General features: G+C 41.0%; 53 protein-coding genes (2 of these 53 running past the window's edge). 23 read left to right on the plus strand and 30 right to left on the minus strand.

What is annotated here, in order from left to right:
- From BUE31_RS06755 to BUE31_RS06790, 8 genes are all read right to left on the minus strand, one after another.
- Positions 1 to 157 carry the 5' portion of a DinB family protein gene (locus tag BUE31_RS06755; protein ID WP_073401419.1) on the minus strand. 371 nt of this gene lie to the left of the window's left edge, so only the first 157 of its 528 coding nucleotides appear in the window; its start codon is at positions 155 to 157; its stop codon lies beyond the left edge, outside the window.
- A 115-nt stretch (positions 158 to 272) separates the two neighbouring features.
- Complete coding sequence (locus BUE31_RS06760) at positions 273 to 761, minus strand: cupin domain-containing protein (protein WP_073401421.1); 489 nt, start codon at positions 759 to 761, stop codon at positions 273 to 275.
- A 1-nt stretch (position 762) separates the two neighbouring features.
- Positions 763 to 2,088: an MFS transporter gene (locus BUE31_RS06765; protein WP_073401423.1), complete on the minus strand. Its 1,326-nt coding sequence runs from the start codon at positions 2,086 to 2,088 to the stop codon at positions 763 to 765.
- A 163-nt stretch (positions 2,089 to 2,251) separates the two neighbouring features.
- Positions 2,252 to 2,998 (minus strand): SDR family oxidoreductase, encoded by a 747-nt coding sequence (locus BUE31_RS06770; protein ID WP_073401751.1) that lies wholly within the window; start codon positions 2,996 to 2,998, stop codon positions 2,252 to 2,254.
- Positions 2,999 to 3,104: 106 nt separating this feature from the next.
- Positions 3,105 to 4,655 carry a DHA2 family efflux MFS transporter permease subunit gene (locus BUE31_RS06775; protein WP_073401425.1) on the minus strand — a complete coding sequence of 517 codons (1,551 nt, stop codon included), beginning with the start codon at positions 4,653 to 4,655 and terminating at the stop codon, positions 3,105 to 3,107.
- 63 nt (positions 4,656 to 4,718) lie between these two features.
- Positions 4,719 to 5,306 carry a TetR/AcrR family transcriptional regulator gene (locus BUE31_RS06780; RefSeq protein ID WP_073401427.1) on the minus strand — a complete coding sequence of 196 codons (588 nt, stop codon included), beginning with the start codon at positions 5,304 to 5,306 and terminating at the stop codon, positions 4,719 to 4,721.
- 268 nt (positions 5,307 to 5,574) lie between these two features.
- Complete coding sequence (locus tag BUE31_RS06785) at positions 5,575 to 5,895, minus strand: hypothetical protein (protein WP_073401429.1); 321 nt, start codon at positions 5,893 to 5,895, stop codon at positions 5,575 to 5,577.
- Between the two features lie 79 nt (positions 5,896 to 5,974).
- Positions 5,975 to 6,985 (minus strand): AraC family transcriptional regulator, encoded by a 1,011-nt coding sequence (locus BUE31_RS06790; protein WP_073401753.1) that lies wholly within the window; start codon positions 6,983 to 6,985, stop codon positions 5,975 to 5,977.
- A gap of 153 nt (positions 6,986 to 7,138) precedes the next feature.
- Between BUE31_RS06790 and BUE31_RS06795 the strand changes: the two genes are divergently transcribed.
- The 4 genes from BUE31_RS06795 (at position 7,139) to BUE31_RS06810 (ending at position 11,028) form a co-directional block, all read left to right on the plus strand.
- On the plus strand, positions 7,139 to 7,960 hold the full coding sequence (locus BUE31_RS06795; RefSeq protein ID WP_073401430.1) for an alpha/beta fold hydrolase: 822 nt from the start codon (positions 7,139 to 7,141) through the stop codon (positions 7,958 to 7,960).
- A 109-nt stretch (positions 7,961 to 8,069) separates the two neighbouring features.
- Positions 8,070 to 8,468 (plus strand): nuclear transport factor 2 family protein, encoded by a 399-nt coding sequence (locus tag BUE31_RS06800; protein ID WP_073401755.1) that lies wholly within the window; start codon positions 8,070 to 8,072, stop codon positions 8,466 to 8,468.
- A 316-nt stretch (positions 8,469 to 8,784) separates the two neighbouring features.
- Entirely contained in the window at positions 8,785 to 9,486 is a 702-nt protein-coding gene (locus BUE31_RS06805; protein ID WP_073401432.1) for a hypothetical protein, read from the plus strand.
- A gap of 6 nt (positions 9,487 to 9,492) precedes the next feature.
- Positions 9,493 to 11,028: a Dyp-type peroxidase gene (locus tag BUE31_RS06810; RefSeq protein WP_073401433.1), complete on the plus strand. Its 1,536-nt coding sequence runs from the start codon at positions 9,493 to 9,495 to the stop codon at positions 11,026 to 11,028.
- A gap of 145 nt (positions 11,029 to 11,173) precedes the next feature.
- Here the strand turns inward: BUE31_RS06810 and BUE31_RS06815 are convergent, their stop codons facing one another.
- From BUE31_RS06815 to BUE31_RS06855, 9 genes are all read right to left on the minus strand, one after another.
- Positions 11,174 to 11,935: an SH3 domain-containing protein gene (locus BUE31_RS06815; RefSeq protein ID WP_073401435.1), complete on the minus strand. Its 762-nt coding sequence runs from the start codon at positions 11,933 to 11,935 to the stop codon at positions 11,174 to 11,176.
- A gap of 1 nt (position 11,936) precedes the next feature.
- Complete coding sequence (locus BUE31_RS06820) at positions 11,937 to 13,751, minus strand: BatD family protein (RefSeq protein ID WP_073401757.1); 1,815 nt, start codon at positions 13,749 to 13,751, stop codon at positions 11,937 to 11,939.
- An 81-nt stretch (positions 13,752 to 13,832) separates the two neighbouring features.
- Positions 13,833 to 14,588 (minus strand): tetratricopeptide repeat protein, encoded by a 756-nt coding sequence (locus BUE31_RS06825; RefSeq protein WP_073401437.1) that lies wholly within the window; start codon positions 14,586 to 14,588, stop codon positions 13,833 to 13,835.
- Complete coding sequence (locus BUE31_RS06830) at positions 14,585 to 15,625, minus strand: vWA domain-containing protein (protein ID WP_073401439.1); 1,041 nt, start codon at positions 15,623 to 15,625, stop codon at positions 14,585 to 14,587. The genes BUE31_RS06825 and BUE31_RS06830 overlap by 4 nt, the downstream gene beginning before the upstream one ends.
- Positions 15,626 to 15,628: 3 nt before the next feature.
- A complete protein-coding gene (locus BUE31_RS06835; RefSeq protein WP_234997760.1) occupies positions 15,629 to 16,633 on the minus strand; it encodes a vWA domain-containing protein in 1,005 nt (334 codons plus the stop codon).
- Positions 16,620 to 17,594, minus strand: coding sequence for a BatD family protein (locus BUE31_RS06840; protein ID WP_234997761.1), 975 nt, complete (start codon positions 17,592 to 17,594; stop codon positions 16,620 to 16,622). The genes BUE31_RS06835 and BUE31_RS06840 overlap by 14 nt, the downstream gene beginning before the upstream one ends.
- Positions 17,594 to 18,475 carry a DUF58 domain-containing protein gene (locus BUE31_RS06845; protein WP_073401443.1) on the minus strand — a complete coding sequence of 294 codons (882 nt, stop codon included), beginning with the start codon at positions 18,473 to 18,475 and terminating at the stop codon, positions 17,594 to 17,596. Before BUE31_RS06845 ends, BUE31_RS06840 begins: the two co-directional genes overlap by 1 nt.
- A 168-nt stretch (positions 18,476 to 18,643) precedes the next feature.
- On the minus strand, positions 18,644 to 19,603 hold the full coding sequence (locus BUE31_RS06850; protein WP_410503968.1) for an AAA family ATPase: 960 nt from the start codon (positions 19,601 to 19,603) through the stop codon (positions 18,644 to 18,646).
- A 374-nt stretch (positions 19,604 to 19,977) separates the two neighbouring features.
- Entirely contained in the window at positions 19,978 to 20,289 is a 312-nt protein-coding gene (locus tag BUE31_RS06855) for a hypothetical protein (protein ID WP_073401445.1), read from the minus strand.
- Between the two features lie 454 nt (positions 20,290 to 20,743).
- Between BUE31_RS06855 and BUE31_RS06860 the strand changes: the two genes are divergently transcribed.
- Together BUE31_RS06860 and BUE31_RS06865 are read left to right on the plus strand one after the other, a co-directional pair.
- A complete protein-coding gene (locus BUE31_RS06860; RefSeq protein WP_073401447.1) occupies positions 20,744 to 22,018 on the plus strand; it encodes a sugar isomerase in 1,275 nt (424 codons plus the stop codon).
- Between the two features lie 13 nt (positions 22,019 to 22,031).
- Positions 22,032 to 23,417 carry an FGGY-family carbohydrate kinase gene (locus tag BUE31_RS06865; protein WP_073401449.1) on the plus strand — a complete coding sequence of 462 codons (1,386 nt, stop codon included), beginning with the start codon at positions 22,032 to 22,034 and terminating at the stop codon, positions 23,415 to 23,417.
- A 101-nt stretch (positions 23,418 to 23,518) separates the two neighbouring features.
- Here the strand turns inward: BUE31_RS06865 and ppk1 are convergent, their stop codons facing one another.
- Both ppk1 and BUE31_RS06875 read right to left on the minus strand, forming a co-directional pair.
- Positions 23,519 to 25,561 (minus strand): polyphosphate kinase 1, encoded by a 2,043-nt coding sequence (ppk1, locus tag BUE31_RS06870; protein WP_073401451.1) that lies wholly within the window; start codon positions 25,559 to 25,561, stop codon positions 23,519 to 23,521.
- Complete coding sequence (locus BUE31_RS06875; protein WP_073401453.1) at positions 25,562 to 26,875, minus strand: Pycsar system effector family protein; 1,314 nt, start codon at positions 26,873 to 26,875, stop codon at positions 25,562 to 25,564.
- Between the two features lie 122 nt (positions 26,876 to 26,997).
- Here BUE31_RS06875 and BUE31_RS06880 point away from each other — a divergent pair, with 122 nt between their 5' ends.
- Complete coding sequence (locus BUE31_RS06880) at positions 26,998 to 27,609, plus strand: phosphatase PAP2 family protein (RefSeq protein ID WP_073401763.1); 612 nt, start codon at positions 26,998 to 27,000, stop codon at positions 27,607 to 27,609.
- Between the two features lie 143 nt (positions 27,610 to 27,752).
- Positions 27,753 to 30,134, plus strand: a complete 2,382-nt coding sequence (locus BUE31_RS06885) for a GAF domain-containing protein (protein ID WP_073401455.1) — start codon at positions 27,753 to 27,755, stop codon at positions 30,132 to 30,134.
- Positions 30,135 to 30,318: 184 nt separating this feature from the next.
- On the opposite strand, the gene BUE31_RS06890 is transcribed toward BUE31_RS06885, so the two are convergent.
- Both BUE31_RS06890 and BUE31_RS06895 read right to left on the minus strand, forming a co-directional pair.
- Entirely contained in the window at positions 30,319 to 32,916 is a 2,598-nt protein-coding gene (locus BUE31_RS06890) for a BamA/TamA family outer membrane protein (RefSeq protein ID WP_073401457.1), read from the minus strand.
- Between the two features lie 456 nt (positions 32,917 to 33,372).
- A complete protein-coding gene (locus BUE31_RS06895; RefSeq protein WP_073401459.1) occupies positions 33,373 to 35,208 on the minus strand; it encodes a M61 family metallopeptidase in 1,836 nt (611 codons plus the stop codon).
- 363 nt (positions 35,209 to 35,571) lie between these two features.
- On the opposite strand from BUE31_RS06895, the gene BUE31_RS06900 reads away from it, so the two are divergent.
- From BUE31_RS06900 to BUE31_RS30645, 6 genes are all read left to right on the plus strand, one after another.
- On the plus strand, positions 35,572 to 37,164 hold the full coding sequence (locus tag BUE31_RS06900) for a flavin monoamine oxidase family protein (protein WP_200801867.1): 1,593 nt from the start codon (positions 35,572 to 35,574) through the stop codon (positions 37,162 to 37,164).
- A 33-nt stretch (positions 37,165 to 37,197) separates the two neighbouring features.
- The gene (locus tag BUE31_RS06905; protein ID WP_073401461.1) at positions 37,198 to 38,370 is read left to right on the plus strand and encodes a pyridoxal phosphate-dependent aminotransferase; all 1,173 of its coding nucleotides are present in this window, start codon (positions 37,198 to 37,200) and stop codon (positions 38,368 to 38,370) included.
- Between the two features lie 157 nt (positions 38,371 to 38,527).
- Positions 38,528 to 39,526, plus strand: coding sequence for a Hint domain-containing protein (locus tag BUE31_RS06910; RefSeq protein ID WP_073401463.1), 999 nt, complete (start codon positions 38,528 to 38,530; stop codon positions 39,524 to 39,526).
- A gap of 196 nt (positions 39,527 to 39,722) precedes the next feature.
- Positions 39,723 to 40,583: an SdiA-regulated domain-containing protein gene (locus BUE31_RS06915; RefSeq protein ID WP_073401465.1), complete on the plus strand. Its 861-nt coding sequence runs from the start codon at positions 39,723 to 39,725 to the stop codon at positions 40,581 to 40,583.
- Positions 40,584 to 40,659: 76 nt separating this feature from the next.
- Entirely contained in the window at positions 40,660 to 41,178 is a 519-nt protein-coding gene (locus BUE31_RS06920) for a hypothetical protein (protein WP_073401467.1), read from the plus strand.
- 154 nt (positions 41,179 to 41,332) lie between these two features.
- Positions 41,333 to 41,560, plus strand: coding sequence for a hypothetical protein (locus BUE31_RS30645; protein ID WP_143167031.1), 228 nt, complete (start codon positions 41,333 to 41,335; stop codon positions 41,558 to 41,560).
- Between the two features lie 176 nt (positions 41,561 to 41,736).
- Here BUE31_RS30645 and BUE31_RS06925 read toward each other — a convergent pair whose 3' ends face one another.
- On the minus strand, positions 41,737 to 42,606 hold the full coding sequence (locus BUE31_RS06925; RefSeq protein WP_073401469.1) for an alpha/beta hydrolase: 870 nt from the start codon (positions 42,604 to 42,606) through the stop codon (positions 41,737 to 41,739).
- A gap of 149 nt (positions 42,607 to 42,755) precedes the next feature.
- On the opposite strand from BUE31_RS06925, the gene BUE31_RS06930 reads away from it, so the two are divergent.
- From BUE31_RS06930 to BUE31_RS06970, 9 genes are all read left to right on the plus strand, one after another.
- Positions 42,756 to 44,048, plus strand: coding sequence for a flexirubin biosynthesis putative acyl-CoA ligase FlxY (locus BUE31_RS06930; protein WP_073401471.1), 1,293 nt, complete (start codon positions 42,756 to 42,758; stop codon positions 44,046 to 44,048).
- A 355-nt stretch (positions 44,049 to 44,403) separates the two neighbouring features.
- A complete protein-coding gene (hutH, locus tag BUE31_RS06935) occupies positions 44,404 to 45,954 on the plus strand; it encodes a flexirubin biosynthesis tyrosine ammonia-lyase FlxA (RefSeq protein ID WP_073401473.1) in 1,551 nt (516 codons plus the stop codon).
- Positions 45,951 to 46,676 carry a flexirubin biosynthesis SDR family reductase FlxB gene (gene fabG / locus BUE31_RS06940; RefSeq protein WP_073401475.1) on the plus strand — a complete coding sequence of 242 codons (726 nt, stop codon included), beginning with the start codon at positions 45,951 to 45,953 and terminating at the stop codon, positions 46,674 to 46,676. Before hutH ends, fabG begins: the two co-directional genes overlap by 4 nt.
- A 1-nt stretch (position 46,677) precedes the next feature.
- Complete coding sequence (locus BUE31_RS06945) at positions 46,678 to 47,124, plus strand: hotdog family protein (RefSeq protein ID WP_073401477.1); 447 nt, start codon at positions 46,678 to 46,680, stop codon at positions 47,122 to 47,124.
- Positions 47,125 to 47,134: 10 nt separating this feature from the next.
- Positions 47,135 to 48,385, plus strand: a complete 1,251-nt coding sequence (locus tag BUE31_RS06950; RefSeq protein WP_234997763.1) for a beta-ketoacyl-[acyl-carrier-protein] synthase family protein — start codon at positions 47,135 to 47,137, stop codon at positions 48,383 to 48,385.
- 155 nt (positions 48,386 to 48,540) lie between these two features.
- The gene (locus tag BUE31_RS06955; RefSeq protein WP_073401481.1) at positions 48,541 to 49,161 is read left to right on the plus strand and encodes a hypothetical protein; all 621 of its coding nucleotides are present in this window, start codon (positions 48,541 to 48,543) and stop codon (positions 49,159 to 49,161) included.
- Positions 49,161 to 50,369, plus strand: a complete 1,209-nt coding sequence (locus BUE31_RS06960) for a beta-ketoacyl-[acyl-carrier-protein] synthase family protein (protein ID WP_234997764.1) — start codon at positions 49,161 to 49,163, stop codon at positions 50,367 to 50,369. Before BUE31_RS06955 ends, BUE31_RS06960 begins: the two co-directional genes overlap by 1 nt.
- Before the next feature lies 1 nt (position 50,370).
- Positions 50,371 to 51,435: a beta-ketoacyl synthase chain length factor gene (locus BUE31_RS06965; RefSeq protein WP_073401483.1), complete on the plus strand. Its 1,065-nt coding sequence runs from the start codon at positions 50,371 to 50,373 to the stop codon at positions 51,433 to 51,435.
- A 9-nt stretch (positions 51,436 to 51,444) separates the two neighbouring features.
- Positions 51,445 to 51,828: an ApeI family dehydratase gene (locus tag BUE31_RS06970; protein WP_073401485.1), complete on the plus strand. Its 384-nt coding sequence runs from the start codon at positions 51,445 to 51,447 to the stop codon at positions 51,826 to 51,828.
- Positions 51,829 to 51,913: 85 nt separating this feature from the next.
- Here the strand turns inward: BUE31_RS06970 and BUE31_RS06975 are convergent, their stop codons facing one another.
- The 8 genes in view from BUE31_RS06975 to BUE31_RS07010 are tightly spaced (at most 14 nt apart) and all read right to left on the minus strand, a layout consistent with a single transcriptional unit that may run on beyond the window.
- Entirely contained in the window at positions 51,914 to 52,267 is a 354-nt protein-coding gene (locus BUE31_RS06975) for a VOC family protein (RefSeq protein WP_200801869.1), read from the minus strand.
- Between the two features lie 14 nt (positions 52,268 to 52,281).
- Positions 52,282 to 52,545: a phosphopantetheine-binding protein gene (locus tag BUE31_RS06980; RefSeq protein WP_073401487.1), complete on the minus strand. Its 264-nt coding sequence runs from the start codon at positions 52,543 to 52,545 to the stop codon at positions 52,282 to 52,284.
- A gap of 8 nt (positions 52,546 to 52,553) precedes the next feature.
- Positions 52,554 to 53,834 carry an ABC transporter permease gene (locus BUE31_RS06985; RefSeq protein WP_073401489.1) on the minus strand — a complete coding sequence of 427 codons (1,281 nt, stop codon included), beginning with the start codon at positions 53,832 to 53,834 and terminating at the stop codon, positions 52,554 to 52,556.
- Complete coding sequence (locus BUE31_RS06990) at positions 53,827 to 54,588, minus strand: ABC transporter ATP-binding protein (RefSeq protein WP_073401491.1); 762 nt, start codon at positions 54,586 to 54,588, stop codon at positions 53,827 to 53,829. Before BUE31_RS06990 ends, BUE31_RS06985 begins: the two co-directional genes overlap by 8 nt.
- Complete coding sequence (locus tag BUE31_RS06995; protein ID WP_073401493.1) at positions 54,579 to 55,592, minus strand: BtrH-related acyltransferase DarH; 1,014 nt, start codon at positions 55,590 to 55,592, stop codon at positions 54,579 to 54,581. The genes BUE31_RS06990 and BUE31_RS06995 overlap by 10 nt, the downstream gene beginning before the upstream one ends.
- The gene (locus BUE31_RS07000; RefSeq protein WP_073401495.1) at positions 55,582 to 55,989 is read right to left on the minus strand and encodes a flexirubin biosynthesis protein DarG; all 408 of its coding nucleotides are present in this window, start codon (positions 55,987 to 55,989) and stop codon (positions 55,582 to 55,584) included. Before BUE31_RS07000 ends, BUE31_RS06995 begins: the two co-directional genes overlap by 11 nt.
- Before the next feature lie 9 nt (positions 55,990 to 55,998).
- Positions 55,999 to 57,147 carry a dialkylresorcinol biosynthesis protein DarB gene (locus tag BUE31_RS07005; RefSeq protein WP_073401497.1) on the minus strand — a complete coding sequence of 383 codons (1,149 nt, stop codon included), beginning with the start codon at positions 57,145 to 57,147 and terminating at the stop codon, positions 55,999 to 56,001.
- Between the two features lie 7 nt (positions 57,148 to 57,154).
- Positions 57,155 to 57,671: the 3' portion of a hypothetical protein gene (locus BUE31_RS07010; protein ID WP_073401499.1), read on the minus strand. 389 nt of this gene lie beyond the right edge of the window; 517 of the gene's 906 nt are visible here — the last part of the coding sequence; the start codon falls outside the window, past its right edge; it ends in the stop codon at positions 57,155 to 57,157.

Raw genomic sequence — 57,671 nt, forward strand, 5'->3', positions numbered from 1 at the left:
ATGCGTAACCATCAGCGGGCATTGCATCAAGATAAGCTTTAGTGTAAGCTTTTGCACGGGTAAATTCACCCACAAGCTTTGCCTGGGTAAATTGCGCGTAAACTGAACTGCAGGCAAATGTTACCAGCATGGTTAATAATAGCGATAATCGTTTCATGTTTTTAAGTTTTTATTGATTGATAATTGGTTTTATGCTCAAATGGTCAGGTACATCGGGGCAATAGTACCCTGAAATATAAATTAAAACTAAGAAAATTAATTAACACCCCAAGCTACCTGCACAATTTATTGATCAGGATTTCATGCTGCGGATACAATGCGGTTAGTTTGTGCTTTTCGGCCATCTCAAATTCGCTAAAATCAAAACCGGGAGCAACGGCGCAACTTACTAAGGTAAACTCTTCTTTGGATGGGATTTCTGCCGCAAACCATAATCCGGCTTTTATGGCTATGGATAAGTTTCCTGATGCAGTATCTGAAAGCTCAAATGTTAAATGTGCCCCAGCATCATCAATTACATGAATGTGTAATGGAACTCCCTTATGAAAATACCAGATCTCGTCTGATGCAAGGCGGTGAAAGCCTGAATAGTCCGCTCCTTCAAGTAAATAATAAATGGAGGTACAGGCCCGCTTAAATTTGAAAGAGTCGTTATCCGTTACCTCTATTTCAGAACGAAAAACTTCTTTGTAATAGCCGCCTTCAGGGTGCGGTTGCAGCTGTAAGTGATCTATCCAGTAAGTGGCGTTTTGTTGATGCATATTAAACAGGAATAGCTATTTCAGCCTTTTTTACTTTCTTTTCAGCCAGCAGTAATATGATCAGCAAAAATAAACCGATAGCAAAAAAGCAATCTAATGCCAGCGCTGAATTACGCATTTCATGGGTCCATGATTCAACAAAACCGAAGCAAAACAAGCCCACTACTATTGATAGTTTTTCTGTAACATCATAAAAGCTAAAGTATGAAGCGGTATCAGGAATATTTAAAGGCAAGTATTTGGAATAAGTTGAGCGCGATAATGACATTACTCCTCCCATTACTAAACCAACCACAAATGCTGCAACATAAAATTGCATATCATTGGCGATAAAGTATAAGAAGCAGCACAATACTGTCCAAATGATTATCAAAACTATAAGCGTGCGCACGTTACCATATTTTTCTGATGATTTAGAAGTAATATAGGCGCCAATAATAGCTACCACCTGAATGATGAGGATAATGCTGATCAGGTCGTCATCCTTCATATGCAGTTCTTTGGCGGCAAAGCTGGCGGCTACAAGCAAAATTGTTTGCACCCCTACCGAGTAAAAGAAAAATGCGGAAAGAAAACGTTTTAACAACGGCATCTGTCTTATTTTACCAAATACTTTTGCAAGCTCCTTAAACCCTCCTGTTAATACATTATAGTTATGTGAGCCAGCATTAGGTTGTCCCTTTGGCAGCATAAAAAACGGAATAATGGCAAAGCCAATCCACCAAAAAAACACAATTAAAAATGAGATCCGGGCTGGTAACGCATCATCGGTAATACCAAACCATAGCGGCTTTAATACCGGTATAAAGCAAATTACCTGCACCACAATACTTCCTAAAAAGCCGTATATAAAACCTTTTGCGCTAACGGCGTCTTGCTGATCTACAGATGCTATTTGCGGGAGGTATGAATTGTAAAACACAAAGCCTCCGCAGTATCCTATGGATGCAAGGCCAAAACAGATCATCGGAATTTCAAGGGGACTATCCGGTTTAAAAAAGAATAAACCGGCACAGGCCAAACTGCCAAGCCACGTAAACATTTGCAGGTACAGTTTTTTGTTGCCGCGATAATCAGCAATGGACGTTAATATAGGCAATATGGCAACTACTATTAAATAGGAAAGCCCAAGTATGTAAGTAAATAGTACAGTATTTACGTATGGATGCCCAAAAAAGGTAACCATATTATCCTTTTTAGCGTTTGCCGTTACAGCAACATAATAGGCCGGGAATATGGTTGAGGTGATCACCATATTGTATGATTGATTGGCCCAATCGAACATGCACCATGCCCAGATGGTTTTCTTATTATTTTTAGCTTCCATTCAGGCGCTAAAAATAAGTAAAAAGGTGAAAGGTAAAAGCTAAAAGGCGAAAGGTTTTAACGAAAAAATATACTTTACCTTTTATCTTTCGCCTTTTAGTTTATTAAAGGGAACATATCGATTTTTTATCTTGATTCCTGGCTCTTAATTCCTGGTTCTAAAATTATTCCCTTCCCTGGTTCAGTGTTTTTAAAGCTTCTTCGGGCGATGAAAGATATAATTTGTACAGATCAGCAGTTTGGCCAATGTGTAATTCATATTCGTCTTTTTCAAAACCATCTACCAAACCCTGGGCAACTACCTCTGGCGGAATGCCGTTTTCGCCACCTATTTCACTGGAGAATTCGGTATTTACCAACGGCGGCATCAACTCAAATACTTTAATCCCGGTATTTAAAGCAAGGGCATATCTTAGTGCCCTTGTGTACGAATGCAGGGCGGCTTTGCTTGCTGCATAAGTAGCCAGGTTTATACCCGGTACAAAAGCCACTATTGAGCTTACATTTACTATTGCAGCTTCTTTTGAAACACGCAACAGCGGCAATAATTTCTCTGTAAGTCTTATTATTGATAAGTAATTGGTTTGGATCTCATCAGCGGCCTTTGAATAAATACCGCTATCAGTGCTCAAACGATGATAGTATGCCTGACCTGCATTATTAATCAAAATATCCAATCCGCCAAATTCATTGTTTATACGTTCAACCACCTTATCAACGTCATTTTCGCTGTTCACATCTGTTGAGATATAACTAACGTTGTTTAACTGCGCTGCCGCTTTTTGCAAACGAGCTTCGCTCCTGCCGGTAATAATTACCTTGTTACCTTTATTGCTCAATAATTTGGCTATCTCAAAGCCTATACCCGAACCGCCACCGGTTATCAGTACTGTTTTTCCTGTAATATTCATTGTTTTAATTGTTTGATTATTATATTGTTTTATTGTTGTTTTCATCCTCCTAACCCCAACTAATCTCTGGTCTCTAACCTCTAATCTCTAATCTCTAACCCCACCCTCAATGATCCGTCAATATCATTTTAGGCGCTGTGCTTTTTGGCGCTTTAACCACAAACAGCAGCAAAGGCAGCGCAATAGCAAATAATAGCCCTATCAAATAGTAAGAATCCAGGTAACTCAATAATGTTGATTGTTTAACAACTGCAAGGTCTATCACCTGCATTCCTTTCAGCTTTGCATCGGCCAGGCCGATCCCTTTGTGCTGAAAATATGCAGTATACGAATTAAGCCGTTCAACAGCCTGTGGGTTTGTGGTTGTAATATTGGCAAGCAAATCAGTACGGTGCGAAGCTATTCTGCGGGCAGAGTAGGTGTTTATAGCCGAAATCCCAAACGCCCCACCAAGTTGCCGCATCATGTTATTTAACGACGCTCCCTGCGGAATATCCTTCGGCGCCAATGATGATATAGCCAGCATTGTTAATGGCACAGTTAAAAACGCCATCCCCAATGCCCTGAATATTAAGTTTATGGTAATTGTATTTGCGGAGGTATCCAGGCTCATACCCGACATGTTCCAGTTGAAATAGATAAAGCAAAAGAAACCCACAACTATTATTATCAGCGGCGATACCCCTGCCTGTAAAAGCTTACCCGAAACCATTAATCCTAATATTGCTATTATGGCTCCCGGCAATAGCAGCAAACCGGTTTGTGTAGGTGTAAAGCCAAGCAAGCGCTGTGCAATTACCGGTGTAAGGAAGATAGAAGTAAACATGCCTATCCCCGTAATAAAAGTTAGTATAGCCGCTATGGTTAATGTTTTGCTTTTAAAAACCCGCAGATTTACCACCGGGTGCTCCACATGCAGTTCCCATATAATAAATGCTGTTAATGCTACAACTGCGGTAATGGTTAAAAACAGGATATAACCTGTAGCAAACCAGTCCTCAGTTTGGCCCCTTTCAAGCACGGTTTGTAGTGACCCTATGCCAATGGTTAGCAGGACGATGCCAGTCCAGTCTACCCTTTGTATTTTTGATTTTATGGTAGGTTCTGTAAGCAAAAAATAGCAGGAGGTCGCAGCTAATATTCCTATCGGGATGTTGATGTAAAATATCAGCGGCCATGAATAATTTTCGGTGATGATCCCACCCATTGTGGGACCAATTGTTGGGCCGATAAATACGCCTACGCCAAATATAGCACTGGCAACACCTTGTTTTTCTTTAGGGAACAGCTCAAAAATAACAGCCTGCGATACTGACAGCAATGCCCCCCCGCCAAGCCCCTGCAAAAATCTGAAAAACACCAGTGTCCAAATATTAGTTGCACTCCCGCACATAAACGAACAGACAACAAATAAAATAATAGAGCCGATATAATAATTTCTTCGCCCCAGCTTAATAGTTAAAAAGCTGGTTAAGGGGATAATAATAACATTAGCAATAGCGTAAGCGGTAATTACCCAGGTGGTGTCTTCCAGCGTAGCACCCAGGTTACCACTCATGTGCGATAGCGCTACATTTACTATCGTGGTATCTATCAGCTCCATTACTGCTGCAAGCAGAACAGTAATGATTAGCAGGTTTCGTTTTAAATTATTCATTTTTTGTTCTTTTTATTCTCATTTATTTAAAAGACCGATCGGTCTTTTAAATAGCAAAAAAATTTATTTGCTATTTTGTTCAATTTCGGCCTTAAGCATATTAGTTACCACATGCATGTGCTTACTGCTGTTCTGTACCTTACTTATTAATATGGCTCCTTCAATCATGGTAAACATTTTTATGGCAAATGTTTCCGCATCAAATATTTTTGGGAACTCACCGCTTTCCTGCCCTTTGTTAATGATCTTCGAAATTCTGGATTGAAACCTGTTTATAACTTCGTTTACCTTTTGTTTCATCACCGGGTTAGTATCATCAGCCTCGGTACCAAAATTCAGGATCGGGCATCCTCCGTTATTCGATTTGAACAACTTGTTCTCGTAAAAATCAAGCAACGCAAAAAGCTTTTCCTTTGCAGTAACTTTACCATCAATACTTTTGTTGATCTCTGCAGAAAGCAGGTCGGTTAAGTATTTAAATGATTCCAGGCAGATCTCTTCCTTGCTCTCAAAGTTGCCATACAGGCCGCCCTTAGCCAGCTTGGTGGCTTCCATAATATCACTCATCGACGTACCGGCAATCCCTTTCCTGTTAAAAATGGGCGCTGCCATTTCAATAATAAACTGCCGTGTTCTTTCTGCCTTTGTCATTACGAGTACAAATATAAACCGATTGGTCTTATTTGTCAAAGAAGCATTTGTTTAGTTTACGTTTTGATTACAAATTGCATAGTTTAATCTATATGATCGAAGTAATAATTAAAAACATGTCATTGCGAGCGCAGCGTGGCAACCGCACGCTGTACACAACCGTCAGTGCAAGTTCTGCACCTTTCTGTTCGCTCTGTAAAGTATGCGATTGCTTCGTTCCTCGCAATGACACGGTGATAATTATTGACTACCCCTAGCAAAAGCCTTCCTACCCCTCCACACTAATCACATACCCTGAATCACTATCCCCGCTAATTGAAGCTGTCTGGCCGGCTTTCATTAAAACAGCAGGGGTTGAAATTTCCTCTATTTTCATAACTCCGCCATTAACGGTTATAGCCGGGGTTATAACTGCTACATGAAATTCAACATCAGCAGCAACAGGGACGCTGGCGGTTGAGCCTTTGCTTAAAGAGATCAGGTGCACGGCGACCTCCAGTCCATCCGGAAGTGAGTTATTTTGCTGAAAAATCACTACCTGTGAATTATTGGCATCGTTTGAATTATTGATAAAGTTTAGCTCGTCCATCCTATTGGTGTTTAAATTGAATTATGGTAATAAAGATAAATTATAATTGAAGATTTGCTGTAAAAAAACCATTACCAACTTAATTTCTTAATGTTTTCGCATAACTCCCCGGTGTTACTCCTGTCCACCGTTTAAAGGTACGGGTAAAAGCACTCAGCTCGTTATAACCCAGCATATACGAGATCTGTTTAACCGGCACATCCCCTGCTTTCAGGTAATTAATTGCAAGAGCTTTGCGTACCTCATCTGTTATCAGCTGAAAATTCACGCCTTCCTCTTTTAGCTTTCGCTGGATAGTGCGTGCGCTTAGGTTAAAGTTTGATGAAATATCTTCTAATGATACCATACCCAGGTAAGAGTTATCAAGCAAATAATTATAAATGCGTTTGTGCAGCGTATGTTTATCAATCACCGGCTCCTTTAAGGGTTGAATTTTCTGCAGCAGCATGTTTTGCCATTCGTAATTGGCGGTTATTATCGGCTCGTCCCAATAGCGCTTGTCAAATGCTATGGAACATCCATCATTAATAGCAATGGCTTTACAACGCATTACCCGTTCAAAATCGTCCATATTATCAATTGGCTTGGCATAATTTACCTTTACTGGTTTTATTTTTTTGAGCATCAGTCCGTCCATCTCATGGATCGTAAATACCATCAGCAGGTCAAGTGTTTGACTTATCGGCTGCAAATTTTGCCAATTTGGTACCTGGGGGATAAAATGAACCGTAAACCAATCCGCATCTTGCACTATTTCCAGCTTAAATGAATCGGTTAATAAATGTACCAGCGAAGAAGCTACCGTAATAGCCTCGCCAACCGTACTGCTGCTTTTTATGATCTCGCCAACAACGCCTAATGCCGATAGCTGCAACGACTCCCCGAAGTGCAGCCCGAAATGATCATCCCTGCTTAAATGGATGGCATTTACCCAGGCATCCGTTACCTGCTTTTGGGTAAGCTGTTTCTCTTTGTTTTGAAGTTCTTTCTGGGTGATGTTTGCTAGTTTACATAATACCTCTGGCGAGATATCCCTTTGCGCCGCATAAGCCAGCAAGCTTATTATCAGTTTCTTTTGTTGATCTTCCATAGTGTTGTAATCTGGTACGAATATAATCTGCAGCAGGTTCAAAAAATAATATTGGCGCAAAATGGTAAGCTAATGGCGTGTAATGGTAATTAACAGGCGACCTTTCCTCATCACCTTTGCTTTATAAAATTTATAAAAAAAGGAGATCACATCATGGCATCAATTAAAGTAACAAACGGAACAAATTTATTTTATAAGGATTGGGGCAGCGGTATCCCTGTAGTTTTTGTACACGGCTGGTGCGTAAACTGCGACTCATGGGAGTATATGATGCATGAATTTACCGATAAAGGTTTCAGGTGTATTACTTACGACCAGCGCGGCTGCGGCCGATCCGATCAGCCATGGCGCGGTTATGATTATCTTACCTTGGCCGATGACCTTGCAGCGCTGATAGAAAGGCTTGACCTGGATAAAGTAATATTGATTGGTCACTCCATGGGTTGCGGAGTTATAACCCAATACCTGGCTAATTATGGCGATCTGCGTGTTTCAAAAGCTGTGCTGATCGGTACCACTACCCCAAACATCGCAAAAAGCGTAAGTAACCCTGGAGGTATTGACCGGGCGTTACATAATGAAGCTTTAAACTTTATTAAAAGAGACAGACCCGCTTATGTCTACGGCCTTATAGATGGCTTTTATGACCTGCCATTAAAAAGTACTGAAATATCACAACACCTGGTCAACTGGACAATGGACATTACTTTGCAGGCATCTGCAAGGGCTGCGGTCGAAATGCTGAACACTTGCTACAGCAGTATCCAGTGTGACGAATTAAAGCAGATCAGCATCCCTGTATTGCTATTGCATGGGGATAAGGACGTAAGCTGCCCAATCAATCTCACTGTCCTGCCAACCAGCGACCTGCTAATCAACAGTATCCTAAAAATTTACGAGGGACTTCCGCACGGGATGTACATCAGCGAAGCGCCACTCATCAGCGGTGACATCATAGATTTCATTAATCATTAAGATGATAAAACACAGGCTTATATTATGCATGCTGGCTTTAGTAAGCTACGGGCATGCGCAACAAAAATCAGTAAACAACACAATTAATAATCAATTAAATACAAACAAAATGGAAAACGAAGCAAAAAAAGTAGTTACAGAATTTTTAACAGCAGTACAACAAGGCGACAATGCAAAACTGGCTGCCATATTACACCCTGATATTGTTTGGAATCAGCCAGGCAACAATCGGGTATCAGGCATCAAACATTCAAATGCCGAAGTATTTCAAATGGTTGGTAAAATGTTTGAGCTATCGGCCAATACGCTAAGGTTAACGGATATTAAAACGATAAGCGTTAACGGCAACAAGGTAGCCTGTTTATTACATTGGAATGCCACCCAACCTGCCGGAGGCATTTTAGATGTAGATAATATTGATGTTTACACCGTTGAAAACGGCCAAATTACAAAAGCCGATATTTTTACTACAAACCTGGAAAGTGAAAACAACTTTTGGGGTGAATGATCCCATCTTACCTGCCCGTTCAAGCGCCTGCGCACTTGAACGGGGCAGGTGAATAATTAGCTATTATTTAATTTTTAGCGCTATTGTTAATATCAATGCTATAAATTACATTTGGAGAAACTTAAACACTTATTATTCGCCACAATAAGGTATAACAGCCTTTTATTTTAACATTGAAATCAGTACTAAACCGTTAATAACGTTAATAAATTGCAGACCATGTATTGATATGGATATTGCTTTATAACAGAAATTTATAAAAAAGGCGGATACCGAAAAGCCTGAATAGAGTAGGTAAACTTAACCCTATCACACAATGTCAGAATCAAATGCCATCAAATATGTGGGCACCGCTGATCAGCAGCACATGCTGTTCTTGTTTTTTCCTATTAAAAAAGGATTGTTCCACAAGGCGCTCGAAGGCGCTCAATTGCTTCATCATGCTGTTAAAACAGCCGCCAATGATCCGGGTCCGGGTCCGGATATGCGCGCTCAAACCGGGGTCCATTTTTTTATGTTTTACGCTGTTGCGGCCGGCTCTAAGTCAAAGCTTCCGGTTACAACGTTTCAGCCAATGCCCGATAAGGACCTGTTAGTTGTGCAAGCCATTTACGATGGTGAATTTACCGATTACATTGGTTCATTTGTACAGCAGGAAGCCATTGAAAAAGGCCTGAACCTTATTGTGAGCGTAATGGACGAGAGCAACATCCCCGGGATAGATGCCAATGGCCCTAATTCTGCAAATTTTATTATAGGCAACAAGGGTGTAAAATCAAACCCCGATGCATTTAACTGCCTGTTAATGAACTATAACTTTGCCGATCCTACTCTTGCTGGCAAGGCGGTGGATAAACTTACAAACCCGCTGTTTGGCGCTACTTTCCCAGGCCTTAGTGTAAGCAATATCCTGACCAATTATTCAGTGAATGGTGTACCCGGCGTTGAGCTATGGCCTTTCCCGCCTAAAACTGATATTCAATTTCCACCGTCAAGCAAACCGGATTGCAGCAGCTAATTTGCCATGAAAAAAACAGATCAAACCGAGGCAGATAAACCGCCAGTTTTGCCAAACCCTGCGCTGGATGATATCCAGGGCCTTTTATTAAGGGGTTATAATTTTAACCACATCAAATACATTGTTCTGAACATCCGGGATGTAACAGGTGCGCAGCTGTTCTGCAAAAACCTGGCACCCGGGAGTAATGCCCTGCTTAATATTACCACTGCCAAGCCATGGAAACATGGTTATAAGCCGCCTTATTGCCTTAATATTGGTTTTACATATGCCGGCCTTGTGCAAATGATAGGCGCTGCTAATTGCAAAACAGTTGCGGATAGTAGCCGCGAGTTATTTAGTGTGTTTAAGAAAGGCGCTACCGACAACAATAACTGTGTTGATATTGGTGACACAGATGACAGCGCGCCTGCTAAATGGTGGACGAGAGGTAAGAACGACTGGCTGCTGCCCACGCCTCCTGATCCAAACGGCAACGATCTGCACCTGCAGGTAACACTTTTTACCCAGGTAGAAAGCGATCGCGAAATTTATTATAATAAATTGATGGAAATGATCCCTGTTATTAACGGCAAACCTGCGTTAGTACCGGCCTTCATTAAAGATTCTGACCCTATTTATGAGGGGGACAAGATAGATTATATTCACTTTGATTATAAAGACAGCTTATCGCAGCCGCGGGTTGAAGATGTACCCTGGAACAATAAATTACTGAACGTAAGAGACGGTCAGCTTTCTGCTGATGACCGTCCCCCAGTGCCGTCTTACCATTTTGCTTATAATCCGCAAAGCCCTTATGCCGCGCACAAGTTGTTGTATAACGGCAGCTTTGCAGCATTCAGGTTTTTATACCAGGATGTAAAAGCGTTTAAAAGCTTTATAGGCCAGGCTAAAGATCCCGACCTGGTTGCCGCTAAAATGTGTGGGCGATGGGCCGATGGTACCCCACTGATAGTATCACCCACCGGGCCGGTTGACAGTCTGAAGGGATTTGATTACACCAACTTTAATTACATCACCGCAACCACACACCAAAAAGGGCCCGGGCATAACGACACACTTGGACAGGTGTGCCCTTATGCGGCACACATCCGCAGGGCCAATCCCCGGGATGATTATAATGTGACCGGGAATGTAAACGAGGCCGGCATAAACAGGGTAATGCGCCGTGCTTCGCCGTATGGGCCCAAATATGTAGAGGGCGAACCTGATGGGATCCAAAGAGGATTAATAGGTTTATTCATAGGATGCCATCTGTTTAACCAGTTTCAGTTTATAATGAAAAACTGGATCTCGAAAGGCAAGTTCCGTTTCCCCGATGCTACCAATAACAGGAGCGGGATTGATCCGCTTTTTGGCAGTCATGCCCAAGATGGCGACCCAATGCACAAATATTTTGAATACATAACAGAAACAGGTGAGAAAGTAGACGTGCCTAATATGACACGTTTTATCCGTACTGATGGCAGCTTATATGTGTTTATACCAGGTATAACTGCTTTGAAAGCTATTGCAGCAGGTACTTTAACGCCGGTTTCTTAATGCATTTAAGCATTCTATAACAAAAAACCCTTAGCTAAAAGTTAAGGGTTTTTTGTTTGCCGGTTTTTATGGCCAATATTCGAACGGGCGGAGTTGATTATTTTTTTATCTTGATTCCTGACTCTAATATCTTGAATCTTTAAAGCTATATCTCCTTCGCATCCCCCGTCTTTATCCAACCCTCGCTCCCATTGGTAAGCTTTATCTTTAACCAGCCGTTGCTGTCGTCCAAAACATTCACTTTTGTGCCGTCATGAATTACAAATAAAGCTCCGGCCTTTTCCGCAGGACCACTTTTAACCGTAACTGAAGGATTAAAGATTATCGCTTCCTTATGCCCGCTAAAGTAGCTTACCTGCATCCCGGCAGTAAAAATAGTAAATGCGCCAAGCACAAATAAAATAACAGCACCGTAAAATGAAGACTTTTTTATAGCGACAGAACCTGTAAAAAAATAAAGGATCAACACCCCGGAAGCCGCTAAAACGAAAAGGACGCTAAGCCATCCTAACACATTTGCCGAAAATCCTAATATAAATCCCCGCCACCATTTAGTAACAAAAAACTCTGGGGCCTCATCTATTTTATCGGTTGTTTTTTGGTTTACAAAGCGAATGTTAAAGTTAATATCTTCATCACCCGGCGAAAGTTTGTGTGCTTTGCCATAATACAGCAAAGCCGAAGGCAAATCATCAGTTTTATAGCTGGCATTCCCCATATTAAAATACAAGGCTGCAGATTCGTAGCCCGAATCAAAAACCTTCTGATAAGCAGCAAGCGCTTCCTTATACTGCCCTTTATTATAGCTGGTATTACCGCTTGCAAAAAGCGCCTGCACGTTATCGTCTCCAAAACATATGGAGGGGATAACAAATGTTATAAAAATATATAATGCCTTTTTTAACATGCTAAATCTCGTTTTCAATATCGCTTATAATGCCTTTGGCTTTTTCAAATACCTCCTGTTTGGAGATGTGGGTTACCGGTGCATAACGCGCCATCTCGCACACGTCCAATGTTTCAAGCACCCTGTTTACCAACTGTTCAGTCACCGATTTTTCTTTTAACGCCGATGCAATGGTTTCCCTGTCTAAATTAGCATAAGGAATATTAAGTTTATCGCTCAAGTATCCATACATTCCTTTAAATACATCTTCGTAAAACGCAGCCGTATTATTTGCATGCAGTTGTTTTTGTGCATTAGCCATGTGCTTAGCAGCAAGCTTACGCGCCCTTTTATTTTTTACCAATACTATGTCGCTGTTAAGCTTCAGCATCCGGTTGCGGTAGTTATAAGCCCCGATACACAAAACCGGGCCAATTACCAATAGTAAATAGTATCCTGCCGATCCAAAAAAACCATCCCCCGGCTTGTCTAAAGTGGTGTCGCTTGTTTTAATATACCTGATATCCTTACCCAGCGTTTTAACATCCTGTTTGTCTGCCCCTGCTAACGCGGTTACATTACTTTCGGCAACACCCTTATTTACTTTAATTTTAAATGATTTAGATGTTACTGTTACGTATCTACCGGTTGCGGGATTAAAATAAGAGAATTTAATTGGATCGATAACAAAATCCCCCTGATGCCTTGGGATCAGCAGGTAGTTGTAGATCCTGCTGCCAGATACGCCGCTTGCACGTTCTGTTACAGTATCGGTGATTTTGGGGTCGTATTTTTCAAAGTCGGTCGGAAAATTGGTATTTACCGTTTTTAGCAGCTTAATATTGCCAGCTCCGGTAACTTTAACTCTATAATTCAAAGCCTCATTTGCTTTAAGCTCCGTTTTATCAACCGATGCTTCAATATTAAATGTGCCTACGGCGCTGGCAAAGCCATCCGGCTTTCCTGTTTCGGGCAGCGGCCTTGCATGAATCACCACTGGAGCGCTTTTGATTTTATATTTAACCTCTTTAAATGAGCCGCCAAAAAACTGATCCATAACATCCCTCGACTGAACGGGCTGTCGTACCAGCAATGTCATTTCCATAGGTTCAATGGTAAGATCACCCGCATGTTCGGGGAATAGTATAGTTTGTTTCAGATCGGCAGTATTATATTTTAAGCCTTTATAGGTTTCAACACGCCATTGCACCTGTTGCTGCTGCTGCGGGCTTTTAATGTCCTGGTTAAAAAAACCGGTCAGGTCGGGCACTTTATCAAGTCGGCTGTCCTCAATACCAACCCTGGTATAGATCCTGAAACTTACCGTTAGCTGCTCGCCCAGGTAAACGTTGGCTTTATCAACAACAGCTTTTATAAACAGGGATTTTGCCAGGTCGGCAGTATTACCTTCAATAATGCTGTTATCTGCGCCGTTTCCCTGGCCGTTGTTTTGCTGAACCGGCTGCCCTTTAACCACCTTCATCCTTATAGCATTGGTGCTTAACTTCTTTCCGTTTACTATTATGGTAGCCGGCCCAATAGTAAAGTCACCTTGCTTAGCCGCCATTAAAATATAGCTGTAAGAATTGCTAACAGCGGTAACGCCGTTAATAGATTCCATACTTGTTGATACATTGGGCCCTGAAAATACCTGGAAACTGCTAAACGCCGGTGGATTAAAATCACTGCTGTTCCCATTCACCGTAAAATCAACCTGGAACTTCTCACCTGTTCCCACGGTAGTTTTACTTACCCCCGCAGTAAATTTTACATCCTGGGCTTTAAGTATGCCTCCCCAGAATAGTAATAAGGTTAATATGTAGTACTTTATTTTCATTTTTATTAACCTGTTGAAAGGTTGTAATGTTAATTTTTTCTTCCGGACTTCCGGACTTTTCCGACTTTCGGACTTCCCCATCTACCAATCCTTCTCAATGTGCATTTTCACACCTTTTAATTTTTTATTTTTCAGCTTTTCCTGGGTTTGCTTTTCATCGTTATTGAGCGCGTCAAGCATCCGTTCGGCATCTTCTTTTGATAATTTGTTGGGCTGAGGCTGCTGGCCGTCTTTCTGATCTTTTTTATCCTGATCCTTTTTGTCCTGATCTTTCTTATCCTGGTCTTTCTTGTCCTGATCTTTTTTATTTTGGTCTTTGTTATCCTTATTCTTATCGTCTTTGTTCTGGTTTTTTTTATCCTGGTTCTTGTCGTTCTTCTTCTTATCCTTGTTATCCTTATCCTTTTTCTGCTGTTCCTTCAGCTTTTCCTGTGCATAGGCAAGATTATAACGGGTTTCTTCGTCTTTAGGATTATTGATCAATGATTTTTTATACGCATCAATGCTTTCTTCCAGCTTTTTATTTTCCAGCAGTGAATTGCCTAAATTATGATAAGCCTTGGCAGCAATGTTTTTGTTTGATGATGCCCCTGCAAGCTGGTTAAACTGTTCGCCTGCTTCGGTAAATTTCTTTTGCTTAAAAAGCGCATCGCCGAGGTTAAAATCACCTTCCACGTTCTTACGCTTTTCCATCGACTTGCGATAATTAGCTTCAGCTTCAGTATATTTTTTTTGCTGATAAAGCTCATTACCCTTATGTACCAGGCTTTTCTCCTGCTGTGCAAAAAGCCACGAACCCTGCAGTAAAAATAATAGGATGATAATTAGCTGCTTCATGTTTTTTTCACTTCAAATAATTTCAAATTGCTTAGCCTTTGGCTTTTCCTGTTCGAGATGAAGAACTCAATCACCAGTAACAAAAATGCAAACCCAATAAAAAACTGGAACCTGTCTTCAAAATCCTTAAAATTCTTGCTGTCAATGGTTTTCCGCTGGATCTTTCCAATCTGATCCATCACTATTCCCAGGCCGCTGTTGGCGTTGGTTGCTCTTACGTAAGCCCCATTACCTGCCGCAGCAATTTCCTTACCCATATCCTCGTTCAACTTACTTACAACAGTTTTGCCCGCACTATCTGTATGGAAACCAACCTGTTTGCCGTTTTGATAAATTGGGATAGGAGCCCCTTCGGGAGAGCCAACACCAATAACATGCACCGTAACATCCTTATCCGTTGCATTTTTGGCAGCGGCAACCGCATCATCCTCATGGTTTTCGCCATCGGTAATAATTATCATGGCCTTGCCGGTGCCGTCTTTAAAATCGAAAGATTTCATTCCAAGGTCAATTGCCGAACCAATAGCAGTACCCTGCGTGGGTACCATATTGGTATTTATGGTATTTAAAAACAATTTGGCCGCCGAGTAATCAGTAGTCATTGGCAGCTGTACATAAGCCTCACCCGCAAACACAATTATACCAATGCGATCGGTATGCAGGTTATCAATAAGCTGGGCTATGGCACGTTTGGCATTTTCAAGGCGGTTAGGCACCAAATCCTGCGAGAGCATACTGTTTGATACATCAAGCAAGATCATCAAATCAGCCCCTTTACGTTTTTCCTCTTCCATCTTAGACCCTATCTGCGGATCCGCCGCACCTATCAGCAAAAAAGCATAAGCCACAGTAAACAAAATAAACTTTAGCCACGGGCGCGAAAATGATACATCAGGAATCATCAGGTTTACAACACTCCTGTCGCCCAATGATTTTACAGCCTTACTTTTCCACCTGCTTACCACAATAAAAAGCAGGATAAAAACCGGGATCAATAACAATCCCCATAAATAATCTATATGTGCAAAACGTAACATATTTTAAGTTATAGCCCCCTTAAATACTGTATTCTTTAATCCAAACTCCAGCAATAAAAGCAACAAGGCTACCAGTGCAAGTGGCAAAAACAGCTCTGTTTTTTTATGATACTGGGTAACATCAATTTTAGCCTTTTCCAGCCTGTCTATCTGCTCATAAATACCTTTAAGCGATTCATTATTATAAGCCCTGAAATATTTACCGCCTGTAGTATTGGCAATTTTTGTAAGCGTACCTTCATCAACGTCCACCGGGATCCGCTGGTACTGTACCCCCATTGGTGTTTGAACCGGGTATGGCGCAAAGCCCTTCGTGCCCAGGCCCACGGTGTAAACCCTTACATTAAACTGTTTGGCAATTTCTGCTGCTGTTACCGGCGGTATTGATCCGGCATTATTTGATCCATCGGTTAGCAAAATAATAACCTTACTTTTTGCTTCACTTTCCTTAAGCCGGTTAACGGCTGTGGCAAGGCCCATTCCTATGGCCGTGCCATCATCAATCATCCCGTTCTTTATATCCTTAAAAAGATTTATCAATACATCATGATCAATAGTTAGCGGGCATTGCGTAAAGCTTTCGCCGCTAAATATTACTAAACCAATCCGGTCATTAGGGCGGTTCTTTATAAAATCTATGGCTATGTTCTTACCGGCCTCCATGCGGTTTGGCTGAAAATCTTCGGCGAGCATACTGCCTGAAATATCTGAAGCTATCATTATATCAATCCCCTCCGTGGTGCTATTTTGCCAGCTTAAGGATGATTGAGGCCTGGCCAGTGCTATGATCATTGCAGCTAAAGCCAAAACCCTCAAAGCAATGCCCAAATGACGCAGCTTGGGAATAATACTTTTTGACGGCACCGAAAAGCCTCTTACTGCCGATACACTTAAATAGCCATAAAGCTTCCGCTCCCGCCAAACATACCATCCTATTACTACCGGGATAAGAATAAACAACCAGAAAAACCCCGGATGCGCAAATTCAATTCCTTTAAACACGCTCACTTCCTCCCTCTGTATTTGTTGGTAATTCTGCTGCCTGCTGTGTTTTTAATACAAAACCCAATGCGTTTTCCATGCTCAGTTCATTATCAACAGGTAATGGCTTTTCTTTTGCAAACTTTACCAAATCGGCCAAAATCAAAACCTGGTTTAGTTTAACCCGGTATTCATTGGCTATATCCATGTATTTTAAGGCTGCAAAAATTTCATCTGTGGTTTTTTCCTGCGTTTTTATTACATACCGTTTTTCAAGGTATTCCCGGATAATGTCGCTTAGTTCGCTATGGTATTGTTTAACGGCATCCTGCTGATATAGTTTTTTGTCGCGCAGTTGCTGCAGTTTACCCAAGGCTATTATATGCGCCGGCACATCAGGTTTAACCTCTTTAATTATCGTTACAGTTTTTGGTCGCTTTTTCAAATACCATATTACACCTATAATTGCAATAATAACGGCTAAGCCAAGTGCAACCCAGATCCAATGATCTTTCAGCCAATCCCAAAATGTATAGGATACTGCAAGCGGTTGTTTAATATCATAAATAGCTTTGGTGGTATCAACCTGTACAGTTTGCACCATCAGCGTAAGCTCATTGGTTTTTAAAACACCTGTAGCAGAGCCAATTGAATACGACGGGATAGTGTAAGTGCCCTGGTCAAACGAAGTGATGGTATAGCTTTGGGTTACTGTTGCCTGGTTATGGGCATTTTGGTCAATAACGGTATCCAGCCTGCTGCTTACTATCTGTACTTTGCCGGTTAACGTATCAGCCAGCTTAGGGAAGTTTACTTTCTCTTTCAGGGTTTGATGAACAATTAAACGCAGCTTGGTTTGGTCGCCGATGCGGATAGTTTGCTGATCGAGCTTTGCCTCAACAACTACAGTTTGTGCATTTACATTTAAAACCAAACAGGTTGAAAGCGCTATTAAAACCAGGAAATTATAAAAACATTTATTCATCATTACCTTTTCTTCCCGCGTTTTTTAAACAATGTCATTAAAGGTTTAACGTACGATTCATGCGTACCAATATCAGTTGCATCAACACCACAGCGGCTAAACACATCTTTTAAAGCGCCATTTCTCCGCAATGCATCTGCTTTAAAAGCGATGCGCACTTTAGGATCACCAGTATTTACCCAACTAATTTGCCCAGTTTCTTCATCCTTTACAGGGATGAGTCCAAGATCAGGAAATTCTTCTTCGTGCTTGTCATATAACCTTAGTGCGATTATATCGTGCTTTTTATTTGCAATTTTAAGTTCGTTCTCAAAAACCGGGCTCATAAAGTCAGACATAATGAATGCCGTGCACTTCTTTTTAATAACACTGGTAAAATACTTTAAAGCTTCTGCAACGTTGGTTCCTTTATTTTCGGGTGTAAAATCAATCAGTTCCCTTATGATCATTAAAATATGACTCCTGCCTTTTTTTGGCGGGATAAACTTTTCAATCTTATCGCTAAAAAATATCACCCCTACCTTGTCGTTATTCTGAATTGCCGAAAAAGCAAGCACAGCACACAATTCTGTAGCCAGATCCTGCTTTTGCTGCGAAAGCGTGCCAAAGTTTTCAGATCCGCTCACGTCCATCAGCAGCATTACAGTAAGCTCCCGCTCCTCGTCAAACACCTTAACATAAGGATGATTAAAGCGGGCCGTAACATTCCAGTCGATAGTACGGATCTCATCGCCTATCTGGTATTCGCGCACCTCGCTAAAGGCCATACCCCGCCCCTTAAAGGCAGAGTGATATTCGCCCGAAAACAGGTGATTGCTCAGCCCGCGGGTTTTTATCTCTATCTTTCTTACTTTTTTAAGCAGTTCTTTAGTGTCCCTAGCCATAATTTCAGATGCAAGAATCAAGAAGTCAAGAATCAAGACAAGACAGCAGCGTTGCTACAACTTTTACTTTGATTTTTTGACTTCCGGTTCCTGATGCTTCTCCTTATTATTTTAAATCTTGTCTCTTGCTTTCTTGATTCCTGACTCTTGTCCTCTCGCTTCTTTCCCCTACGGTACTTCTACCGCATTCAAAATCCCGGTAATAATATCTTCCGATGTCATGTTCTCGGCTTCGGCTTCATAGCTCAACCCGATCCTGTGTCTTAAAACATCATGGCAAATTGCCCTTACATCCTCAGGGATCACGTATCCTCTTCGTTTTATAAATGCATAAGCCTTTGAAGCCAGCGCCAGGTTAATGCTTGCCCTTGGCGACGCACCAAAGCTGATCAGATTTTTATAGTTAGCCAGCTTATATTGATCAGGATAACGGGTTGCAAAAACAATATCAATAATGTATTGCTCTATCTTTTCATCCATATAAACCTCTCTCACCACCTTGCGTGCACGGATAATATCGTCAGGGCGAATGATCGGGTTTGGCTTTAACATTCCCTGCGGCGCAATATTAGCGCGTACAATTCTTTTCTCATCCTCTTTATTAGGATAGCCAATTACAACCTTCAGCATAAAACGGTCAACCTGTGCCTCCGGCAATGGATATGTTCCTTCCTGCTCAATCGGGTTTTGGGTAGCCAGCACCAAAAATGGCGTTGGCAGCGGGAATGTAGTATCACCAATGGTAACCTGCCTTTCCTGCATGGCTTCCAGCAAAGCGCTCTGCACTTTTGCAGGGGCGCGGTTTATCTCATCGGCCAAAATAAAGTTGGAGAACAGTGGGCCTTTCCGCACAATAAACTCCTCTTTTTTCTGATTGTAGATCATCGTGCCCAGTAAATCGGCAGGCAACAGATCCGGCGTAAACTGAATGCGGCTAAAATCAGCCTGGATAGCTTTTGAAAGTGTATTGATCGCCAATGTTTTGGCTAATCCGGGTACACCTTCCAGCAGGATATGGCCATCAGCCAATAAACCTATCAGTAGGCGGTCGACCATATATTTCTGACCAACAATAACTTTATCCATCTCCATTTTCAGGAGATCAATAAAAGCGCTCTCCTTCTGGATCATTTCGTTCAGCGCCCTTATATCTGTTGAATACGATGAAGTACCAGCTACGGCATCAGACGAAAGATGCCCGGTATTACTATTTATTTCTTCCATTAAATGATTATTATTTTTTGGTAGGCAAACTTAAACAGATGATCAAATTTTTGCCACAAAAAAGTGAGGGATAAATGTTAAATTTTGTTAAAATTAACAATAATCCGGTTTTAAGTCCCTAAAATCTGATCAGGTGAGCAATTTTGAGCGAAAATTGCAAAGACAGTACTATCCCTTAAGATAAATGTATTAGATCAACGGAGCTGTTGATAAATGTTACCTGCTATCATTTTCTCTTGCAGACTGCAAGGGAGAAAATTACCATAAACCGGGAATTTTTATGCCGGGTATGTTTTATAAGCAAGGAAAAAAAACACCATATCTCCAGTTGTGATTAATAACACATGGCCAAAATTAATATATGGATAAGTATCAAATGCAAGGTACCCAAGCAAGCCTAATCCAACAAAGCCAATAAGCAAATAAAGAAATCTAAATCTAGCACTCATAAGTAATTTATCAAAAATAGTTCCCCAATAAGCCTCACATTCAAGTGCTTTTACAATTAAAACAATTGTTAAATCAAAAACAAGAAAAAAGGTTGGGATGAACAATAATACGCTAAAATCATACCACATTAATTTTATCATAATATTATAATAAGTTTATATGAGTAAGATATTATACCAAAACTTTCGTTATTATTAATCAGAAGCGTTTAAAAGCAATAAACACTTTCGGCTCCGTAAATAATTTCCTGGCAATTGAAATTCAAATTATCATTGTTATTAATTTAACATTCCGGATTGTGAGTAAATTTATGGTGGATTTTACCCGCTATAATGGTCAAAAGTCCCCAAATAATTTCCCCGTTTTAACCCGGTAGCATTTTAGAAAATATTTGCAGGCTTTTGAGGCAAGTATATTCTTATATGTTTCTATATATCCAAACCGCGCCGTAAAAGGAGTTTTAAAAAATTTGGCAAACATGCCTTTACAACTACTATATTAGACGTTTCCAAAAGCGACTGTTAATTATACATTTAATACCTGTATACCCCCGGCCTTTTGCGAATGATTTTATAAACCAATAAATCTTTTACCATGAATATTGATCAGTATAAAATTGATGAATTAAACCATAATGAACTGGCTGACCACAAGCGCAAGCTTGAATTTGTAAGCGCTGGCATCCCAAAGCTTAATGATGTGATGGCTAAGCTGCAGGCATTTAATATAGCTATTCCAAGCTGGGCACTGGGGACCGGCGGCACCCGTTTTGGAAGATTCTCGGGCGGCGGCGAGCCGCGAAGCCTTGAAGAAAAGATTGAGGATGTAGGTGTTATCAATGCCCTTAATAAATCAAGCAATTCAATTTCACTACACATCCCCTGGGATATCCCCGAAAATGCAGCAGCAATAAAAGCATTGGCAGCTCAACGGGGCCTGCACTTTGATGCTGTAAACTCAAACACATTTCAGGATCAGGCAGATCAAAAATATAGCTATAAATATGGCTCACTGCATCACGTAGATAAAGAGGTCAGAAAGCAAGCCGTTGAGCATAATATCGAGGTAATTAAATATGGCGTTGAGCTTAATTCAAAAGCATTATCTGTTTGGCTGTCTGACGGATCAAACTTTCCGGGGCAATTAAACTTTCGAAAGGCATTTCAAAACACGCTTGAAAGCCTGCAGGAAATTTACAGCGCTTTGCCAGATGACTGGAAAGTGTGGATTGAATACAAACCCTTTGAGCCAAATTTTTATTCAACAACCATCGGCGATTGGGGGCAGTCACTTTTACTGGCAAATAAGCTAGGCAAAAAAGCAGCTACTTTGGTTGATCTTGGTCACCACTTACCCAATACCAATATTGAACAGATAGTTTCTTTATTGCTGATGGAGGGCAAGCTGGCAGGTTTTCATTTTAACGATTCAAAATACGGCGATGATGACCTTACTGTAGGCAGCATAAACCCATACCAGCTATTCCTGATATTTAATGAGCTGGTTGAAGGAATGGATGCACGGGGTATGGCACATGCTACTGACATTGGCTGGATGATAGATGCCTCACATAATGTAAAAGACCCGATCGAAGATCTTTTACAATCAGTACAGGCTATAAAAATAGCTTACGCTCAGGCCTTAATTGTTGATAAGGCCGCATTAACAGCAGCCCAGCAAAATAATGATGTAACCTTTGCCCAGGAGATCCTGCAGCAGGCCTATCGTACAGATATACGATCATTGGTAGCAGAAGCAAGTCTGTTGTCGGGTGGTGCATTAAACCCAATAAGCGCTTACCGCAAGCTGCAGGTGAGAGATAACTTAATAAAAGAACGCGGATCAAAAACTGTTGCTACCGGGTTGTAGCTAATATTTATATATGAGCCCCAAACCGGTAATAGTTGTATTTGATGTTGGCAAAACCAACAAAAAGCTATTTTTATTTGATGAAAATTACCAGATAGTGTATGAGAAATCGGCACGTTTTATTGAAACGGTTGATGAGGATGGCTTCCCCTGCGAAAACCTGGAAAGCCTGCGGCTATCTGTTTTTGATTCATTAAGCGAGGTTTTCAGGCTCAAGGAGTTTAATATAAAAGCGGTAAACTTTTCATCGTACGGGGCAAGCTTTGTTTATGTGGGTGAAGATGGCAAACCCGTTGCCCCATTGTACAACTACCTTAAACCGTACCCCGAAGAATTAAGCCGGAAATTTTATGCGGAATATGGCGGGGAGGAAACGTTCAGCATCCAAACAGCATCACCGGTTTTGGGCAGTCTTAATTCGGGACTGCAATTATACAGGCTCAAAAAAGAAAAACCGGAAGTGTTTAACCAGGTAAAATATGCCCTGCACCTGCCACAGTACCTTAGCTTTTTGCTAACCGGCAATCATTATTCCGATCTTACCAGCATTGGCTGCCATACCGGCATGTGGGATTTTGAAAAAAACAGGTATCATGAATGGATCCAGCGCGAGGGAGTGGCTTTAAAACTGCCACCTATTGTACCGGCTAATAAGATCTCGGCCCCGCTGTTTCCCGGCACCAACTATAAAGTAGGCGCTGGGTTGCATGATAGCTCAGCAGCACTTATTCCCTACCTGGTAAACTTTCATGAACCTTTTATATTAATATCAACAGGCACCTGGTGTATCAGCCTGAATCCTTTTAATCAACAAACCTTGACTGTTCAGGAGCTTAAGAACGATTGTTTAAGCTTTTTACAATACCAGGGGTATCCTGTAAAAGCGTCCAGGTTGTTCTCCGGTAATGAGTATGAGCAACAGGTAAAACGGATAGCAGCACATTTTAATGTGGATGTTATTAAATACCGGAGCATCGCTTACAATCCCGAGGTTGTCAAAAAGCTTAAAAAAAATCATTCCCAGGTTTTTTATGAGGATAACTTCAAAAAGGAATCGGTATTTGGCACAAGGGAGCTAACCGGTTTTAAAAATGATACGGAAGCCTATCACCAGCTAATGCTCGACCTGATAAACCTGCAGGTTGCATCAACCCAACTAATCCTCAAAGGCACTCTTGTAAAAAGGATCTTTGTTGATGGTGGGTTCAGCAAAAACAGCGTATTTATGCACCTGCTTGCTGCTGAATTTAAAGGGCTGGAAGTATTTGCCGCCTCAATGGCCCAGGCATCGGCTGTTGGTGCAGCATTAACCATTCATAAGGCATGGAATACACGGCCAATTCCCAATGATATCATCCAATTGAAATACTATTCAGCTGGCCAAACAGTGGCGATTTGATTTTGAAACAGACTGTACCCAAATTGTGTAGGGGCGTATCGCATATGCCCTGTTCGCTTGTATAGGGCGTATGCGATACGCCCCTACGACAACATATTTATTTATGTCCCCGATAACAACCTATAGATCTCCCTTTGCGCCTGCACAGCTGGTTCACCTTTAGGCACCGGGACATTTTCAAGCTCATTATTAAGCAATACAGCTTGTATATTATCCTGCAATTGCAGGTTAACAATTTGAATGATCTCGTTTTTCACGGCCTTATCATACACCGGGAAACAAACCTCAATCCGGTGGTAGATGTTCCTGTTCATCCAATCGGCCGATCCTAAAAACACATCCTTATTGCCTTCATTATTAAATATAAAAACGCGGCCGTGTTCCAGGTAGCGGTCAACAATCCGCCTTATGGTAATATTCTCGCTCATCCCCGCAACACCCGGTATCAGGCAGCAAATGCTACGCACTATCATTTCAATTTTCACCCCGGCCTGCGATGCTTCGTATAGTTTATTGATCAGCACCTGTTCTTCCAGGTTATTCATTTTTATCGTGATGGCCGCAGGCTTTCCGGCTCTGGCAAAGGCAATTTCCCGGTCAATCAATTCAATAAATTTACTTTGCAGGTTAAATTGAGCAACCAGCAAATGCTTAAAATCAATTTGATTATCAGGCGACGGCTTTTCCCGCTTGCTCAAAAACAAAAACACCAGCTCCATCTCGCGCAACAGATCCGGATTCGAGGTAAACAGGATATGATCGGTATAAAACTTGGCCGTAGATTCATTAAAGTTTCCAGTAGCCAGCAAACCCGAGTAAACAATCCGTCCGGCTTTCCTTGTTTTTACGATAGCTATTTTAGCATGCACCTTAAGTGCCGTTACACTATAAATAATTTTAACGCCGGCAGCTTTCATTTTTTTGGCCCACTTTAAATTATTGGCCTCATCAAACCGGGCTTTTAACTCAACCATTACCTGCACGCTTTTACCGTTTTTAGCAGCGCTTATTAACGCATTAACAATGCGCGAGTTACTGGCAACCCGGTAAAGTGAAATATAGATCTCCTCAACATCAGGATTAATAGCAGCTTCATTAAAAAATCTTAATACTGAATGATAGCTTTGATAAGGTGTATGAATGATCATGTCCTTATCCGCAATAATTGATGAAACAGAAACAGCTTCGTCTAACCCAACGGGATTTACCGCGGGCCAATCTTCATAGGAAGTTCCGGGCGATTTTAAGGGCAGCGAGAAGAAATCCCTAAGGTTATGATATACGCCACCTTCGGTTGCGCTGGCGTTTTGCAGGTCAAGCTGTGCGGTTATCAGCTGCATGGTGCGTAACGGGATGCCCGATTGGTGCAAAAAGCGGGTTGCCAGGCCTAGATCCCTTTTCTTTAGCTGTTTCTCAATCTCGTCCGAAAGGTCTCCCGGGTATTCATCCTGCAGGTCAAGCTCAGCATCGCGCGTTACCTTAATGCTATAGCACCCTTTTATCCTGGCATCCTTAAATATCCTATCCAGGTTATTTCTTATTATATCATCCAAAAAGGCAATATAAGTTTCCTTATCAGGCTTAACTGTAAAAAAACGGGGAAGCTCATCGGATGGGATATTAAGCATAATTAATTTTTCGGTCCCTTCGGCTTCCTCCAAATTCACAACAAAATACAACTTGTTATTCTCCGGGAAAAACTTGTTATCATTATCTAAAGCAACAGGCTGTAAAAAAGCCAATACTTCCGATAAAAAATACTCAGTGGTCACCTTTTTTACTGCATCCGGAAAGGCCTCATTATACAAAAGACGGACATTGCGGCTCTTTAGCAGCGGGATCAGCTGCTCTTTTAATATGGCGCCAAATCGTTGTTGCTGGGCATTTATCAGATCCAGCGCCTGCTTTAAAATTCCTTTTTGCTCCCCGGCATTTATCTGGTTATCATCCTTTTCACCTATCTTTTGTAATGCTCGCAATACAGGCATCCGCACCCGGTAAAACTCATCCAGGTTTGACGAAAAAATGCTGAGGAACTTTATCCGCTCCAAAAGCGGAACTTTATCATTAGCAGCCTCCTCCATTACACGTCCATTAAAAAAGAGCCAGCTTAAATCGCGGTTGAAAAAACGCTGTTGTCCCATTTATATAACAGCTGTTGTATGACTAAAAAAAGCTGAAGCAATAATAAATGCAACAACGGCTACAATAAGGCCAAACATGAAAATATTATACGCTATACGAAGCAAATGATATTTACGGCCCAAAACCACACCTTGCGCATACAAGTCTTTTATAAGGCTGCCGTATAAAAAGTCCTTATCCTCCATCATCATTTGCATCCCATAATTAAAGTCTTCCAGTTTCATTTTATAAAAATTACCAAAAAACAGCAGGTTAACTTTTTTCTCCTCAAGGTCTGCCTTTGTAAAAACACCATTTGGTATTGATGGGCGGGTTGACAAAATAGAAAACGTCATGGCAAGCAGACTAACGGTAAGCAAAATAAACGACGGAATTATCAAGTAGCCATATTCATTTAGCCGGCGCAGTACCAAACTGATAATTGCCGATAAAATAATAGAGTTAACAGTTATCATAATATGAGCCTTTTTATCGGCCATATCGCTTAAACGCTGGTGATTGCTTGAACTGATCCTGAACATGGTTTCAATTCCCTTTTCAGGCTTTTCATCTTTATCCTTATCTTTCTTCTTTTTACCTTCGGGCTTTTCTTCATCTACTTCTGCAGCATGTTCATGATCTTCAATAACGGTTGCGCCAAACTTCGTTTCCTCCTTATGTAATTTCTTTTCTTCTTTTCCCCGTTTCTTTTCTTCCTCTTTTTGCTGCTCCTTCTCTTCCTTCTCCCACTTCTTTTTTAATTCTTCCAGGTTTTTCTCCTTTGTGTCGTTAAGTAACACTTTACAATAATCGGTATGATAACTGTGGCTCTCTAAAAATTTGATGGTTTTTTCGCGCCACTGCTGTTTATTCAGATCGGCATGGTGCATCAGGTTAATTTCTTTAAACAAAAGCTTGTCCTTCTCTTTAAAATCATCAGTACCCAAGTGAAACAGGTCTGCATCGCAAACAATCTCCTCAAGCAATGTTTTAGGTGCTTGCGGCATCCTGGTAGCCATTATACAATTTGCAACCAGGTCAATATGTTTTTTATTAACATGATGTTCCTCCAAAAACTTAGCGGCTAATTCAGCGCCTTTTTCTTCATGATTGTCAATATTAACCATATACCCCAGGTCATGAAACCAAACTGCGGCTAAAACAATAAAAAAATCATCGTCGCTAAGCTGGTAATGGTTGGCTATTTTAATAGCGGCAGCCACAACGTCTTTCGTATGGTCCAGGTTATGGTAAATAAGGCTTGAAGTGTCGTGATCTTTATAGTAGGTTAGCACATAATCCTGTGCCTGTTCAAGTAGTTGCTGATAATTCATAGTGCCGGATATTTTGAATAGCAAATTAGCTTTTATTTGTGGTTAATTTAAATAGTGGTAACTTGCTTAATACCGTAAAAATAAGCAATCAATCTGCAAAAACGTTCTAAATGCCCCGTTACATGCCTACATTTTTCAATAAAAACTTTATACTGACAATATTCATACAACTACTAATATCTTCCATTTGTTTAAACAAAGCCTTAGCACAATCACCCATTCAACAATTTGACGACCGGGTGATGATTGATATTCAAAACACCCGCACACCTGAAAAAACCGGTGTGTTTTTATTCCTTTCGAATACTTACCGATATGGCGATATCGGAATTCCTGCTGCTATGCTTGTTGGTGGTATAGTTGGGCATAACGAGGCCTTGCGTCAAAATTCTTTATATGTGGCAAGCAGCACAGCCATATCATACGGGCTTACCGAACTTATTAAACATTTTGTTAAGCGCAGGCGTCCGTTTATTCAAAATATTAATATTGTACCTGTTTATCGCGCAAACAGCACCTCCTTTCCATCAGGCCACTCTTCAAGTACCATTGCAACTGCTACCGCCCTGTCAATTGCATACCCTAAGTGGTACATAATTGCACCGGCATTTTTGTGGGCAGGGTCTGTTAGTTATTCAAGAATGTACCTTGGTGTGCATTACCCAACAGATGTAACTGCCGGTGCATTACTGGGCGTGGGATCTGCCGCATCACTTGTTTTTATAAAAAAATAAAACTAAAGCACTGAATATTAAGTTAAAATAAAACCAAAGTTGATTTAGCGCCATAATAGCCGAATCTGCATGTAATCAAGCTTTTCACAATTACTTAATAATCATTTTTTTGGTAAATTTGTAATGATAAATATTATCAAACTATGCTAGTTCCGCAATTTTCAGACAATCCATTTCAAATAAAACTTTCCTTTCATAAAATAATTGAGGGCCTGGAAGAAATTGCAGCAAACGAAATCGGCATTGATGCCAAAAAAGCTAAATTATTATTAAAAGAAATACAGCCTTTTCCCGAATTAAGGGAAGGGATAGAAAGTATTGACCAGATTGCAAATAATGAAATCATAATTTCTCATTTGCTGGAGGGCCTGTTTCCTGCAATCCTATCTAAAAATGAAATAAAAGCAGTGAGCATCCCCTATTTGGGGTTAACATTTAATTATACCGACAGGTTTAAGGAGATCTTAAAAGCTGCCGGCAAGGATTTTGATTTTAACATCCGCGATTTTGATGAGCACCAGTTTTATATAATGAGCTGTTGTATAATACTCAACCAGTTTTATGGAACGCGTTTAGATTTTGGCAAGCCTCTTTTTTACGATATCCCTACAATTGATGGCATTACTAAACACTACCGCATTTTATATAATGCCGATTTTTTGGAGATAATACCTACCGAAAAATCAAAAATGCTAACCAAAGAAGACATCGACCTTTTAATGGATAATTACGATGACCTAGCGCTGTGGAAAGAGAAATTCCCTCCAGACAGCTGGATATTAAAAGGCTTCGGTATAATGACCTTATTTGATGCAACAGTTGAAAACGCTGTTTCAAGTTTAAAGGGCAATTTATTAGGCGATGTAGAATCATCTGAACTGGAAGAAAGCCTCGAAACAATATTCAGATCGATATTTAAGATTCCCGATCTTCATATTGGTTTTACTTCTTTTGATAAGGAAAACGATAAGTTCTCCACTACTTCGGGGCAAAAGGTTAAAAGCTATATGCTGGCAGGAAAAGCCGACGGCGATTGCCAGAAAATGCTCCGGGCTGACTCTTACCAAAACCTGATTAAGAAACACACCCCAATAGCAGTTACAGACCTGCCTGAATTTGCAGCACAAAATCCGGACAGTAAACTATCACAACATTTTGTAAATCAGGGCCTTCAGAGTTTTATTTTGGCCCCCGTTGTTAAGAACGGGATGTTGCTTGGTATTTTAGAGCTGGTTTCAAAAAGAACACGTGACCTTAACAGCGTAAATGCCAAAAAGCTGGAAATCGTAATGCCGTTTATAGTGGATACCATTTACAGAAAGGTAACCGATCTGCAAAACCAGATCCAGGCGGTAATACAAAAAAACTACACCAAATTACATCCAAGCGTAAACTGGAAATTCAGGGAAGAGGCCTTAAAACATATTCAAAGTAAAAATGCCGGCAAAAGTTATACGCCTAAAGAAATAGTTTTTCATGACGTATATCCTTTATATGGGCAAATTGATATAAAAGACTCATCAATCACCAGGAATTTAAGTGTTACCAATGATTTAAGTTACCAACTGGAAAAACTTATTTTATTGCTTGAGCAAATGCGGCAATCAAATGATATTGTTAGCGCTGAACAGGAACTGTTTGACCTTAAAATTTTTATTGATGACCTGGTTACCGGGGTAAAGGCTGATACCGAGCAACACATTCAAAATTACCTGGAGATAAACATCCACCCGCTACTAAAAGAAAATAAAAAGTTCAGCAAGGAAATTTCAAAGCTGATTAAAGAATACTTTAGAAATACCGATAAAATAACCGGTGACTTTTACGCCAACAGGCGCAAGTATGAAATTACTTTAACTTTAATAAATGAAAAGCTGATTAGCATAATTGATAACAGGCAAACAGATGCCCAGGCATATTTTCCACATTATTTTGAACGGTTTAAAACCGATGGTGTTGAGCACAATTTATATGCTGGTGCCTCTATAGCTCCCACTAAAACATTTGATCTGGCTCACCTTGAACATTTACGTTTCTGGCAGTTGCTGGTATTGTGCGAGATGCAGATTGAGCAATATCATCTAAAAAAAACATTGCCTTATCCGCTAAATGTTACTTCGTTGATATTAATATTTAGTGCGCCTATATCTATCCGTTTCAGGATGGATGAAAAGCATTTTGATATTGATGGCGCTTACAATATCAGGTACGAAGTTATTAAAAAACGGATTGACAAGGCTTACATAAAAGGCACCAAAGAGCGCATTACCCAGCAGAACAAAATAACCATCATTTTTTCAAAATTTGAAGAAGAACAGGACTATATTAAATATATAAACCTGCTGCAGGATCATGGCATCCTGGCCCCTAAAATTGAAGAATTTGAAGTAGAGGACCTGCAGGGAGTTTCCGGATTAAAGGCATTAAGGGTGGGCATATTGCACAACCAGGGCGAGTCGCTTGAAAAGATATTTAGATACGATGAGTTTTACAAGCAACTGAATGCATTTGTTGTAGAGAATTAAAATTGCTGTGCGGATTTTGAATGTGCGGATGTGCGGATGAAAAAATTCAAAACTGCACATTTATCTTCCGGCGTCGCATATCATTTTTCTCATCCGCACATTTGCATATCTGCACATTCGCACATCATTTTTCTCATCTGCAAATTTGCATATCTGCACATTTGCACATCATTCTCACATCAACCTAAAACCTGAACCCAGCGGATATATACGGATATGCTCCATCCTTTGAAAAACCTACTACGGCCTGTACAAGTATCAATTGTGCAGGGATCAGGTAAAAGCCACCTCCGTAACCATCATGCCACTGGTTTGATGATTCACCGGGGATCCAAACCCTGCCGATATCGTTAAAGCCAACTATACCGAAAGCACCCGGTAATATGTAGGAGGCATAATCAAATAATTTAAGGCGTACGGTGAGGTTATCATAAGCCATAGTTTTGCCTGTAAACCTGCTGCTGTAGAATCCTCTTAAATTTTGAATGCCCCCAAGCTGCAATTGCTGATAATAAGAAGCGTTGCCTATGGTTGTACCCCCGCCAATCCGGTTGCCAATAACAAATATTGAGTCCTTGTCAGGGTTTATGAAAAAGCTAAAATCAGTCGTTATCTGCCCATAGCTATGCGAATCAGAATTCAGTCCCTTTAAGCCCGTTAAGGTTGTATTCCACAACATGCCGTTATGTGGTATTATACCCTTGTCGCGTGTATCCAGAACAAGGCCGGCAATAAGTCCTGCATTTGCTTGAGTAGTAAATACTTTTTGATCGGGATGTAACGCATCATAATCATTTAAAAACCGGTTATGGTTATTGTCTTCATCGCCATTATAATATTGCGCTATAACACCTGCGCTTGCTATCCAACTGCCGTAGGTGTGTTTTATTCTTACATCAGCATTTAGAAAGTTATAAACATTACGATAATATTTTCTTTCCTTCTCCCCTTTGTTTACGTACTGTGTTTCGTTACCTAGGCCAAAAAAGTAGCTTTGATAGTTTGGCCCCTTTGATAATATATTAATCCAAAGATCGCTCTTGCCAATAACTTGCTTAAATTCGCCGGTATAGTCTAACAATAAGGAATTTGCCCCAAATCCGTAATTAACCACTAAACTTTGTCTGAAAGCGTACGGATCTTTTCTGAAACCCTGTTTTTGATAAATAAAGTCAGTCATCAGCTGTAAGCCATAATCACTATTATAGCTACCTAATATTAGTGGCTGAAGAAAATTATATTTATAACCCAATGCATGGTAGCTATTAACCCCGGTATCTGTTGAGACACGCAAATGAGCTTGCGAACTTTTAGGCAGGTTGTTCTTTTTGTCTGAACGGTCATAAACATACCTGTTTCCCTTTCCGGTTATATTACTATCTATTAAAAAGGTATCCTCACCCTTACCGCCTACCATTCTTACTGTTATTGGCGAATGTTCATTACCATGTACGGCAAAAACATCTTTACCATCAATACCGTAAAGTCTTATTTCATCGGTAACCGCCGGATCAAATATGCGTTGGTAAGTAGTGCGTTCAAGTTTTCCACTCTTTTTAAGTTTGCTTATAGTTACTGCTACTTTGCCATCGGCCTGGTTGATTATATCAAAATACTCCCGACTTTCTGATGCGGGGATCTCTACAGTTGCCGAAATAAAGCGATAGTATTTTAAAGCCTGTTGTTTCAGTATATTTCTGCGCGCTATAAGTTTGCCCGTAATTTCTGCTCCGCTAAGCTTATAAATATTTGCCGGCATTTGTTTTACCGCATCTGCTATTACCTGGTCGGTAAGCTTACTCTGTACATAGGTAATTTGAGTTTCCCAATCCTGCACATTCAGCTCATTCAAAAAATAACGGTCAAAATTACGGCCATTCAAATTCCAGCGGTTAATTGAGCGGATATGATCGCCATAGCTTTGAAACTTGGCCATAAACAAGTGCCTCGAAGCCAGCCAGGGTAAAGCACCGTATGCGTTATTATAAACCTGGTCTCTGTCGCGTGGGACTGGTTCATACAAGGTTCCAATACTATCTTTTTTCCGCTCAAAGCGCCATTGATCTTCGTGCCGGTCCCAATCACCAAGCAAAAAATCAAGCAGGCGCGCTCTTAAAACAAGTTTCTGGTCAATGCGGTTATCGTTATCCCCTTGTATTTTTCCTTGTACCTTACCTACATTATCCGTTTTATCAACATCCAAAGGCTCGCGTTCTTCAAATAAAAAAACCTGGTTGGCATAGTCTTTACGGTATTTACCTAATTCCGGGTCGTCCGGAACATAAACTACCTGCGGATGTGCATGCGGAATACCCAGCGCTTGCGCTAAAGGAGGAACTGTTAATGCAGCAAAAGGATGCTCAGCGGAAATTTGGTCCTGTACAATATCTTTAGCTATAGTTTGTCGCAAGTCCTTTGGTAATACCTTTTCAGGATACTTTTGTATGGTGCGCAATACCCACTCCTTCCCGCTTGAGTCCCGCAGCCTGAGCGATTTGGTTTGCATCCCACCACCGGGCTGTAAGATCTTTAAACCGCCTTTTTCTTTTGACAAGTGAAATACTTTCAGCGTAACTTTTGCAGACCATAGCTTCCTGTAATTTTCCCCTAAAAGAAAACGATGTGTACCGGTCACTTTATCATATTCAGGTTCAAGCGCTACATTTATGCTATCAGTTTTTGCCTGGGAAAACCCTTTTGAACTAAAAAAGACAACAGTAATAATGAATAAATATTTCAAATATATCAGGGGCTTGCCTGGTGTATTAAAAGATAGTGACATAGGGTATCTGTATGGTCAATATTCTGATTAATTTGTAATCGATAACAAAATAAGCAAAAACAGTGGTTTGTTTAACAGAATAATTAAAATACAACAACAATAAGGTGATTCTGTTACCAAATATCCCATTTATCAGCGGTTTCCTTTTCGGGAATGGCAATCAGGTAGCCAATAACCAATATACATGCAATTAATATCGTCCTGGTAAAAAAGTAAATTAAGTTTTCCATCGTTAAATAATTCAAGTGTGTTTAATTATAATGACGATTGAAAAGATCAATAATGCTACCAATTATTTAAACAATTAAAGATCAGATACTTAAAATAAAATCTTATTTAAAATTTAACGCTATATCGTTATTACAGGATAATTATCACCAAATGGCAATAAATTACACAAAAACGGCCGGCTCTTAAATTAAAGGCCGGCCGTTTTAAATAAACAATGCTTATGGCTTAATGGCCGCCCTCAAAAATACTTTTGTAGATAGCAGCCTGTAATGCATTAGGATTTGCTACAGGCTTAATTTCAAAGCTGCGTGATGTTTGTGTGCCTAAAGTTATCTTTACTTTTTCTGCCTTACCATTTTTAATTATCTCCATTTCAATAACATCACCGTCCTTTTTATCGGTAGCTATTGCCTGCAATAAAGCCAATGTTACAGGTTGGCTATCAACACTCACAATTTTATTTTTAATCCTTACGCCGCTTTCCCAGGCCGGCGATTTATAGGTAACAGCGCTTACAAATAAGGAATCCGGGGATTCTTTTGGCCCTTCAACAGTAATACCGGCCCATGCGCCGGGCTGTTTTTTCCAGGCATCATCAATGTCTAACCCGGCATATTCAAAATACGGGTGATAATTAACTTCCTTAACGGTTGACGCATATTCAAACACCTCATCAAGCGGAACACCGGCCGTATCTTCGCACACTTTTCTGAACTCTTGCGGTGTAAAGCCGCGTTTCAACTTTTTAAAATAGGTGTAATAAAGGGTGTGCATTACATCGTCAAGGCTTTTACGATTTTGCGTTTCGTGCCTTATCTTTAAATCCAGCATTAACCCTAATACCGGGCCTTTATCATAATAAGAAATGGTTTTGTTAAACTCATCTGCTACCCTGCCATTTGGCCCATCGCTCCATGTTTCAATACTGGCTTGTGTAGCCGACTGGAACAAGTGGCCCGGTTTTTTCTCATAATTCAGCAGGTTGCCCCTGAACTGATCTATCATTTCCTGCGCATTGGTAAGCCCCGCTCTCCGGATTATAGCATATTCATAATAAACCGTAAACCCCTCCGATACCCAAAGCATTTCGGTTTTGTTCCCTTTTTCATAATCAAACGGCCCAAGCTCAATCGGGCGGATGCGTTTTACATTATAGGTGTGGAAATATTCGTGCGCCAAAAAGCTATATAACCTCATTTTTCCGGCTTGTGTATTTAAGCCTTTTCCAGTAAACGCAACCGATGCCGAGTTTAAATGCTCAATACCGCCTCCGCCTGGGCCTACGCCCAAAAATGTATAATGTTTATAGGGGATCTCGCCGATAATAGCCGAGCCATTCTCAACAATCTTTTTCATATCGTCCATAAACCCCTGCTTATCGGCAATGCCCATTTTATAGCCGATAAAATCGTGCTGAATGCCATTTACTTTAAAGCCGGGTAATTTTTCCAGCTTACCCATTAGTATCGGGCTGTCATAAAGCACATCAAAATCAGGCGCCTGGAAAGTGGTAGAATCTTTCTCAACAATATCCATCCCCGTAGCTATACGTGTCCATCCGGGATATTGATTTATGGTAACTGTTACGGGCTGCAAAATATTTTTATCAGCATACATAAATAGTCCCGCCGGCGAAAAGTAAGCGTGAGCCGTATCTAAATAATTGCCGCCAACAAAATTGCGGATAGCTTCAATATCATAGGTAAGCTTCACTACCTTATTATGTGGCACACCAACTTTCCAGGTATTCTGGTCAGTGTGTTTAAAGTCGATGATTTTGCCGCTCTCATCGGTCGCGCTAAAAGCAGAAAGACTTTTGGCAAAGTTCATAAACTGGTAGTAGCCGGTTGTCCAGGTGGGCATTTTAAAAGCAACGGTGTCAGGTAGCTTGCCGGTTAGTTCTAAACTTATATGTGCGATTTTTTTTGAAGGATCAACAGACAAGCTGTAATGCCATTTTTGCTGCGCAGATGCAGACAAGATAAATGCCAGGTTTAGTAAAATTGTGAGAAAGCAGGTTAAAGCCTTTTGCCTGACCATAAGGGAGTAAAAGTTTATCATTTGTGTGTGGATTTAAACGAATATAAAGATTGAATGAATAATGAGGATTTTAAGTATTGATAAAATTACAAAACAGGATGTGACAATACCTACTAAATTCTATCTCACTATTACTAAAAATTACCCCATACATTTTAAATATTTTAAAAAAGGGTAACGAATAATTTATTTCGACCATATTTTATCAACAAAATTGGGTTTCTGTTAAAAATAACATAAATTTAACGTGAGTTCGCTAAAAGTTTATTTTGCCTCACCCTGCCCTCTCCAAAGGAGAGGGTTCTAAAAAGAGCGAAGTTAAAGTCCTCTCCTTTGGAGAGGATTTAGGAGAGGCAAACAATCGATACCATCACTACTTTAACATTGGAAACAATAACCAGGAGGAATTTTTTAAGCAAAGGCGCCATGCTTGCAGGGGGAGCTTATCCCGCAATGCTGGCTTTGGGGATGCTGCGCGCTGCACCAGCTCATGCTTTTGACTTGCAAGGCAGCGGAAACGGCAAAAAAATTATTATTTTAGGTGGAGGCCTTGCCGGGATGACCTGTGCATATGAGCTTAACAAGTTAGGATACAGCTGTACCATATTAGAAGCCCGCCAGCGCGCAGGCGGCCGATGTTGGAGCATCAGAAATGGCAGCACAAACACCGAAACTGACAAACCTACCATAACCGCCCGCTTTGACGAAGGCCAGTATTTTAACGCAGGCCCGTCACGCATCCCCCACAATCACGAACTTACCTTGCACTACTGCAAAGAACTAGGCATCCCGCTGCAAGTTTATAACAACGTTAACGAAGGCTCCTATTACTTTGCCGAAGGCAAAGGCCCACTATCCAACAAAAAAATAAAAGTTCGCGAGGTACATAATGATATCCGCGGGTATATGACCGAACTGCTTGCAAAAAGCATTGATCACGGTACTTTAGATACAGGTCTCACCAAAGAAGATGCAGAAAAAGTTATTGAATACCTGGCTGCCGAAGGTGGCCTTGATCCGGATAAGCTATACAAAGCATCTGCCCGCCGCGGTTATATTGAAAATCCGGGAGCCGGTGACAAGCCAGGTAAAATCGCAGATCCGCACAAACTGGCAGAGATCATCCAATCTGGATTAATGGACCCTGATTTTTACAATGTAGCCGAATATACTTACGAGCTGCAGATGACCATGTTCCAGGCTATTGGCGGTATGGACCAGATTGCAAAAGCATTACAGAAAAAAGTTGAATCAAATTTAAAACTGGGCGCCGAGGTAACAAACGTTACCAATATTGATAATGGCGTAAAGGTTACTTATAAAGATACACAGGGCGAGCATGTTTTACAGGGTGATATTTGTATTTGCACCATACCTTTACCCGTATTAAGCAATATCAGCAATAATTTTTCGGGCGACGTTAGCCGGGCAATTGATTATATCAGCTATATCCAAACCGGGAAGATCGGCCTTCAGTTTAAAAGGCGTTTTTGGGAAGAGGATGAGCACATTTACGGTGGCATTACCCATACCAATAATGATCTGACGCAGATCTTTTACCCATCATATGATTACCTGGGTAAAAAAGGCATTTTACTGGGTTATTATAATTTTAACGAAAAAGCCCAGCGCACCGGTGAACTAAGCTATGCCGATCGCGAAAAGCTTGCCTTGCAAAAAGGGCGATTGATCCATCCACAATATGACAGCGAATTTGAAAGTTCGTTCTCAGTTAGCTGGCACAAAACCAAATACAATTTAGGCGGATGGGCTGTTTACAGCAATGAAACCCGCAAAACCCAATACCCGGTATTATTAAAGCCCGATAAGCAGGTATATTTTGCCGGTGAGCATTTAACTTATTTAAACGCCTGGATGGCGGGCGCATTTGAATCGGCGCGGAGCGTGGTTACAGCCGTACATGGACGCGTAACGGAGCAAAGGGTAAAATACCCGACAGAAACAACTAAAGGATAAACTGACTTAATTACTCATAAAATTAAAACCACCATGGCAAACACACTTAACCGCAGAAACTGGATCAAATCCAGCGCTTTAATGGCCGGAGGACTGGCTTTAGCATCCGGTACAATAAATAAACTGGCAGCAATGCCGGTTGTTAATAAAAGCAGGCTGATCACCAATTTTGAAGCCGAACGGGAAATAATGGCGAATGCGGCCCCCGGATTAAAAGCGCGCTTGTTCTTCAATGAAAATCCATTCGGGCCATCACCGGCTGCTAAAAAAGCAATAATCGATTCACTGGATTTGAGCTACCAGTATATTTTTCCACAGATCAGACAACTGAGCTCAAAAATCGCTGCCTATGAGGGGATTCAGCAAAACAATGTTATGCTAAGCGCAGGATCATCTGCACTTTTAGAGGCTGCCGCCCTGCACTATTGTAAAGGTGGAAAAACCGTAATTACCGGCGAAACCTCTTATGATGATCTTCCATCGCATGCAGTACGCGGCGGGGGCAAATGGGTTAAAGTACCATTAACAAAAGATTACAAGCTTGACCTGGATGCCATAGAAGCAAAGATTGACGACAACACGGGCATCATATACATTTGCAACCCCAATAACCCCACAGCTACAGTGGTAGATACAGATAAGCTTAAGGCATTTTGCGAGCGTGTATCAAAAAAGACCATGGTATTTGTTGATGAAGCTTATATAGATTATTTACCTGATCCAAAATCCACAACGCTTATGGCTAATGTAAAGGCCGGGCAAAACATAATAGTATCCCGCACCTTTTCTAAATTATATGGTTTTGCCGGGCTGCGCTGTGGGTATATTGTAGCACAGCCTGAAACAATCAGTGCGTTATCTCTTTATACAAACGCGGATGCCAATCTTTCTTCAGCTACTGTGGCAGCTGCCATTGCGGCATACCAGGAAACCGACTTTTTAAAGGATGCATTGGCAAAAACACTTGCCTCAAGAGATTTTCTTTATGCTACCTTAAAGAAAGAGGGATACGACTACATTCCGTCATCGGCAAACTTTGTAATGTTCCCGCTAAAAATGGACGGACAAAAATTTGTCGGCGAAATGATGAAACGCGGTGTTGGTGTACGTAACTGGAAAATGAATGGCACCGACTGGTGCCGCGTAAGTATTGGCCGCATGGACGAAATGGAAGCATTTGCCGAGGCATTTAAACAATTATCATAATAACATTTAATTCGCACAGGCCTTCGACCTGTGCTGATGGATTTAGCCCTTTCAGGGCTTAGGTATGATAGGCTCTTAAGCCCTGAAAGGGCAACACAACTTAACGCAGGTCGAAGGCCTGTACGAAAATGAATAATAATAAACAATACGAATTAACATGCGTAACCTAATTTTAACTTTTTTTCTATTTATAATCGTACTCACAACCAATGCCCAGCAGGCAACTGTTAACCCACGCCCGCTTACATTGGATGAATACAATAAAGCCCTGACCTATACCATTGTCGATCTAGATAAAGACACTTATGTAAAGTTTGACAATGCTTATGTGCTTGATAGATACGAAAGCCGTAAACCCTATTTTATTACCGGCGGCGATGGCCTTAAAAAACGGGTTGATCTTTATAAGCTGATTGCCAAAGAGGGCATGCAGGAAATTGGCCTGATGGTATTTTATACCAGCGAAACCGGGAAAAAATACCAGGCCCTTGTGCCTGATTTTACTGCTGACGCAAAAGTATGGGCCAAATACTTCCAGGATATTGATGACATTAACAAGGTTGAGAAAAATTTCATCCTGAAACTATCTTATGTATTATCCAAGGAAATGAGCTTTCAGCAATACAAAGTATTGAATAATGGCAAAGACATGAAGGAAGAAGCCGCAACCTATGGTAATGACATTTGTTTCCCAGGCGACGAAGAGGTTATCATGAGCAATGGCGCTAAAAAACTAATAAAAGATGTAAAAAGCGGCGACGAGGTAATTACCGTTGACCCGGCTACCAATAAATCATCAGTAATAAAAGTAAAAGAACTTACCGTGCATGCGGCTAAAAACTATGCCATTACCGAACTGGTTTTGGTATCAGCAAAAGAGAAAAACACTGTTCAAGGCTTAAATGTCAACCTAAACACTAAAGTACTTAAAGCTACGCCTAACCACCCAATGCTAACCAAAGAGGGCAGCTTTAAAATTGGCGAAATAGCCATTGGTCAGCAAGTTTTATGCCTTAACGAGCAAAAAGGCAAATATGAAACCTATACTGTTTTAAGAAAAACAGAACATGCCGGCGGTGTACAAAACGTTTACAACATTGAAGCCGATGGCGGCAGCACATTGGTACTTAATGGCGTTATGGTGATGCAGAAGTAAAACTCATTAAAGCTCTGTGTCACTTTGTGAGTCTCTTAGTGATCTCTGTGGTAAAAAATCTAACCACAGAGGTAACAGAGAAGCCACAAAGACCACAGAGTTTAATAAATAAAAGGCTCTTTTATTAAAGGGCCTTTTCTATTTAAACAAATCCGTAAATTGGAGGTATATATAAATTCAAGTTATTTTGTTTGATATGAAACACATTCCAAAGCCGATACTTCTTTGTTTTATAATAATTACCTGCCTGTTCTGTATCAAATGCACCGGTCAGCAAAAAAGCCGGAGCCCGAAAGGTTACGATTTAAACAACCCGGTAAAATATAACATGCCTGAGGCCCTTCACGAAATATCAGGCATTGCGTTTAACAAAGGCAACCCGGATATGATGTTTGCCGAACAGGATGAAGAAGGCGAGCTTTTTTATTTTAAGCCTGGCAGCATGAATGTGAAACAAATAAAGTTTGGCCAGGGCGGTGATTATGAAGATGTAGCGATTACTAACAACCAGGTTATAATGCTCCGCAGCGATGGTGTGTTGTTTACTTTCCCACTGGATCTGAAAAAAGCTGAGGCTACCAATGTAAAGCAGTGGGATAGCCTGTTACCAAAAGGTGAGTATGAAGGAATGTATGCTGATGACAGCGATCAATCAGTTTATGTGCTGTGCAAACATTGCAGCATTGAAAAAACCAGTAAAACAAGCACTGTGTTTACGCTTAAGCTTTCAGCAGACGGTTCATTAAAAAATGCCGGTCAGCATACCATTGATGTTGGCAGGGTTAGTAAGCTGGCAGGGGTAAAGAAAATGAATTTCCATCCGTCAGGGCTTAGTAAAAACCCAAAGACTAATGAATGGTATATCCTGTCGTCTGTAAATAAATTATTGGTAATTGCCGATACAAACTGGAATGTTAAAGAAGTATATCCGTTAAATCGGGGCAAATTCGGTCAGCCTGAAGGGATAGCATTTGATAATCAGAATAATCTTTATATCTCAAATGAAGGAGATAAGGTTGGTGCAGGGAACGTATTGAAATTTACTTTTAAGCCGTAATAAAGACGCAAAGTATTGCGCCTCTACGAGCTTTTTTTTATATTTAAGCATCCTTAAACGCTTAAACTATAAGATCATGCCGAATCACTTATCAATCCTTGGAATTATTCACACTGCAATAAGCATCCTTGCAATTTTTGCAGCTCTTTATGCCTTGCTGCGCGATGGGAAGATCAGCCCATCAAACGGTCGCGGAAAGCTGTATGTCCTTTTAACTGTAATTACCTGTATTACAGGCTTGCCCATTATGCGGACCGGGCACCCAACCGCGGGACACAGCCTTGCTGTAATTATTTTAATTGTACTACCGATAGCCTATTTTGCAACATCCTTTAAATTTCTTGGAAAAAGCGCTGCTTATCTCCAGGTGTTCCTGATGTCGTTAACTTTATTTTTCTCCTTCATCCCCGCGGTTGTTGAAACCTTAACCCGGTTGCCAATAAGCCACCCCGTTGCCGATGGGCCAAATTCACCCATCATCCAAATGGGACTTTTAACTTTGGTTGTATTATTTACGGTTGGCGTTTTATACCAGTTGATAAAGCTGTACCAGCGCCAAAAACACACCAGTGGGCCAACGATAGATCTGGCATAATAAACCATTCTTGTTATTGCGAACGCAGCGTGGCAATCGCGAACTGTGCCTTCACGCTTTGCAGATTCCACACTATTCTGTTCGCTCTGTAAAGGTTGCGATTGCTTCGACCTCAATGACAAAATAGGGAACATAAAAAGCCCCTCAACTAAAATTGAAGGGCTTTACTATTTTATCAGATCTATTAAACATTGATCTTCAAATATTTTCTTTCCGCTTTGAGCTTTTCACTTTAAGCTTAATTATGGACGTGGTGGCGGTGCTGGTGGTGGTGGCGGTGCTGGCAAACGGATATGAATCCTGGCCCGGTGATGCCTGTACCGGCGATGACGCCTGCCAAAAGGCAATGGCGGAGGGGGTGGTGGAGGCGGAGGTCTCCTGATCTGTAAAAACGTTGATTCAACTGCCGGTGTTAAAGGTTCGGCACTTGCAAACTCCAAACTAAGAGTTAAAAACGCTGCTACTAAAAGAACTTTCAAATATTTCATGGTTAGCGGTTATTGGTTAACTGTTTTTTGATAACATTAAAGTTAACATTAAGTTTTAATTAGTAATCCATTACTTTATGTATAACTGTTTATACATAAAATCAGCTGCAAATTGCCCTGCCTCAAGCCAACGCCGTTCAGTGTCTTTACCTCCCTGAAAGATTGGATTAAAATGTTTTTGCAATTCATGCGAATAGCCCTCAAACACCCTTACACTGGTGGGGATACCTAATTTATTTGCTTCGGCATGTATGTCTGCTCCGCCATACAAAGAGGTATCTTTATGTGTTGGCGGTACCAGGCTGTCCCTGCTGCCATAAATATTAACAATCGGCACTTTTGTATTTTTCAGCCAGTTCAAATCAAAGATCCCACCCCATAAATTAATTACCCCGGCAACTTTTAACAGCTCCTTATTATCAGAATTTAAACTTGTTACCCCTGCAAATTTTGCCAGTTCAGCATTTGTACTATAAGCAGCATCCAGTGCTATCATCCCTCCTGCCGAGTTACCGGCAAGGATAATTTTATCAGGGTCAATATTATATTCTTTTGAATGTTCTTTAAAATAAGCAATCGCCTGTTTTGCATCCTGTACGGCATAATAGGCGCTTCGTTTTAGCTCGTCAAAATTAAATATCGGGAGCTTTTTACTTAAAGTATAATTAATAGCAGCACACACATACCCCCGCTGTGCAAAGGTTTTACTCCATAGCTCAATTCCCTTAGCTTCTTTTGTGCCGAATTTAAAACCGCCGCCATGCATCCAGATAATTAATGGCCTGCCAGTTGTGTTATCGCCCGCAGGTTGGTACAGATCAAATAAATGAGCCTTCTTTTTGCCCGATGAATCATTTGGTGAATAGCTTAGATCTTTTGTTTTGATTACACCTGCAAATACGATGTCTTTATATTTAACCGCCTGGGCCTTGGCAAACATTGTAAAGCAAAGAATCCCTGGAATTAATAATGATTGTTTAAACATAATAACCGATATACGTTACAAATATATCAGATGGTTGTTTGCTTCGCAATTTGTAAGGGGTAATTGCATTCGCCCTAATCTTACATTTTTGTTAGATTTGGAGCATGATACCTACGGAGAAAAGCTATCAACAGGCACAAGAGACAACGACAATGCAGAAACAAAAGCTGCAGGAGTTATTGGCATACGTTGCCAAAAATTCACCTTTTTATAAAGAGCTATTTACAAAACATCAAATAAACATAGCCAGTATAAAAACAATTGCAGACTTGTCTTTAATTCCTCCAACCGTAAAAGACGACCTGCAGCAACGTAATGATGATTTTTTATGCGTGCCAGGGAATAAAATCATTGAATACACTTCAACCTCAGGCACCCTGGGCAGGCCGGTAACTATAGCACTTACAGAGAAAGATTTGGATCGCCTTGCATATAATGAATATAACTCTTTTTTATGTGCCGATGGATCAGCTGATGATACCTATCAGTTGATGCTTACGCTCGACAGGCAGTTTATGGCCGGCATTGCCTATTATCTCGGCATCCGCAGAATTGGGGCAGGAATTATCCGTTTAGGCCCCGGTGTGCCGGCATTGCAATGGGAGACCATACAGCGTTTAAAACCCACAGCTATAGTTGCCGTACCATCTTTTATTTTAAAACTGATCCAGTTTGCGAAAGACACGGGCATCGATGTAAACAGCACCTCAGTAAAAAAAGCGATCTGTATTGGTGAAAATATTCGCAATAATGATTTTTCATTAAACATCCTTGGCAAAAAAATAACGGAGAGCTGGGATATTCAGTTGTATTCCACTTATGCCTCAACCGAAATGCAAACCGCGTTTACAGAATGTGGCGAAGGTAAAGGCGGCCATTACCAGCCAGAACTGGTTATTGTGGAGTTGCTGGATGAAAACGACAAACAAGTAGAGCCCGGCACTCCCGGTGAAGTAACCATTACTACTTTGGGTGTTGAAGGGATGCCATTGCTACGTTATAAAACCGGCGATATGTGCATGTATTTCGATGAACCTTGTGCCTGTGGCCGTACCAGTTTGCGTTTGTCATCAGTAATGGGACGTAAAAAGCAGATGATAAAATTCAAGGGAACGACCCTTTATCCGCCTGCTTTATTTGATTTACTGAACGAGCGCGAAGAGATCCTTGATTTTGTAATAGAAGTATATTCCAACGATATAGGGATGGACCAGGTATCGCTTTACCTTGTCCCGGCCGATGATACTGAAGAATGTGACCACCGGATCAGGGCCTATTTACAGGCAAGGCTTCGTGTAAGTCCGCATATAAAATATGTAACTGTTGAAGAGATCCAAAAGATCCAGTTTAGCGAAGCCAGCCGGAAGGCGATTAAATTTATTGATAAAAGAGCTTGATTTTTAAAATAGAGATAGGTTTAAAAGGTTGTCCGAAACATCATTTATAACGCAGGCCTTCGACCTGCGCTGAGGTATGTCGCCCTTTCAGGGCTTTGGCTTTGTGATACAACTTCAACATTCTGACCCTGAAGGGGTCTAATATAACAGCGCAGGGCAACGCCCTGCGTTATAAATGCATGAAGAGCTATACAAATATATATTTCGAACAATCAAGCTTTAAAACCCATCGCTATTTTTAAATAACACAATTCTCCTTTCCCTGTGTTATTGCACTTTACATTGATCCCTTTTACATATATTTTATACTTTAGCGGATTATTATTCACCCTGATAAAACAAACATTTTTTGCCCATGATACATGTTGGACAAAGTGCGCTTTCTTTAAATGATTTTTCTGAACTGATATTTAAACAAAACGAAGTTGCTTTAGATGCAGCTGCTTTAACTAAGATCAATACCAACTTTGAATTCCTAAAACAATTCTCGTCAAATAAGCTCATTTATGGCATAAATACCGGCTTTGGGCCAATGGCGCAATACAAGGTGAACGAGGAAAATATATTACAACTTCAATATAACCTGATCCGCAGCCATTCATCGGGCAGTGGTAAATTAATGACGGCCCAATTGTCAAAAGCTCTGATGATAGCCCGGTTGAATAGCTTTATGCAAGCTTACTCCGGTGTTCATACTGACGTTGTTGAATTATTAAAAGAGTTGATCAATAAAAATATTGCCCCGTGTATTTACGAGCATGGCGGCGTTGGTGCAAGTGGTGATTTGGTTCAGCTTGCGCACCTTGGTTTGGTTTTAATTGGCGAAGGAGAGGTTATTTTTGAGGAGGAGGTGCATCCAACCATAGAGATCTTTAACAAATTCAATATAAAACCATTATCTATCCATATTCGCGAGGGCTTAGCAATTTTAAACGGCACATCGGCAATGACGGGTATCGGTATGATCAATATCATCCAGGCTAAAAAACTGCTTAACTGGTCGGTGCTGTTTTCAGCAATGATCAATGAGATTGTTGAGGCGTTCGATGATCATTACTCAAATGAGCTAAACATAGTAAAACGCCACAAAGGCCAAAACGCCATAGCTGGAATGATGCGTGAAATACTTCAGGATAGCAAAATGATCCGCGACCGCTCCGAACATTTATACAACCCCGACAACCTTGACCAGGAAATATTTGAGGATAAGGTGCAGGAGTATTACTCACTGCGTTGTGTAACCCAGATCTTAGGCCCGGTTTATGATACTATCTCGCAGGTTGAAAATACAGTTGTAAATGAACTGAATTCAGTTAATGATAACCCGGTTATCGACCATGAGAACCAGAACATTTTCCACGGCGGTAATTTCCACGGCGATTATGTTTCACTGGAAATGGACAAGTTAAAAATTGCAATAACCCGTATATCCATGTTAGCTGAAAGACAGCTGAACTACCTGCTGAACAGCAAACTAAACCAAAAGCTACCGCCTTTTGTAAATTTGGGCGTACTTGGCCTTAATTTCGGTATGCAGGGGATGCAGTTTACGGCTACCTCAACTGTGGCTGAAAATCAAACATTATCTTTCCCTATGTATGTGCATAGCATCCCGAATAATAATGATAACCAGGATATTGTGAGTATGGGCTGTAATGCGGCACTGATGACCAAACGGGTTATCGACAATTCATTTGAAGTGCTTGGCATCCATTTAATGACCATTTTACAGGCGATTGATTATTTGGAATGTAAAGACAGGCTTTCAACCATTTCAAGAGCGTTATATGACGAGGTCAGGCTAATTTTCCCTAAGTTTATTGAAGATGCGCCTAAATATAAGGACCTGGAACGGGTTAAAACGTTCCTTGAATCTACCGATCACATTACATCTTTTTCAAAATGAAATGCGCATTAATCACCGGCGGTTCAAGGGGCATTGGCAAAGCTATTTGCATAAAATTGGGTGCCCAGGGTTATTATGTGCTGGTAAACTATAAAAGCAATATAGAAGAGGCTGAAAAAACACTTGCCCTAATAAAAGAAAACGGCGGTAATGGCGAGCTGATGCCTTTTGACGTAGCCGATAAAGAGCAGATAAAACAATTAGGCAACTGGATAGAGGCCAACGAAGACAAATACATTGAGGTACTGGTGAACAATGCCGGCATCCGTGATGACAGCCTGATGGCGTGGATGGCCGAAGAGCAGTGGGACAATGTTTTAAAAACCAATTTGGATAGCTTTTTTTATGTTACCCGCCTGGTATTAAACAGCATGCTCACTCGTAAATATGGCCGCATTATCAATATCGTCTCACTTTCGGGATTAAAAGGCCTGGCCGGACAAACAAATTATTCTGCCGCAAAGGCAGGTGTAATTGGGGCAACAAAGGCATTGGCGCAGGAAATTGCCCGCCAGGGAATCACCGTAAATGCTTTGGCCCCCGGCTTTATCAAAACCGACATGACCGAAGGGCTTGACGAAAAAGAATTAAAAATGATAATCCCCGCCAGGCGCTTTGGCTTGCCCGAAGAAGTAGCAAGTGCGGCAGCATTTTTTGCTTCGCCTGAGGCTGCTTATATAACCGGGCAGGTGCTTTCTATTAACGGTGGCTTATATTCCTGATATGGATTTCCCTGTTGACGATATCATTCATTTGATCCCGCAGAAACCGCCTTTTGTGATGGTGAGTAAATTGCTTTATGTTGATGAAACCACTACCAAAAGCAGCTTTATTATTAACCCGGATAATGTATTTGTAAAAGACGACATTTTCCAGGAAGCCGGGCTAATGGAAAATATAGCGCAAACAGCGGCATTAAGGTCCGGCTATATTGCGGTGAAGGAACACAAACCCGTTGAAGTTGGTTATATTGGAGCGATTAAGAATTTTGAGATATTTGATTTGCCAAAAGCCAACGATGAACTCCTAACCGAGATAACAATAGAAAACCAGGTATTTAACGTTACCATACTTTTGGGCAAGATTTGGCATAATGACAAGCTGATTGCCCAATGCGAAATGAAGGTATTTATGGACGATAAAACTCAAGAAGTCTTAAAGACTTCTTAAGTTTGGAATAATGAGCACGATGAGCGTAAAGGATGTTTTTGTAGTTACTGATAACATATTCTCCCCCCTCGGCAAAACCACGGCTGAAAATTTCACGCAGTTAAAAAACAATATATCAGGTGTAAAGCAGCATGACGATAAAGCACTTTCCCCTACCCCTTTTTTTGCTTCGTTATTTGATAAAGATGAAATTTTTATAGATACCACTAACCACACACGTCATGCCGAATTTATTTCGGCACCCCACAGGACGGATAGCCAGCATGACGATCACCTAGCAGATGGGGTGCTGAAACAAGTTCAGCATGACATTCAGTTGAGTTATACCAAGTTTGAGCAACTGCTTATTGCATCTATAACTGATGCGCTGCAGAACACTGGCATCAATTCAAAAGACAAAAAAACAATTTTAATTATCTCCAGCACTAAAGGCAATATCAGCCTGCTTGAAACAGAGGCAAACAGCGAAGCTTTGCAAAAGCGGGTTGCAATGTCAACCTCCGCCAAACTTGTTGCAGCTCATTTCGGCTTTCAAAATCAACCTCTCATTATTTCAAATGCATGTATTTCCGGTGTTATGGCAATTATAACCGGGATGCGCTTGTTAAGGGCCGGGCAATATGAAAATGCGGTGATCTGCGGGGCTGATGTGATCTCCAAATTTATCGTATCCGGGTTCCAATCTTTCCAGGCGTTGAGTGATACTATGTGCAAGCCGTTTGATAAAGCACGTACCGGTTTAAATTTGGGCGAAGGTGCGGCAACGGTAGTTCTCTCAACAAACAAACAATTTGAAGGCAATATAAAAGTTAAAGGCGGTGCGGTAAGTAATGATGCCAACCATATTTCAGGCCCATCCAGAACCGGGGAAGAATTGGCGTATGCTATAAAGCAGGCCATAAAGGACGCTGATATTGCAACAAGTGATATTGATTTTATTTCGGCACATGGCACGGCGACTGTGTATAACGACGAAATGGAAGCTAACGCAATCGGGTTAGCAGGTCTGCAAACAGCGCCATTAAACAGCTTAAAAGGCTATTACGGACATACTTTGGGTGCCGCTGGATTGATAGAATCCGTTGTTTCCATTCAATCTCTAAAAGAAGATCTCATAATCTCAACACCCGGATTTAAAGAATTGGGGGTAACTAGTCCGGTAAATGTATGCGTCTCCCCTATGCATATTAATGCCGATAATTTTCTTAAAACAGCCTCAGGTTTTGGCGGCTGTAACGCGGCTGTGGTGATTGGTAAATAATTATATTTGATAAAAAACTTGTCATTGCGAGGTACGAAGCAATCGCATACTATACAGGGCGAACAGAAATGGATGGAACCTGCAAGGCGTAAATGCACAGTTCGCGATTGCTTCGTACCTCGCAATGACAAAAAGGGTAAACAAGCAGACAAACATTGACAGGAACAAACTATATAACAAGCAGTTGCAGCATCAGCAATGGCACTGTAAATAAGGATGGCAACAGGGCATTTGAAAATCAGGGCGTTGATCTTTCCGCTTTCCTGCTTTCCATTTACCAGCATTTCCACTTCAATTATCCCAAGTTCTATAAAATGGATAATTTAAGCAAGCTAGGCTGGCTGGCTGCTGAGATCTTATTGAAAGAGGGGTTTAAGGAGTATAATTACCAACCGGAAGAAGTTGGTGTAGTTTTGGCTAATTCAAATTCAAGTTTGGATAACGACCTGAAATATGCGGACACAATAAAAGAATTTCCAAGTCCGGCGGTATTTGTTTATACATTGCCGAATATTGTGATCGGCGAGATCTGCATCAGGCATAAATTTAAAGGCGAACATGCGTTTTTTATCCAGGATAATTTTGATGCCGAATTCATTAAACAACAGGTAAACTATCTGCTGGAAAATGATAATCTGCAGGCCTGTATTTGCGGATGGGTTGAAGTTTTGGAACAGAATTACAAAGCAGTTTTGTTTTTGGTTGAAAAGAAAAAAACAGAGAAAAGCTTATTATTTTCGGCTGAAAATATGGATAACGTTTTTAATAAGGATTGATGGCGAATATGGATCAAACAGTTTATATAGCGGGTGTAGGTGTAATTTCGGCGATAGGGAATAATGTGGCTGAGCACCTGGCTTCATTTGAACGAGAAGAAGCAGGGATGGCTGAGATCACTTTGTTTGACACCATACACCAGCATACGCGCCCCGTGGCAGAGGTTAAATTAACAGATGACGAACTGATAGCCCAAACAGGATTATCAACACACAACGGGCGTACTGCGCTTTTGAGCCTGGTTGCGGCACGGGAAGCAATGGCCGATGCAGCTATCCCCGGCCTGGAAGAATTAAGGGTTGGCTTTGTTTCAGCAAATACTGTGGGCGGCATGGATAGAAGCGAGGATTTCTTTGTTAGATTTTTAGCTGACAATAGCAAGGGCAAATTAAAGAATGTTTTTGACCACGAATGCGGCAGCATGACAGAGATAGTGGCCGACCAGCTGGGCATAACTGATTTTATGACCACCATAAGTACGGCTTGTTCATCATCAGCAAATGCCATATTTTATGGTGCAAGGCTGATCAGGAACGATGTGGTTGATGTGGTGGTAGCCGGTGGAGCCGACGCTATTACTAAATTCACCCTCAACGGCTTTAACACCCTCATGATACTTGATGATGAATTTTGCAAACCATTTGACGAGCATCGCGAAGGTTTGAACCTTGGTGAAGGCGCAGGCTATTTGGTGCTTGTTTCGGATAAGGTGGCTAAAACATTAAATAAACCACTTTACTGCACTTTAAGCGGCTATAATAATAGCAATGATGCTTACCATCAAACAGCATCTTCTCCTGATGGAACCGGCTCATACCTGGCCATGAAAAAAGCATTGGATAAAAGCGGCTTACAACCTTCGGATATAGATTACATTAATCTGCATGGAACCGGGACACCAAATAACGACAGTGCGGAGGGAACAGCTGTAAAAAGATTGTTTGATCCCGAATATCCGCCAATGAGCTCAACCAAATCATTTACCGGGCATACGCTGGGCGCAAGCGGCGGCGTGGAAGCTGTGTTTTCTGTCCTTGCTATAAAACATGGCCTTATTTATCCAAACCTTAGGTTTGAGACCCGCATGAGCGACCTGCCATTTGAACCTGAAAGGAAATTTTTAAAGGATCAGGATATTAAACACGTTATGTCAAACTCGTTTGGTTTTGGCGGCAATTGTACATCTTTAATCTTTTCGAAGATCTGATATGAAAGTATATATCCGCTCAGCCGCCTGCATCTCAGCCCAAAAAACTTTCGGCACCAATGATCTTTTAACGGATGTTGTTGAATATAACAGTACCCGCTTAACACTTATTGAACCTGACTATAAAGAATATATTGACCCAAAGCTTATCCGCAGGATGAGCCATGTAATAAAAATGGGAGTAGCTGCTGCAAAGGAATGCTTAAAAAATGGTGAGACCGAAATGCCCGGCGCCATTATTACCGGCACCGCATTTGGCTGCATCGAAGATACGGTAACCTTTTTAACCCGAACCATTGAACAGAACGAAGAACTGCTGCCGCCAACAGCCTTCATACAGTCTACTCACAATACGGTAGCAGCACAAATAGCTTTAATGCTAAAGTGCCATGCTTATAACAATACGTTTGTACACAAAGGCGTATCTTTTGAAAGTGCTTTGTTTGATGCCATAATGCTTTTAAAAGAACAGGAGGCAGACAATATTTTGGTAGGTGGAACGGAAGAAATGACCGACACCAGCTTTACTATTTTAACCCGCCTGGGTTTATATAAACGTCAGCCGGTTTCAAACCTGTTGCTCTACTCAGCCGAAACAAAAGGAACAATAGGCGGCGAAGGTGCTGCATTTTTTCTACTTACTGATAAACCATCGGCTGATAATATGGCTGAGCTTACCGCAATCAATACCTTTTATAAACCCAAAGACACGCAGGATATTGAAAAACGGATCACAGCATTTTTAGCAGCCAATTCATTAAGTCCGGACGATATTGATTTGGTGATCACCGGAAAAAATGGCGATGCAAGGAATGATGAGATCCATAAACAACTGAGCAACTCACTGTTTAAAAACAACTCCCTTGCTAATTACAAGCACCTGTGCGGAGAATATACTGTAGCATCATCATTTGCATTATGGCTGGCATCAAATATCATAAAAAAGGGAATCGTGCCTGAAGTAATTTTGGAAAACAAATTAAAAGTTGCCGCGCCTAAAAAAGTACTGATCCATAACCATTACCAAAATAAATATCATTCATTAATGCTGGTTTCTGCTATTTAACTTATCGGGATGGAAATTGTAAATGATGCGATATTTAGAATTGACAAATTAGAGCATTCGGATAATTTGATCAAAGCAGACCTTTCCATCAATGCAAACAGTTCTATATTTAAAGGTCATTTCCCGGGACAGCCGGTAGTGCCCGGAGCATGTATGCTGCAGCTGGTTAAAGAGGTATTAGAAGATGCTTTAGGGCAATCTTTACAAATACAAAAAGCAGGCTATTTGAAGTTTATCGCTATGACTGATCCGCTGGTCACTTTATCAATGCAATTAGAGATAGCTTATAAATTTATTGAGGATTTGATTAGCATAACAGGTAAATTGAGTGACGGGGAAAGGGTATGTTTTAAATGCTCCGCCATTGCCGGTGTTGTCACCGGCAATCGATGATGTTTGTGTTATAAAATTAGCAGCTGGCACTCTACAAGCACAAACTTATTGGTAAATGTTGGTGACAACACCAACATTGGCGGGGTTATTTCTTATATAATTCAATCTTTCTGCCATCCGGATCAATTATTACCGCCATAAGGCCAAATTCCGTTTCCTCGGGTCCGGATGCAAAAACCACATTAGTTGAGCGTAGTTTTTCAATCACACTTTCAAAATCATCCAGAGTAAATCCAAGCCTTAAACTTAAATCAGGATTTTCCTGACCTTTAGTTAGCGGGTAAATTTCCAGTAAAATTTCCCCAATATGCCCACTGTAATGAAAGGGGGAATTCCCGTGTTGGTGGTACGCAAATTCTAAGTTAAAAAGCGAATAGAATTCCGCCAGCCGTTTTGGATCGCTTGTTCTTATAACTATAAGGTTAAGCTCTATGGTCATAAGTTGGCAACGTGTTATTTTTTACCGTGTTCAGCTATATAATCAGCCATTGTAGCCACATCGATCAAAACTTTACGGCCTTCCCTGGGATCCCTTATATCAATCCCATATTCTTTTTTTAATAACACGATCAGCTCAAGCGAATCAATTGAATCCAAACCCAGGCCATCGCCAAATAAAGGTTCATCGTCTTTTATATCAGCTGGTGTAAGGTCTGTAAGGTTTAAAAACTTTATAATTTGGGTTTTTAGTTGTTCTCTTAGTTGTGTAGTGTCCATGCGGGCAATTATATTAAATTCTTTCGTTTTAACCCTATAAAGGTTACAAATTGAAATACAAGCGTTATAATAAACAAAGGTATGATATTGTTTACAACATCCTTTAGTTTTCCTCCCTCGAGGAATAATGTGTAGTAAGCCTGCAGACACCAGTGCATTGGTGATATGTCAGCAGCCGATTTAAAAAAGCCCTGCATAGCAAAGCTGGGCACCATTAAGCCGCCAACGCAGGCTAATATTACAATTGATACGGCGCCAAAGCCATTGGCCTGCTCCTGTGTATCTGCAAACACGCCAACGCATATGGCATAGCTAACCGCGCACCATCCGCAAACAACGGTAACAATAACCAAAGCTAAAATATCGGCGGGCAAATTCAGTGCAGGCAACCCAAAGAACGGGAACAGCCAGATGCCTATTGAAAATATTACCGCTGCTTGTAACATTGTAACCAACAAGTAAACGATCTGCTTTGATAGCAAGCCCACCATATAATTTGTTGGCAGTGTTTTAAGCCTGATAAAACTGCCGCTTACCTTTTCCCTCACCACGCTCCCACCTAGCGACATGATGATAAAGAACATGGCAAAAATTGTCCATGCCGGTACATTGTGCTGAGTAGCATTTGGTGTGGTGCGGGTACCATCTTTACTAACCGGGATCTCATTGATGGCTGTTTTATTATTCAGCATTTCATTTTCCAGGCTTGCCGGCAGCTGTTTTTCGTTGATAGAAAAGTAAAGGCTTCTTAAAGTTTCCCTGCTTTCAACCAATTGTAAGGCGCTGCGGATTGCTCCCTGTACAGACATCCTGATCGATTCCTGTAAAATTGGATTATAATAAACAGTAAGCGGATCAATATCTCCGGCCTCGTGTTTAACCGAATCGCCTTCAAGTCCAAAGCTCTTTAAAGCCTTGCCTGCAATACTTTTTGATTTTGCTGAAACTTTAACTGAAAAATTGGCCGGAATAATAACCCCAAGTGTAGCATCCTTTTGGTGCATAGCATCGGTCATCTGCTTTTCGCTTTGATCACCGCTTACCTGCGACACCTTGAACATGCCTATTTTATTTATTGCAGCTATCAATTGTTTGCTGGCCTGCCCGGTATCGTTATTATTGATGATGATAGGCAGCCGGTTTTTATTCACCAGTTGAAAGGTGCTATTTTGGATACTGGTAACAACCACAACCAAAATAATGGGCATCACAAACATCAGCGAAATCCCCACCTTATCGCGCAGCAAAATCCTGAGATCTTTTATTATGGTGGATTTGAGCTTAAACATCGTTCCTGAGATCCTTTCCTGTTAAGTCCAAAAACATTTGTTCCAGGCTATCTTGTTTATGATCTTTCAATAGTTTACCCAGGCTATCCTGTGCTATAATTTTACCATCATCAATCAACGCTACCTTCTCACATAAGCCCTCAGCCTCGCTTAACTGGTGCGAAGTGTATATCAATGTGGTGCCGTTCTTATTCAATTCCTTCAGGTAATCAATAATGGCAAGCCTTGTTTGTACATCAACGCCAACGGTAGGTTCATCCAAAAACAGTATTGAAGGTTTATGGATCACACCAATTGCCAGGTTTACCCTGCGCTTCATCCCTCCGCTAAATTTCCCAACCTGTTTATTACGCACATCATTGAGGCCCAGAATCCCCAGCAATTCATCGGTCCTGGTTTTAATAGTCTTTTTATCTAATCCACTCCATGCGCCAAAAAACTGCAGATTTTCAACCGGACTCAGTTCCTGGTAAAAAGAAAAATCCTGCGGCACAAAACCAAACAGCTTGTTTACCGCGTTGTTCTGTTTACCAACATCCTGCCCCAAAAGCTTGATATGTCCTTCATCAGCAGTAAGTAAACCAGTCATCAGGCTAATAAGCGTAGTTTTACCGGCGCCGTTAGGTCCGAATAATCCAAAGCGCTCGCCTTTAGCTACCTTCAAGTTTAGCTTTGAAAACGATACCTCCGGGTTACCGGGATAACGGAATCCCATATCCTCAACATCTATAGCTAATGGACCTGTTACTGCCATTTTATTTTCTTTAAAGTTTCAAAAGCAGCTTTTTCCACCGCGGCAATTTCGAGCAGATAATCGCCCATGGTGTTAAAATCTTCCTGGCTGCCTATCCTGCCTTTATAAATTCCGGCAGCATGTACAGCAGCAGTACGCCACATGTCTCCCGCTTTAGTGAATATACTGCTGATCTCCGTCAATTGGTTGCCTGGCAGGTAAACATCTGCCTCCTGCAGAAACGCGCCATAGATATACCTAAAACCACCGCCGCCGGTGCCAATCTCTTCTTGCATACGCACCATTTGCGCTAAATAGAGGCCGGCTTTTTCAAGCCCTAGCTTATCGCGCCACTTTTTTATTTTAAGGCCGGTGTTCTTTATTCCGCTGATCCCCGCAAAGCTTCCGGGTATGCTCAACATATTATAAACGTTTTTTTTGATACCGCTTTTTATAGCTTGTTTTATTTGCTCATTGGTAATATCCTTATTTTCTTTAGGGTAATAAATATGCCCTTTAGGCGATAATGCTCCTTTTGCAAAACGCACCCTTTCCAGCTGATAGCTATCAAGGATATTTGTGTTCTCCATTATTGGATCGCTCACCAAATAGTTATCCCCTTCTTTACCATAAACTATTAAGTTATGTCCATTAAAGTGGAAGCGGTATTCTTTTGGAAAATAAGGCAGATAATAAACCCCTACCTGGCAGCCCACAGCATGCCCATTATCTAAACACTCATCCAAAAAAGTTTGAGCCTTTTCTTTCGAACTGAATTTCTTTCTTGCAACCGGGATATTTAGCGATTTGCAGGTTCGGTTAAAAATAAAACCCGGCATAGTGCGGAATGCTATTGCAGGCCCGTTGTTAACCTTTATAAGTGGGATATAGGCAAAAAACAGACCTGCCCCAATACCAAAAGCAAGCGGCTCGGTTATTTTGCCGCCTGATGCATTCCATAATAAGTTGCTGGTAACGCCCGATTCACAATGTGCAGCCTGACGATGTTCAAAATCAATCTTCATGCACGGTCATAGTTTTAAGGTCTTCCACCTTTATGTTAAACGCCTCGGCGTATTTTTGTAATTTTTTGTCGGATAAACTTTTAAACACATTCGGATTTAAGTGCCGTTTTATCTGCCATTTCCAAAACCCGGTATAGCCTGCTAAAATAGCAATGTCCATCAGCCGGTATTCTATAAAAAACAAAAGCGGACTCGCCTTTCCATCAATCACCTGTTGTTTAGCGGCAGCAATACGCTTTTCAATATCGCCCCAGGCCGTATCAAGCGCTGTAATTTTTACATCCCAGCCGCTGCTTAGCTCGGTAACGTATTTGCCGTTACTATCAGTTGCATAGCAAACTTCTTTGGTTATTTTACCAAGCGAGCTCAGGTCCTGTGGCACATCATCCTTCTTCATCGGATTAGTTTAGCAAACGGTAAGCATTGCATACATGTACGAGAAACGCGCGCTTTCGGGTACCAACAGCAGGATCTTTTCACCTTTTTTTAACCTGCCGCTTTTAAACAGCTCGTCAATCATCAGGTAAACCGAAGCAGCGCCAACATTACCCACTGTATACAGGTTGATAAACCATTTTTCGTAAGGGATCCCACCACCGTATTCCTCAATCATATCATAGATCTTACTTTTGAAAAAGTTGCTGCTGATATGCGGTAAAAAGTAATCTATATCATTAACAGTAAGGCCTTTCTTTTCAAAGATCTCCTTTATCTTCCTTCCACCCAGCGGAACTATATTGTCACTTAACAAGGTAATGTCCTGCTTTACACTGAAGATAGATTTGGTCATTACCTCTTCGGGTGTATAGTCCATAAAGCCTTTTAGTGAGCCATCTTCCTGTTTTTCGCCCCCCATATACATACAGGTTTTCATCTCGTTGGCGTAGGATACACCTTCTATCCATTCAACCCTAAGGGATAATCCTTTTTCATTTGGCTTATCAGTCATTAAAAATGCTGATGCGCCATCTGATAACATCCAGCGTAAAAAATCCTTTTGAAAAGCGATAAATGGGTTTTCTTCCATCTCTTTCAATTTCTGTGCTTCTTCTTCAAAAACCTCTGAAACAAGCAAGCCCGAAAATCTTTCTGATCCTGTAGCAACCGCCTTTGTAACCTCGCCCGATTTAATGGCCAGGTAAGCATATTTTAAGGCATGCATCCCTGCACAGCAAACTCCTGAAGGTGAAACCACTTCAATCCCTCCTACTTCAGGGATCCAGCCATGCGTCATTACGCCATGGCTTGGCATCATCTGGTCGGGCGACGAGGTGCCACATGAAAGCAATTCAAGCCCCTTCATCTTTTCAGGGTCGTTATCAAACAAGGCCCTAACTGCCTCAGCGGTCATTTGTGCATTAGTATGCGTTGATTTACGATCTTTTGTCAGGGCGTAATACCTGTTTATAATTCCGTTATTACGAAGTACTATTTTTTTTGATTTTGAGGGTCTATTATCAATATACCCCAGGTATTGCTCCATTTCATCATTTGAAACAGGCTCATTAGGGAAAAACGCTGAAGTATGATTGATATAAACTTTGGTATCAGACATATTGGGGTTATTGGTTTGTAACTTGTAAGTATTTTAATTTGTTTCTTTTAATTCGTTTTGATGAAAAAGGCTTTAAAAATATAGCATCGAGTGTAAGTAAAACCGGTGCGCCTAAAAACAGTGCAATAAAAAGATAATATTTAAAGGCAGCAAGCCATGGGGTCCTATTTTTACGCTTAGCAATAAACTTTGCCCACACTGCAAATATCGGTTTTGCCCTTGCTTCAATAAACATAAGCTTATAACTAATTTCAACGGCCTTTTGTTCTATTAATTCGTTCTGCAAAGTATCCCACTCATTATTTTCCAGGTGTTTAGCAACAGTTTTCCCATATTCTGCAGTGCCGGCTATATCCTTATCTGAAACACCGGGTTTTGGGAAAATATTTAAATAACTGTCCTTTTTTCCGGTCAGCATCCAGTAAAAAATGGTGATAAAACTTATTGGGTTTGGGTGTTTATCTAATAATGCCACATTCCCAACTAATTTTGCGCCTGCATCTTTGATCATATTTCGAACGCGG

The organism is Mucilaginibacter sp. OK098, assembly GCF_900142915.1.
Taxonomy (GTDB): domain Bacteria; phylum Bacteroidota; class Bacteroidia; order Sphingobacteriales; family Sphingobacteriaceae; genus Mucilaginibacter.

Excerpts from the sequence above, each read along its gene's own strand:
- BUE31_RS06990 (WP_073401491.1), bottom strand. The coding sequence starts at position 54,588 with ATGGCAGTAACAGGTCCATTAGCTATAGATGTTGAGGATATGGGATTC.
- BUE31_RS06760 (WP_073401421.1), bottom strand. The coding sequence starts at position 761 with ATGCATCAACAAAACGCCACTTACTGGATAGATCACTTACAGCTGCAA.
- ppk1 (WP_073401451.1), bottom strand. The coding sequence starts at position 25,561 with ATGGGACAACAGCGTTTTTTCAACCGCGATTTAAGCTGGCTCTTTTTT.
- BUE31_RS06855 (WP_073401445.1), bottom strand. The coding sequence starts at position 20,289 with ATGATAAAATTAATGTGGTATGATTTTAGCGTATTATTGTTCATCCCA.
- BUE31_RS06925 (WP_073401469.1), bottom strand. The coding sequence starts at position 42,606 with ATGTTTGCCAAGGCCCAGGCGGTTAAATATAAAGACATCGTATTTGCA.
- BUE31_RS06860 (WP_073401447.1), top strand. The coding sequence starts at position 20,744 with ATGAATATTGATCAGTATAAAATTGATGAATTAAACCATAATGAACTG.
- BUE31_RS06895 (WP_073401459.1), bottom strand. The coding sequence starts at position 35,208 with ATGATAAACTTTTACTCCCTTATGGTCAGGCAAAAGGCTTTAACCTGC.
- BUE31_RS06950 (WP_234997763.1), top strand. The coding sequence starts at position 47,135 with ATGAGCACGATGAGCGTAAAGGATGTTTTTGTAGTTACTGATAACATA.
- BUE31_RS06825 (WP_073401437.1), bottom strand. The coding sequence starts at position 14,588 with ATGAAGCAGCTAATTATCATCCTATTATTTTTACTGCAGGGTTCGTGG.
- BUE31_RS06880 (WP_073401763.1), top strand. The coding sequence starts at position 26,998 with ATGCCTACATTTTTCAATAAAAACTTTATACTGACAATATTCATACAA.
- BUE31_RS06790 (WP_073401753.1), bottom strand. The coding sequence starts at position 6,985 with ATGGAAGATCAACAAAAGAAACTGATAATAAGCTTGCTGGCTTATGCG.
- BUE31_RS06980 (WP_073401487.1), bottom strand. The coding sequence starts at position 52,545 with ATGGACACTACACAACTAAGAGAACAACTAAAAACCCAAATTATAAAG.
- BUE31_RS06810 (WP_073401433.1), top strand. The coding sequence starts at position 9,493 with ATGAAAAAAACAGATCAAACCGAGGCAGATAAACCGCCAGTTTTGCCA.
- BUE31_RS06805 (WP_073401432.1), top strand. The coding sequence starts at position 8,785 with ATGTCAGAATCAAATGCCATCAAATATGTGGGCACCGCTGATCAGCAG.
- BUE31_RS06930 (WP_073401471.1), top strand. The coding sequence starts at position 42,756 with ATGATACCTACGGAGAAAAGCTATCAACAGGCACAAGAGACAACGACA.
- BUE31_RS06875 (WP_073401453.1), bottom strand. The coding sequence starts at position 26,875 with ATGAATTATCAGCAACTACTTGAACAGGCACAGGATTATGTGCTAACC.
- BUE31_RS06965 (WP_073401483.1), top strand. The coding sequence starts at position 50,371 with ATGAAAGTATATATCCGCTCAGCCGCCTGCATCTCAGCCCAAAAAACT.
- BUE31_RS06915 (WP_073401465.1), top strand. The coding sequence starts at position 39,723 with ATGAAACACATTCCAAAGCCGATACTTCTTTGTTTTATAATAATTACC.
- BUE31_RS06905 (WP_073401461.1), top strand. The coding sequence starts at position 37,198 with ATGGCAAACACACTTAACCGCAGAAACTGGATCAAATCCAGCGCTTTA.
- BUE31_RS06865 (WP_073401449.1), top strand. The coding sequence starts at position 22,032 with ATGAGCCCCAAACCGGTAATAGTTGTATTTGATGTTGGCAAAACCAAC.
- BUE31_RS06960 (WP_234997764.1), top strand. The coding sequence starts at position 49,161 with ATGGCGAATATGGATCAAACAGTTTATATAGCGGGTGTAGGTGTAATT.
- BUE31_RS06780 (WP_073401427.1), bottom strand. The coding sequence starts at position 5,306 with ATGACAAAGGCAGAAAGAACACGGCAGTTTATTATTGAAATGGCAGCG.
- fabG (WP_073401475.1), top strand. The coding sequence starts at position 45,951 with ATGAAATGCGCATTAATCACCGGCGGTTCAAGGGGCATTGGCAAAGCT.
- BUE31_RS06920 (WP_073401467.1), top strand. The coding sequence starts at position 40,660 with ATGCCGAATCACTTATCAATCCTTGGAATTATTCACACTGCAATAAGC.
- BUE31_RS06775 (WP_073401425.1), bottom strand. The coding sequence starts at position 4,655 with ATGAATAATTTAAAACGAAACCTGCTAATCATTACTGTTCTGCTTGCA.
- BUE31_RS06770 (WP_073401751.1), bottom strand. The coding sequence starts at position 2,998 with ATGAATATTACAGGAAAAACAGTACTGATAACCGGTGGCGGTTCGGGT.
- BUE31_RS06785 (WP_073401429.1), bottom strand. The coding sequence starts at position 5,895 with ATGGACGAGCTAAACTTTATCAATAATTCAAACGATGCCAATAATTCA.
- BUE31_RS06795 (WP_073401430.1), top strand. The coding sequence starts at position 7,139 with ATGGCATCAATTAAAGTAACAAACGGAACAAATTTATTTTATAAGGAT.
- BUE31_RS06820 (WP_073401757.1), bottom strand. The coding sequence starts at position 13,751 with ATGAAAATAAAGTACTACATATTAACCTTATTACTATTCTGGGGAGGC.
- BUE31_RS07000 (WP_073401495.1), bottom strand. The coding sequence starts at position 55,989 with ATGAAGAAGGATGATGTGCCACAGGACCTGAGCTCGCTTGGTAAAATA.
- hutH (WP_073401473.1), top strand. The coding sequence starts at position 44,404 with ATGATACATGTTGGACAAAGTGCGCTTTCTTTAAATGATTTTTCTGAA.
- BUE31_RS06840 (WP_234997761.1), bottom strand. The coding sequence starts at position 17,594 with ATGATGAATAAATGTTTTTATAATTTCCTGGTTTTAATAGCGCTTTCA.
- BUE31_RS06845 (WP_073401443.1), bottom strand. The coding sequence starts at position 18,475 with ATGGCTAGGGACACTAAAGAACTGCTTAAAAAAGTAAGAAAGATAGAG.
- BUE31_RS06830 (WP_073401439.1), bottom strand. The coding sequence starts at position 15,625 with ATGTTACGTTTTGCACATATAGATTATTTATGGGGATTGTTATTGATC.
- BUE31_RS06815 (WP_073401435.1), bottom strand. The coding sequence starts at position 11,935 with ATGTTAAAAAAGGCATTATATATTTTTATAACATTTGTTATCCCCTCC.
- BUE31_RS06970 (WP_073401485.1), top strand. The coding sequence starts at position 51,445 with ATGGAAATTGTAAATGATGCGATATTTAGAATTGACAAATTAGAGCAT.
- BUE31_RS06800 (WP_073401755.1), top strand. The coding sequence starts at position 8,070 with ATGGAAAACGAAGCAAAAAAAGTAGTTACAGAATTTTTAACAGCAGTA.
- BUE31_RS06975 (WP_200801869.1), bottom strand. The coding sequence starts at position 52,267 with ATGACCATAGAGCTTAACCTTATAGTTATAAGAACAAGCGATCCAAAA.
- BUE31_RS06910 (WP_073401463.1), top strand. The coding sequence starts at position 38,528 with ATGCGTAACCTAATTTTAACTTTTTTTCTATTTATAATCGTACTCACA.
- BUE31_RS07005 (WP_073401497.1), bottom strand. The coding sequence starts at position 57,147 with ATGTCTGATACCAAAGTTTATATCAATCATACTTCAGCGTTTTTCCCT.
- BUE31_RS06765 (WP_073401423.1), bottom strand. The coding sequence starts at position 2,088 with ATGGAAGCTAAAAATAATAAGAAAACCATCTGGGCATGGTGCATGTTC.
- BUE31_RS06985 (WP_073401489.1), bottom strand. The coding sequence starts at position 53,834 with ATGTTTAAGCTCAAATCCACCATAATAAAAGATCTCAGGATTTTGCTG.
- BUE31_RS06890 (WP_073401457.1), bottom strand. The coding sequence starts at position 32,916 with ATGTCACTATCTTTTAATACACCAGGCAAGCCCCTGATATATTTGAAA.
- BUE31_RS06995 (WP_073401493.1), bottom strand. The coding sequence starts at position 55,592 with ATGAAGATTGATTTTGAACATCGTCAGGCTGCACATTGTGAATCGGGC.
- BUE31_RS06885 (WP_073401455.1), top strand. The coding sequence starts at position 27,753 with ATGCTAGTTCCGCAATTTTCAGACAATCCATTTCAAATAAAACTTTCC.
- BUE31_RS06945 (WP_073401477.1), top strand. The coding sequence starts at position 46,678 with ATGGATTTCCCTGTTGACGATATCATTCATTTGATCCCGCAGAAACCG.